Genomic DNA, 55,530 nt, shown 5'->3' on the forward strand with positions numbered 1-55,530 from the left:
GGGGGGGGGGGGGGGGGGCGCGTAGGGAAAGGCGATGACCGCTTCCGCCGCGCCCCCGCCCGCCGCCGACCCCTCCGACGCGCCCAACCCGTTCACCGGCATCCTGCTGAAGGTGATCTCGGTGGCGGTGCTGATGGGGCTGACCGGCTCGGTCAAGGCGCTGGACGGGTCGATCCCCACCGTCGAGGTGCTGTTCTTCCGCTCCTTCTTCGCGCTGCCGCCGATCGTGATCTGGCTGGCCCTGCGCCGCGACCTGCCCGGAGGGCTGCGCACCCCCAACCCGATGGGGCATGTCTGGCGCTCGCTGGCCGGCGCCGGCGCGATGAGCTGCATGTTCCTCGCGCTCACCCTGCTGCCGCTGACCGAGGTGGTGGCGATCACCTACGCGGCCCCCCTGTTCATCACCCTCTTCGCCGCCCTGTTTCTGGGCGAGCGGCTGCGCCTCTACCGCATGGCCGCGGTGGGCGTGGGCTTTCTCGGCGTGCTGCTGGTCATGGCCCCGCGCCTGCTGGGCGACGAAAGCGGGGCGCTCTCGACCTCGGGGATCGAGCCGGGGGAGGAGGGCGCGCGCTGGGGCTCGCCTGCGCTGGGGGTGCTGATCGCGCTGGTCGCGGCGGTGATGATGGGGCTTGCGCAGACCTTCGTGCGGGGCCTCTCGAAGACCGAGACCACCGCGGCCATCGTGTTCTGGTTCACCGCCGCCTGCACCGTGATGGCCGGCGTCCTGCTGCCGTTCGTCTGGCAGACCCCCGACGCCACGCAGTGGCTGCTGTTGCTGACCGCCGGCACGGCGGGGGGCGTGGGGCAGATCCTGCTGACCTCCTCCTACCGCTACGCCGAGGCGGGGGTGATTGCGCCCTTCGAATACGTCTCGATGGTCCTTGCCGTCGCGGTGGGCTGGTTCATCTTCGGCGAGGCGCCGACGCTGGTGGTGCTGGGGGGCGCGGGCCTGGTGACCGTCTCGGGCATCCTGATCATCTGGCGCGAGCGTCGCCTGGGGATCGAGCGGCGCGCCTCCCGCTCCGCCCGCCAGACCCCGCTGGGCTGACCCCGCGCGGCGCCGGACCGGGGGGTTGGAACGCAGCGTCATCCCCCGTAGGAGTCCCCTCGCCCCCCCTTACGCGCAGGAGACCCCGCCATGCTGACCAACGACCTGCTGTCGCAGTGGGACCGCGAGAGCTTCCTGCACCCCTCGACCGCCTCCGGCGCCCATGCCCGCGGCGAGTCCCCCTCGCGGATCATCGAGGGCGGCCAGGGCGTGCGCATCCGCGACCGCGACGGGCGCGAGAGCCTCGACGGCTTCGCCGGCCTCTACTGCGTGAACGTCGGCTACGGCCGGATGGAGATCGCCGAGGCCATCGCCGAGCAGGCCCGCAAGCTCGCCTACTACCACGCCTACGCCGGCCACGGCTCGGAGGCCGCGATCGAGCTGGCGCACATGGTGCTCGAGCGCGCGCCCGAGCACATGTCGAAGGTGTATTTCGGGCTCTCGGGCTCGGATGCGAACGAGACCAACATCAAGCTGATCTGGTACGCGATGAACGTCACCGGTCGGCCCGAGAAGAAGAAGATCATCTCGCGCTGGCGGGGCTATCACGGCTCGGGGCTGATGACCGGCTCGCTGACCGGGCTCGAGCTCTTTCACAATGCCTTCGACCTGCCGCTGAACCCGATCCTGCACACCGAGGCGCCCTACTACTACCGCCGCCCCGACCCGGCGATGTCGGAGGAGGCGTTCTCGACCTGGTGCGCCGAGCAACTCGACGCGATGATCCGCGCCGAGGGACCCGACACGGTCGCCGCCTTCATCGGCGAGCCGATCCTCGGAACCGGGGGCATCGTGCCCCCGCCGGCCGGCTACTGGGAGAAGATCCAGGCGGTGCTGGCCGAGCATGACGTGATGCTGATCGCCGACGAGGTGGTCACCGGCTTCGGGCGCCTCGGCTCGATGTTCGGCTCGGAGCACTACGGGATGAAGCCGGACCTGATCACCATCGCCAAGGGGCTGACCTCGGCCTACGCGCCGCTGTCGGGCTCGATCCTCTCGCAACGGCTGTTCGAGATGGTGGCCAGGGGGACCGACGATCTGGGGCCGCTGGGACACGGGTGGACCTACTCGGCCCATCCGCTGTGCGCGGCCGCGGGGGTGGCGAACCTGAAGCTGATCGACGAGATGAAGATCGTGGACAACGCCCGCGACACCGGCGCGATCTTCCAGAAGCTGTTGCACGACGCCTTCGACGGCCATCCCATCGTGGGCGAGGTCCGCGGCGAGGGCCTGATGGCCGCGGTCGAGTTCGTGCGGGACCCCGGCGCCCGCAGGTTCTTCGACCCCTCCGAGAAGGTCGGCGCCCGCATCGCCGCCGCCGCGCTCGAGCGGGGACTGATCGTACGCGCCATGCCCCAGGGCGACATCCTCGGCATGGCCCCGCCCCTGTGCCTGACGCCCGCCGAGGCCGAGGAGCTGGTGGGCATCGCCCGCGACGCCGCCGACGCCGTGGCCGGGGAGCTGGGCGCCGCCTGAGGCCGCGTCCCGCGCAGAACCCCGAGCGCCCGTCGCCCTCCCGGCGGCGGGCGGTCTCGCGCGCGGCGCGAGGCTGCGCGCGCACGGGCGCCCTCGAGGCGGCAGGGTCGCAATGCTGGGAAGACTGGTGACCCCGACAGGACGCCGGGAGCGCCGCAAGACGAAGGCGCTAGCGCCAAAAGTTCCAACACTGGTCGGTGTGGAAAATCAGGGCCTTGGCCGTGCGGCTTCCAAGCCCGAAACGGCCCCCCTGAAAAGCAAAACCGCCGCGGAGGCTGGCACCTCGCGCGACGGCAATGGAAGCTTGACGGCAGAATCCTACGGCCTTGCGCGGCCGTCCGCAACCATCATTCCCTTTCCCCAGCACCGCGTTCGGCCGACCGTCGACCTGCCGGCCGAGGCGTGGGAAGTCGGCCTCCTGTTCGCGTGCAGCCGCCCCGAGCAGCTGCACGGTCGTGACCTGGAGTTCATCGGCACGCTGGCGCGGCTCTACACGGCCGGCCGCCTGCACTCCCTGTCGCCGAAGCAAGAAGACTGGCTCATGGACGTGTGCTGCCGCCTGACGGATGGAGGCGACCATGCGTGATTGGCGCCGGGATCGCTTCATGTGGGGCCGCTGCATCCGCAAGGATCAGGCCCGCACGCTGTCGGCGAAGATGCTCGCATGGGCTCTGGCCGAGGAGTTCGCCGACAACGACACGGGGGCATGCCACCCTTGCGTGGAGACGCTGGCCGAGGCGCTGGCCCTGTCCACGCGCCAGGTGCGCCGGGCAGTGCGGGAGCTGGAGGAAGCCGGCTGGCTGGCCGTGGATCGCGCTTCCGGGCGGGGCCGATCCTCGACCTATCAGCTGACCTTCCCCGGCGAGATCGCGGCCGAGAAAGCCCCGGGAAAAGGTGACAGGGTTGTCACCCTTCGACCCGCGAAAAGGGTGACACACGCGACCGGAAAAGGTGACAGGGATGTCACCCCCTATATAAGAGAACCCACTAAGAACCCACTCCGCGCGCGAACGGCCAAGCCGTCGAAGCCGAGCCATGAGGCTCCGCCGGGCCGCGGCCGAGCGATCCCCGAGGAATTCGTCGCCTGTCCCAAGCGCCTCGCCGCCTGGTCGGACTGGCTCGCCCGGAAGGGCTGGCCTTCGCTCGACGTGATGGGCCTGAGAGGGCTGAGAAGGGGCGAACCAGGGGCGTCGCTCCCCTTCGGCTGGCCGCCGAGTGACCGCGAGGCCGAGGACGTGGTGACGGCCGAGGCGTTCTTCGCCCTCAAAGCCGGCCAGGACCGAGCGCCGAGGGCCGACGAGGCACGGCGAAGGGCGTGACCGACCCTTCGCCCCCCGAACGGGTCCTTCCCCCCACCCCCATGCTGCGGGTAATTCGAACCCCGGTGGTTTACTAGCGTGAAGCCCCTGAAATAGCTTAACTATCGAGCCATGACCGCCCTGTTCCACAACCTTGAAGCGACCCACCCGCCGCCCCCAGAGGTGACGAAATCGGCCTTCGCCGAGGAGCTTGGCTTGTCCAAGGCCCGCGTCTCGCAGCTGGTGGAACAGGGCCTGCCGCTCACCGCGGACGGCAAGCGCGTCAAGCGGCTCGACGCCCTCGACTGGTATCGCGAGAACATCGCTCCGCACCGCCGCAAGGCCCTCGCGGACAAGCCCAGCGTCGACCCCCGGCGCGAGCTGGACCGGGTGAAGCTGGAGGCCGCCCGGATCGAGCTGGAGCGCGCCCGCGGGAACCTGGTCGACCGGGCCGAGGCCGAGAAGGCGGTGTTCGAGCGCGCGCGCCTGGAGCGGGACGCGCATCTGGCATGGGTCAGCCGCGTGACGCCCCGGCTGGCGGTAGAGCTGGGGGTCGACGCCGCCGCCCTGTTCTCCGCCCTCGACCGCGAGATGCGGGCGCACCTGGTCGACCTCGCAGAAACCCCGCTGGACGCCCTGACCGATGACGACTGACGCCGCCCTGATCGACGCCGCATGGCGCGCCGGCATGATGCCGGAACGCCAGCTGACCGTCTCCGAATGGGCCGACGCCCACCGGATGCTGCCGGCGACCTCGGCCGAGCCCGGCCGCTGGCGCACCGATCGCGCCCCCTACCTGCGCGGGATCATGGACGCCCTGTCGGTGGGCTCGCCGCTGGAGCGGGTCGTCTTCGTGAAGGGCGCGCAGCTGGGCGGGACCGAAGCCGGCCTCAACTGGCTGGGCTACATCGTCCACAACGCGCCCGGCCTCGCCCTCCTGGTCATGCCGAGCCTCGACATGGTGAGGCGCAACACCCGGACCCGCATCGATCCGATGATCGAGGCGACGCCCGAGCTGCGCAAGCGCATCGCCCCCGCCAGGTCGCGAGACAGCACCAACACCGCCTTCGCCAAGGCCTTCCCCGGCGGGCAGATCGTCATGACCGGCGCCAACTCGGCCGCCGGCCTGCGCTCGACCCCCGCCCGGTTCCTGTTCATGGACGAGGTGGACGCCTTCCCCGCCGACGCGGACGGCGAGGGCGATCCGGTCGACCTCGCCATGAAGCGGACCGCCACCTATCGCGGCCGGCGCAAGATCCTCCTGGTCAGCACGCCCACCATCAAGGGCGAGTCGCGGATCGAGGCCGCCTTCCTCGAGTCCGATCAACGCCGGTTCTTCATCCCGTGCCCGGCTTGCGGCGAGTTCCACACGCTGGAGTGGGGGAACATCCATTGGCCCGAGGGCCGCCGCGGCGAAGCCTACGCCGCCTGCCCGAGCTGCGGAGGCGTGATCGAGGACGAACGCAAGCCCGAGCTGCTGGCCCGCGGCGAGTGGCGCGCCACGGCCGAGGGCGACGGCCGCACCGCCGGCTTCCACCTGTCCAGCCTCTACAGCGTGTTCGAAAGCTTCGGCGAGATCGCCGAGGCGCACGGCAAGGTCCGCAAGGATCCGGCCCGGTTGCAGGTTTGGGTCAACACCTGCCTGGGCGAGACCTGGGAGGACCGGGGCGGCGACATGATCGACCCCGGCGGGCTGCTGGCCCGGCGGGAGACCTTCGGCGATGAGCTGCCCGCGGACGTGGTTCTGCTGACCGCCGGCGTGGACGTGCAGGCCGACCGGATCGAGGCGCAGGTCGTGGGCTGGGGCGCCGGCGAGCAGTCCTTCGTCCTGGAGCATCACGTCATCTGGGGCGACCCCTCCGGCCCCGCCATCTGGGAGGACCTGGACGCCTTCCTGCTGGAGCGCCGCCCCCACGCCCGCGCCGTCCCGGACATGGGCCTGCGCGCCGTCGCGGTGGACACCGGCGGCAGCAACACCGCCATGGCCTACGAGTTCACCCGCACCCGCCTGCGCCGACGCGTCTGGGGGATCAAGGGGCGGGGCGGTCAGGGCGTGCAGGCGTGGCCCCGCACCGCGTCCAAGGGCAAGGGCGGGGCGCCCGTCTTCATCGTCGGGGTGGACGCCCTCAAGGACAAGATCGCCGCCCGCCTGCCCATCGCCGAGCCCGGCCCCGGCGCGATCCGCTTCGCCGCCGGCCTCGGCCCGGAGTGGTTCGACCAGCTGACCGCCGAGAAGGTCCGCACCCGCTACGTGAACGGACGCCCGGTGCGGTCGTGGGAGCCGAAGCGATCCGGCATCCGCAACGAGGCGCTGGACTGCCTGGTCTACGCCTCGGCCGCGCTGCACGGGCTGCGGGTGCAGGGGCTGGACCTGGAGCGCGAGGCGCAGGAGCTGGCGAACGTGGCGCTGAAGGCGGCGGGGCGGGTGGCGCTCGCGCCGGCGGCGAGGCCGACGCGGATCAAGTCGAAGTGGATGGAGCGGTAGCTTTAGGCGATCTTCTCGATCATCTTCTTTGCCACCCCACGGAACTCCGAAACCAGAAGCGCTGGATCGTCATCCAAGTTGACCTCGCCCGAAACAATGTAATCATGCTCTGCGCGCTTCAGCATAAAATTGCCTTTCCCGTCGACAAAATCCGCGGAGATACTGGCAACTCCTCGATGGGTGGAGCTCTCAACAGAGATGCTCAGCTTTATTTCACTCGACGGGGCGCGGGGCATGCGATCAATGGTCCGCTCAGTTATTTCGGGCGTAGCATCGAATCCGTTCCTGTTTAGGGCGATGCCAAGCGCCTTGATCTCGGGAAGAATCGCGTCTCGAAACTTTGACAAGTATTCCTTGTGATGCCTTACACCCAGATCCTCGGCTTCCCTCCTACTTGCTGCCTCAATTTCCCGCTTGCGCTCGTTCTCAGCCTTCGCAGCCTTAAACATATCTTCGTAATCACTCATGACTCACCTTTCTTAGCCTGACGCCTGCGCCTCCGCCGTTCTCCGCGATAAAGACCACTCCAGCGGTCTCAAGCGTTCTGCGGATCGCCGCGAGTGTCTCCGCATCGCCCCGATATTTGCCAGTCTCAAAGTTACTGATCGTGTTGCGATGGACGCCGGCAGCCTCGGCGAGCTGCCGAACCGACCAGCCAAGAAGGCCCCGCGCTCCCCGAACCTGTGCGCTTGTCACAAGTCACTTCCTGTGCGATTGTCACATGTGCAGCTAGCATAGCGCAAAGGATGGAAATGCACCATGACCCTCACCCGCCGCACTGCCCTCGCCGCCCCCGCACTGCTGGCGCTCCCCTCCGCCGCCCTCGCCCGCCAGGTCGAACCTGACCCCTTCGTCTCTGCCTTCCTCGAATGGCGCAAGGCATACAAGGCGCTGAATACTTACAGCTATGCAGCCGAGCGCGAGGACGACGACCCCGAGTATTGTCGTCTTCTAAATGAGGCCATCGCGGCTGAAAAGGACCTCGCGGTCATTGTTCCCACGACTCCCGCCGGCCTCGCCTTGATGACTCGCGCCGCGCTTCAGATCCTCGACCCAATATCGCCGGCATGGGGGATTCCTGCGGACGTCTTCGATTGGAGCCCCGAGCATTTCCTGCTGGACAACGAGTTCGAGCGACGCGTCGCCACGTTCGCGTTCAATATGATCGCGGCGGCGGAGGCGATGGCGGGGCGGGCGTGAATTCGTGTTGATTTGATCCGCACTTTATGTCAGTGATGAATAAGACATCACATTGGAGACGATCATGGCGAAGAACCCCGATGCGATCAGGCTCGGCGAGTTCGTGGCGATCCTGGGCATGAACCGCGAAACGTTCCGTTCCATGCTCGCCCGCGAAGACACCCCCCTTTCGCGCTTCGAAACCGACGGCCGCGGGCGTCAGCGGACCTATGACGGCGCGGACCTGTTCGCGCAGGAGATCTTCATGAGCCTGGTCGCCAGCGTCGGCCGCCAGGACGCGAGCGAAGCCATCGCCTTCTCGGGCATCGTCGAGCGGTATCTCGACCAACTGGACGCCGAAGCGCCCGAAGACCTGTGGCTGGTCGACATGGTGCTGACCACCGGCAACCGCCGCAGCTATGCGGCGCTGCGCTCCGAAGTGACCGACGACGACTTCGCCGCCGCCGCTTCCGTCGTGATGCTGCGCGCCGCCCCGATCTACGCCGCCGCGCAGGCGCGCGCCGCCGCCGCCGGCTACCGGCTGGATGGCAAGGCGCTGGTGAAGGACGAAGTCGCGCCCGCCTGACCAGCGACGCAACGAGATTCCGGCGCGTTTTCCGTCCGCGCCGGATAGCGGAGGCCGACTTCCTGGTTGCCACCTTCGCTTGCGCCGCCCGCGTCCGGAGAATTCCGCGGGCGGCGCACCCCGCACCCCTGACTAGGAGGCCTGATCGGTGAAGAACTACATTCAGCCCGGCGCCATGATGAGCGTGACCGCGCCCGCGACCGTCGGCAGCGGCGCCGGCGTCCTGGTCGGGATGCTGTTCGGCGTCGCCGCCACCGACGCCGCCAGCGGCGCGTCCGTCGAGATCGCCACGGCCGGCGTCTTCGACCTGCCGAAGACCTCGGCGCAGGCCTGGACCGCCGGCGCACCGATCTACTGGGACCCGGCCGAGGCCGAGGCGACCTCGGCCGCCGACGCGGGCAACGTCCTGATCGGCTGCGCCGCCGCCGCGGCCGCCAACCCTTCCGCCACGGGGCGCGTCCGCCTCAACGGCGCGGTGCCCGCCGCCGCCGTCCCCGCCTGATCGGAGCCGATCATGCTCGACCGCATCCGCCGCCTGCTTCAGCGTCCCCGGCCCGCCTCCGCGGCCCGGTCCTATGACGCCGCCGGCGGCGGGCGGCGCTGGGGCGCCGGCCAGGCGATGGCCGCGCCGAACACGGCCGCGCTCGCCGCCCGCGGCCCCATCCTCGCCCGCGCCCGCTATCAGGTCGCGAACAACGGCTACGCCGCCGCGGGCGTCGAGAGCATCGCCAGCGCCCTCACCGGCGCGACCGGCATCCGCCCGCAGTCGGCCCACCCCGACCCCGCGGCGCGCAGCGCGATCAACGCGAGCTTCGCCGCCTGGGCCGAGGACGTGACCGGCGACGACCGCACCAACCTCGCCGCCTTTCAGGCCGCCGTCGCCCGCGCCCTGCCGCGCGACGGCGAGGCCTTCATCCTGCTGCGCGCCCGGCAGGGCGAGGGGCTGCGGCTCCAGCTGCTGGAGCCCGATCAGGTGGACCCGACCCTGCATCGCGACCTCGGCGGCGGCGCCCGCATCGTCGCCGGGATCGAGTTCGACGGCGAGGGGCGGCGGGTGGCCTACCACGTCTTCGAAGACCCCCTCGACCAGCCGTTCGCCGCGCAGCTGACGCCCCGCCGCCTGCCGGCCGCCGACGTGCTGCACGTCTTCCGCCCGGTCTTCCCCGGCCAGGTGCGCGGCCTGAGCTGGCTCGCCCCGATCCTGCTGCGCCTCTCCGAGCACGACGCGGCCGAGGACGCGCTCCTGGTGCGCCTGAAGACCGAAGCCATGTTCGCCGGCTTCATCTTCGAGCAGGGGCCGGGCGCGGGGAGCTTCGACGGGACCGAGACGGACGGCATCATGGACACCGGCCTGGAGCCGGGGACCTTGCAGGTCCTGCGCCCTGGTCAGGACATCAAGTTCCCGACCCCGCCCGCGGGCTCCGGCACGGCCGGCGAGTTCCTGAAGGCGCAGTTGCGCGGCATCGCCGCCGGCCTCGGCGTCACCTATGAGGGCCTGACGGCCGACCTGTCGAGCGTGAACTATTCGAGCATCCGCGCCGGCCTGATCGACTTCCGCCGCCGCATGGAGGCGGTGCAGGACCAAATCCTCATCCCGCAGCTGCTGCGCCCCATCTGGCGGCGCTGGCTGACGCTGGAGGTCCTGGAGGGCCGCGAGCCCGCGCCCGGCTTCGAGGCTGATCCGCGCCCGTGGCTGGCCGCCGCCTTCATCCGCCCCGGCTGGCCCTGGGTGGACCCCGAGAAGGAAATCCGGGCCGAGGCCGCCGCCGTGGAGGCGGGCTTCAAGTCCCGCCGCGAAGTCGTCGCCGGCCGAGGCCGCGACCTCGACCAGCTGGACGCCGAGATTTCGGCCGATGGCCCCTCGCCCGTCGCCAAGCCGCAGGAGGCCGCCGCATGAACGCCCCCGCCGTCCCCGCCCTGGTCGTTCGGGCCGCCTCCCTGAGCCCGCGGAGCCTCGACCGCGAGGCTCGCACCGTCGAAGCCGTCGCCTCGACCGGCGCCGACGTCGAGCGCTTCGGCTTCACCGAGCGCCTTCCCGTCGCCGCCGCCGACCTGCGCGCCCTGGACGGCGCGCCGGTTCTCGACTCGCATCGGCGCATGAGCGTGCGCGACGTGCTGGGCGTGGTCGAAGCCTCGCGGATCGAGGGCGGCAACCTGATCGTGCGCATCAAGTTCTCACGTCGCGCCGAGGTGGACCCGATCCTGGACGACATCGAGGACGGCGCCCTGCGCGGGATTTCCCTCGGCTATCAGGTCAACGCCTGGAAGGACGAGCGCGCCGCCGCCGGGCGCGTCATCCGCACCGCAACCCGCTGGACGCCCAAGGAAGTGTCCATCGTGTCCGTCCCCGCCGACGAGGGCGCCACCATCAGGAGCAGTCACATGCCTGACGATCAGATCACTCAGGACCGCCCGGCGACGACCGCGGCCCCGAACCCCGCCCCCGTGACGCGGGCGCAGGTCAACGCGGAGATCCGCAGCATCGGGCGGCTTGCCGGCCTGGAAGCCGGCTGGGCCGATGGGCAGATCGACGCCGAGGCGACCGTCGAGGCCGCCCGCGCCGCCGCCTTCGACGCGATGGCCACGCGCAGCGCCGCCCCGATCCGCACGCAGCGGGCGACGATCCTGCACGACAACGACGCGCCCGAGCTGCGCGGCGAGCGGATGGGCGAAGCCCTCTACGCGCGCATGAACCCCTCGCACCAGCTGTCCGAGCCCGCGCGGGCCTTCTACGGCATGTCGACGGTCGACATGGCCCGCGACATGCTCCAGCGCGCCGGCGTCTCGACCACCGGCCTCGCCCCCGCCGCCCTGGTGACGCGGGCGCTGCACACCACGTCCGATTTCTCGATCATCCTGGGCGACACCGTGGGCCGCACGCTGCGCGCCGCCTACTCGGCCGCCCCGGCGGGTGTGAAGATGGCGGGCGCGCAGACCACCGCCCGCGACTTCCGCGCCCGGCAGCGGATCATGCTCGGCGAGGCGCCCTCGCTGGAGAAGGTCAACGAGGCGGGCGAGTTCACCTCGGGGACGATGGCCGAGGCCGCCGAGAGCTACAAGGTCGACACCTACGGCCGGATCATCGGCATCAGCCGGCAGGCCATCGTCAACGACGACCTCGGGGCCTTCGCCAACCTCGCCGCCCGCTTCGGCCAGGCCTCCGCGCAGTTCGAAGCGCAGTTCCTGGTGGACCTGCTGCTGGCCAACCCGGCCATGTCGGACGGCACGGCGCTGTTCCACGCGGATCACGGCAACCTCGCCGGCTCCGGCGCGGCGCCCGACGACACCACCCTCGCAGCCGCCCGCACCGCCATGCGCCGCCAGACCGGCGTCTCGGCCGAGCGGATCGCCGTGACGCCGAAATACTTCATCGTCCCGCCCGAGCTGGAGGAAACCGCCCTGAAGCTGGTGGCGGCGATCACCCCGGCGAAGACGGACGACGTGAACACCCACACCAACCTGTCGGTGATCGTGGAGCCCCGCTTCACCAGCGCGGCGGCCTGGTATCTGGTCGCCGCGCCGTCCGAGATCGACGGCCTCGAATTCGCCTACCTCGAGGGCGCGCCCGGCCCGCAGATCGAGTCCCGGAACGGCTTCGAGGTGGACGGCGTGCAGATCAAGGTGCGCCTCGACTTCGGCGCCGGCTTCGTCGACTGGCGCGGCTGGTATCGCAACGCGGGGGCCTGATCGCATGGCCTACTCCGCGTCCGACCTGGAAGGCTTCCGCGACGCGCTCCTGAAGGCGCGGTTCAACGGCCTGCGGACGGTCGAATACGATGGGCAGTCCGTCACCTATCGGTCGGACGCGGAGCTGGAGCGCGCCCTTGGCGACGTCGAAAGACGCCTCGCCAAGGCGCAGGGGACCGGGCCGACGCGCCAGGTTCGGGTTTCGACGTCCAAGGGGCTGTGAGCGGAGGGCCATAGGCCATGCAGGAGCGTGATGCGGGTTATCTGCCCACCGGGCTCCGCCGGCTTCAGGCCGCGCGCCACTGCGGCGTGAGCGCGTCGACCTTTGACGACATGGTGCGGTCGGGCATCCTGCCCCCGGCGCGGGTGCTGCGGGGAACCCTGAAGGTCTGGCTGCGCCACGAGCTGGACGACGCGCTGTTCGCGCTCCCGCCCGATGGCGATGAAGGCGACAACGCATGCGACGCCCTGTTCGGAACGTAAAGCTGAAGCACCTGAGCCGGTCGGGGACGTGGCCGAGCGGGAATCCTCGCTGGTATTTCAAGCCGTGGTTCTACCGGAAGACCGGGCAGAAGGCGGTCGCGATGCCGGACGCCCCGATGGACGATCCGAAGTTCCTCGCAGCCTATGCCGAGGCCGCCGGAGCCACGCCCCGCGCCCCGGTCCGTGACGGCACGATCGCGGAGGCCGTCATCCGCTACCGCGCTTCCGACGACTTCACGCGCGGGCTCAAGGCCTCGACGCGCTCGCGGCGTCAGACGACGCTGGACGACATTCGGTCCCGCTATGGCTCTGGACCCATCGCGCAGCTGCGCCTGAAGCACATTCAGAAGGATCTTGACCGCTTCGCGGGCCACGCGGCGAACAACCGGCTTCGGGTGTGGCGCGGTCTCTGCGCCTGGGCGAAGTCGGCCTATGACCTGTCAACGGACCCCTCGGACGGTCTCACGCGCAAGAAGGTCGCGAAGTCTGACGGCCATGTGCCCTGGGAGGCGGGGGATGTCGAGAAGTTCCGGGCGCGCTGGCCCATCGGCACGGCCGAGCGGTTGGCGTTCGAACTGATCTTCTGGACCGGCGCTCGCGTCTCGGATGCGGTGCGCATGGGTGAGGGGAACGTCGACCGCGACGGCTGGCTGAGCTTCCGGCAGGAGAAGACGGGCGGCGAGGTGGCGGTCCCATTCGACCGCGAGCTGCCCGACTTCGCCGAGGACATGGCCTCTGACCTCGCCCTGCTGCGCCAGGCGGTCGATAGTCGCCCCGAGCGGCACATGACCTTCCTGACCACGCGGGACGGCCACGCCCGCTCCCAGAAGGCTGTCTCGCAGTGGTTCGCGGAGAAGGCCCGCGCCGCCGGGGTGAAGGGGAAGACCGCGCACGGCTTGCGCAAGGCCCGCGCCATCGCGCTGGTGGAGGCCGAGGCTACGCACCATCAGGTGGGCGCCTGGACCGGCCACGAGTCGCTGAAGGAGATCGAGCGCTACGCCAAGAAGTTCAACCGCCGGCGCGTGCTCACAAGATCGAAGCAAGAACGGGAAAGTTCCAACTCGGCCCGAAAAGTTCCAAATCAGGCCGAAAAATGAAGGTGGATCAGATGGATAGGGAAGCGATGGTGACCCCGACAGGATTCGAACCTGTAACCTGCCCCTTAGGAGGGGGCTGCTCTATCCAGTTGAGCCACGGGGCCGCCAGGTCGCGGTCTAGACCGCCGCGCCGCGCCGGTCAACGCGCGGCGGGCGCTGGGGGGCGGCGGCGCGGCCCCGCGGCGGCGCGGCGGGTGGCGAATCGGATCCGGCGGCCCCATGTTTCCCGTGAACCCGAAGGAGACCGCCATGCAGACCCGCAGCCCGTTTTTCGACGACCTCAGCCGCCTGATGACCTCGGCCGCCGGCGTGGCCCAGGGCGCGCGCACCGAAGCCGAAACCGCCTTCCGCGGCTTCATCGAGCGCTGGATGGCCGAGAACAACTTCGTCACCCGCGAGGAATTCGAGGCCGTGCGCGAGATGGCCGTGAAGGCCCGCGAGGAGAACGAGACCCTCAAGGCCCGCCTCGACGCGCTCGAGGCCAGGTCCGCGGCCGAGTGACCTCCCACTGAGACGCCTGCAAGAAGACCCCGGCGCGCCCTCGCCGGGGTCTTTCGCCGAGCGCCGGCGGCGGCCCTGACCATCCCGCCCGGGGATGCGCCTGCGGGTCCGCGTCCGGCACACGCCTCGCCCGCCCCGGCGCCCCCGGTCGCCGCTCCGTCGGGCGAGACGCGGGGCATCCCGGCGGGACCGGCGCGGGGACCGCGCGGGCCGGAAGATCCGCCGAGCGGCGCCCGGCGCGGACCGATCGCTCCGCCTCCCGGATCGCGCGTCGGCCCCCTCCCGGGTCGGCCCCGTATCCCGCGCCTTGCGCCCGCCCGCCGGCCCGCTAGGCTGCGCCGGCCGAACGAGAGGAACCCGATGACCGACCCCGCCCCCCTTCCGCGCGCCGACCGCCTCGTCCTCGGCGAGGCCCCCGACGCCCGCCCCCTGCGCCTGGTCGAGCCCGACGGGCTGGAGCCGGCGCTCGGCGCGCTCGAGCCTGCGCAGCGCGCCTGGGTCGAGGCCTCGGGTTTTCGCGCGCGGCTGGGCCAGCTGTGCCTGGTTCCGGGCCGGGACGGCGCCCCGGCGCTGGCCCTGTTCGGCCACGGCGACGCGGCGGCGCGCGCCCGCTCGCGTTTCGATCTGGGCAAGGCGGCCGAGGCGCTGCCCGAGGGCACCTGGGCGCTCGACGCGCCCGAGGAGCACCAGGCCGAGGCGGCGCTGGGCTGGCTGCTCTCGCGCACCCGCTTCGACCGCTATCGCAAGGGCGCCGAGCCCAGGGACGTGCGCCTCGCCGTGCCCGGCGCGCTGGACGCCGAGCGGCTGCACGCCATCGCCGACGGCGTGGCGCTCACCCGCTGGCTGATCGACACGCCCGCCAACGACATGGGCCCCGCCGAGATCGAGGCCGCCGCCCGGGCGCTCGCGGCCGAGTTCGGGGCCGAGGTCGCCTCGACCGTCGGCGAGGACCTGCTGGCGGCGAACTTCCCGCTCGTCCATGCCGTCGGCCGCGCCGCCGCGCCGGGCCGCGAGCCGCGGATGATCGACCTGATCTGGGGCGAGCCCGACGCGCCGAAGATCACCCTGGTCGGCAAGGGCATCGCCTTCGACACCGGCGGGCTGAACCTGAAGCCCGGCGCCTCGATGGGGCTGATGAAGAAGGACATGGGGGGGGCGGCCAACGTCCTGGGGCTGGCGCGGATGATCATGGCGCAGGGCCTGCCGGTCCGGCTGCGGATCCTCGTGCCCTCGGCCGAGAACGCGGTCGCCTCGGCCTCGTTCCGCCCGGGCGACATTCTCGCCTCGCGCAAGGGCCTGACGGTCGAGATCAACAACACCGACGCCGAGGGCCGCCTGGTCCTGGCCGACGCCCTGGCGCTGGCCGACGAGGAGAGCCCCGAGGTCCTGCTCTGCTGGGCCACGCTGACCGGCGCCGCCCGCGTGGCGCTGGGCCCGGAGCTGCCGCCCTTCTTCACCGACGACCAGATAATGGCCATGGAGCTGACCGATGCCGCCACCCGGGTAAAGGACCCGCTGTGGCGGCTGCCGTTCTGGCCCGGCTACGAGGAGAAGATCGAGCCGGGGATCGCCGATCTCGACAACGCGCCCTCGGGCGGCATGGCCGGCGCGATCACCGCGGCCCTGTTCCTGCGCCGCTTTGTCGAGAATGCGGGCGCCTTCGCCCATTTCGACATCTACGGCTGGAACCAGACAACCCGCCCCGGCCGGCCCAAGGGCGGCGAGGCGATGGGAACCCGCGCCGCCTTCGCCGTGCTCTGCGACCGCCACCCGGCCTGACGCCGCCCCCCCGGGGCGGCCCCCGCGGGGCGCCCCTCACCCCACGCCGCGGGGCCAGACCCCGACCGACTGCGAGAGGCCCATGGCCGCCCACGATCCCCGGCTGACCCCCGCCCGCCCCGACCTCGCCGCCCTGTCCCTGCGCGGCCAGGTCGAGGCCGCCCGCTTCGCCGCCCCCACGCCGATGCAGGTGTCGAGGGCCACGGCGCCGCTGTTCTCGCGTCCCGGCGCGAAGGGCTACGCAGCCGAGCTGCTGATGGGCGCGGCCTTCGACGTCTACGAGACCGCCGGGGGCCTCGCCTGGGGTCAGGCCGCGCGCGACGGCTACGTGGGCTATGTGCCGGCCGAGGCGCTGGCCCCGGCGGGCGCCGCGCCGACCCACCGGATCGCTTCCGTCCGCTCGACCCTCTATCCCGCGGCGGACATCAAGACCCGGCCCCTCGCGGCGCTGTCGCTGAACGCCCGCCTGCGCGGGCGGATCGAGGGCGAGTTCCTGGCCTGCGCCGAGGGCTGGGTTCCGGCCGTCCACGTCGCCCCGATCGAGACCCCCGCAGCGGACTGGGTTGCGGCGGCCGAGAGCTTCGTGGGGACCCCCTACCTGTGGGGCGGCGGCTCGGGCGCCGGGATCGACTGCTCTGGCCTGGTGCAGGCGGCGCGCTGGGCGGCGGGGTTCGACTGCCCGCGCGATTCCGACATGCAGGCGGGCCTCGGCCAGCCGGTCGAGCCGCAGCGCCTCGCCCGCGGCGACCTGGTGTTCTGGAAGGGCCACGTCGGCGTCATGCTTGACTCCGAGAGGCTTCTGCATGCCAACGCCCACCACATGGCCTGCGCGGTGGAGCCGCTCGCCCAGGCCGTCTCCCGGATCGGGGCGGGCGACGCGGGCCCTCCCACCGGCTTCCGGCGGCTGGACTGAGAGCGATGTTCGAGACCCTGCCCAAGGCCGAGCCCGACGCCATCCTGGCCCTGATGGCCCGCTACCGCGAGGATCCGCGGCCCGACAAGATCGACCTCGGGGTCGGCGTCTACCGCGACGAGACCGGGGCCACCCCGGTGTTCCGCGCCGTGCAGGCGGCCGAAGAACGCCTGGTCGCCGCCCAGACCACCAAGACCTACGTCGGCCTGCCCGGCGACCTCGAGTTCTGCCGCCTGCTGGGCGAGGAGCTTCTGGGCGCCCCGCTCGCCTCCGAAAGCGCCATGGTCCAGGCGGCCGGCGGCTCGGGCGCGCTGTGGATCCTGGCGATGCTGATCCGGCGCGCGGCGCCCGGGACCAGGATCTGGCTGCCCGCGCCGACCTGGCCGAACCACCCCAACCTGTTCGCCGGCGCAGGGCTGGCGCTTGGCGAATACCCCTGGCTCGACCGCGCCGGCCGGGCGCTGGACTTCGCAGCGATGGCCGAGGCGCTGGAGGCGCTCGGCCCCGGCGACGCGGTGCTGCTGCACGGCTGCTGCCACAACCCCACCGGCGTCGATCCGACGCCCGCGCAATGGGCCGAGATCGGCGCCATCGCCGCGCGGCGCGGCTGGCTGCCGGTCTTCGACATGGCCTATGCGGGGTTTGGCGACGACTGGGAACGGGACTGCGCGGGCATGCGCACCGTGATCTCCATGGTCCCCGAGGCGCTGATGGGCGCGTCCTGCTCGAAGAACTTCGGCCTCTACCGGGAGCGGGCGGGGGCGGTCTACGCCCACGCCGCCGACCCCGCGCGCAGGCGCGCGGCGCAGGACGGGCTCGAGGCGGTGACGCGCATGGTCTACTCGATGCCCCCCGACCACGGCGGCGCGCTGGTGCGCGCGGTGCTCGAGGACGCGGCGCTGGCCGCCGACTGGCGGGCCGAGCTCGCCGCGATGCGCGATCGGATCAACGGCAACCGAAGGGCGCTGGCCGAGGCGCTGGCGGCGCTGCCGGGCGGGCAGGGCTGGGGGTTCGTGGCCGAGCAGCGGGGGATCTTCTCGCTGCTGGGCCTCGACCGCGCCCAGGTCGAACGGCTGCGCTCGGTCCACGGCATCTATGCGGTGGCCGGCGGGCGGGTGAACGTGGCCGGCATGCGGGTCGAGGATGCGGACCGCGTGGCCGCCGCGCTGCTCGACGTCGCCGGCGCGCCGGCCGGCTGATCGACGTCGCCGGCGCGCCGGCCGGCTGATCGGGGAGGCGCCGCGTCGGGCCTCGCGCCGGTTGGCGGCCTCCCGCCCGCGGCGCGTTGCAGGAGAGGCGCCCGGGCGCGCCGTTTCCCGTGGCGGGGTCGGGAGGGGGGCCTCGGCAGGAGCGCCGGCGACCCGGGGCGAAGCGCGCCCCCGGACGCGCTCCGGCGCAGCCTGAGCCCACAGCGGCGGGCCGGGGGGCGCGCCGTCCTCGCCCCCCGCCCCGATCCGATCACATGAAGCGCAGCCATTCCTCGGCGGGCGCGCGCGCCGAGCGGAGCTTGTTCACCGGGTGCTGCGCGTCGATCTTGCCGATCGCCATGCCGCAGAACAGCATCGTCTGGGGATCCGCGCCCACGAACGCGTCGACGGTCGAGTAGAACCGCCCCCAGGCCTCCTGCGCGCAGGTGTCGTAGCCTTCCTCCTGGAACAGCAGCATCACTGTCTGCAGGTACATGCCCAGGTCCGACCACTGCGGGGCGCCCATCTTGCGGTCGACATGCACGAACAGCCCCGCCGGCGCGCCGAACATGCGGTAGTTGTTGGCAAACCAGCGCAGCCGGCCGGCCTTGTCAGCGCGCTCGATGTCCAGCAGCTCGTACATCGCCTCGCCGACGCCGAAGCGGCGCGAGCGGTAGGGCTCGTGCAGGTTGGGGGGGTAGACCTCGTACTCCATGGTCTCGCCGCCGGTGGCCTCGAGCTTCACGGCCACCTCGGCCAGCAGCTCCTCCAGCTTCTCGTCCTGCACCACCGTGATGAGCCAGGGCTGAAGGTTGCCGCCGGAGGGCGCGCGCGCGGCGCGCAGCAGCACCCGCTCGATCACCTCGCGCGGGACCGGGTCCTTCAGGAAGGCCCGCGCCGAGATCCGGCGGTCCACCGCTTCGCTGACTTTCATGTGCGTCTCCTCCAATCGCTGCGCGCCACCCCGATTCCGCTGGGCGGTCGCGCGCTTGGGGGCACACTCGCCTTTTTTCGGCCCCGGGCTCAAGATACCCTGCGCCCAAACTCGAGCAGACGCGCGGTCCCCCCGGCAGGCGGAGGGCGAACACGCGCGCGCAGGCGGAGGCACGATGTCCCGAACCCGAACCCCGCGAATCCTCACGGGCGCCATTCTTGCGGCCGCAGTCGGCGGCTGCGCCTCGGCCGAAGGGCCGCGCAGCGTGGAGAGCTCTCCGCCCTCGCGCCCCGCGGCGCAGGCGAGCGCCCCGGCGCCGGCCGCCCAGCCGGCCGATTTCGAAAGCTGGAAGCGCGGCTTCCGCAGCAAGGCGCTGGCCCAGGGCATCCGCGGCGACGTCTTCGACAACGCCTTCCGGGGCGTGAGCGTGAACGCGAAGGTGCTGGAGCTCGACGCCTACCAGCCCGAGTTCTCGCGCCCGATCTGGGAATATCTCGACAGCGCCGTCTCCGACACCCGCGTGGCCACCGGCCGCCAGAAGCTGGCCGAGAAGCGCGCAATGCTCGACGGGATCGAGAGCCGCTATTCGGTCGACCGCGAGTACGTGCTGGCGATCTGGGGGCTCGAGAGCGCGTTCGGCGCCAACTACGGCTCGATCCCGGTGGTCGAGTCGCTGGCCACGCTCGCCTACGAGGGCCGCCGCCGCGACTTCGCCGAGGAGCAGCTGATCTCCGCCCTGCGCATCCTGCAGGCGGGGGACATCACGCCCCAGCGTATGGTCGGCTCCTGGGCCGGCGCGATGGGCCACACCCAGTTCATCCCCACCAGCTTCGAGGCCTATGCCGTCGACCATGGCGGCGACGGCCGCCGCGACCTGTGGAGCGAGGACGCCGAGGACGCGCTCGCCTCGACCGCCAACTACCTCGCCCGGTTCGGCTGGGTGATGGGCCAGCCCTGGGGGATGGAGGTGCGCCTGCCCTCGGGCTTCGACTACGCCACGACCGGCTCCTCGCGCGCCACGTCGGCCTGGGCGGCGATGGGCGTGGCCCCCTACGGCGGCGGCGCGCTGCCCGACCACGGCGAGGCGGTGATCGAGGCGCCGGCCGGCGCCAGGGGCCCGGCCTTCATCACCTGGAAGAACTTCAAGGTGATCAAGCGCTACAACAACTCGACCTCCTATGCGCTGGCCGTCGGCCTGCTGGGCGACCGGATCACCGGCGGGCCGGGCGTGCAGGCGCCCTGGCCCCGCGGAGACAAGCCCCTCTCCCGCAGCCAGAAGATCGAGATGCAGGAGCGTCTGACCGCGATGGGCTACGACACCAAGGGCGTCGACGGCATCATCGGCCCCGACAGCCGCGACGCGATCCGCGCCTTCCAGCGCTCCCGCGGGATGACGCCCGACGGCTACGAGAACGCGGCCCTCCTCGAGGCCCTGCGCTCCGGCGGCTGAGCGGCCCCGCGAGGCGTCGCGCGCCCCCGGAATCGGGCGCGCGACCGGCGACCGGGGCGCGCCCCGGGCTCGACCCGGGGCCTCCTGCGCGAGGCTCGAAACCGGAGCGACGCGGCGGAGATGCCTGCCGCCCGCGCCCATCCTCACGCCCGTGCCCGCGCGGATCCCGATCTTCACCCCGGCATGGCCCGCGCCCTCCCCCCGAACGCGCCTGCCGCAAGGGCCCCGGTCCCGCCCGGGGATCGCCCTCGACTTGCGGCCCAAGCCGCTTGCGGACAGCCTGCGCCCGTGTCTTTGCTGGCCCCGACAGAGCAGGAGGACGCGCGATGGATCTCGGGATGTGGCTGGCCTTTGCGGCGGCGAGCGCGGTGCTGGTGGCGATCCCCGGTCCGACGGTGCTGCTGGTGGTGGGCTTCGCGCTGGGCGAGGGGCGCCGCTCGGTCCCCGCCGCGGCGGCGGGGGTGACGCTGGGCGACCTGATCGCGACCTCGGTCTCGCTGGCCGGCATGGGAGCGGTGCTGGCGGCCTCGGCGATGCTCTACACGGGCGTGAAATGGGCCGGCGCGGCCTATCTCGTCTGGCTGGGCGTGAAGATGTGGCGCGGAGCGCGCGAGGCCGAGGCCGGGCGCGCGCTCGCCCGCCGCGCCGCCTCGCGCGGGCGCATGTTCCGCCAGGCTTTCCTGGTGACGCTGCTCAACCCCAAGGGCCTGGTGTTCTTCGTGGCCTTCGCCCCGCAGTTCATCGACCCCGCCCGCGGCTATGCCCAGCAGGCCGCGATCCTGGTGGCCACCTTCACCGTGATCGGGGCTGCGAACGCCGTGCTCTGGGGCCTCGCGGCCGGCGAGATGCGGGCCCGCGTGGCGCGTCCGGGCGTGATGACCTGGATGGGCCGCATCGGCGGCGGCGGGCTGATCGGCGCCGGCGCCCTGACCGCGCTGAGCCAGCGGGCCTGAGGCCCCTCGGCCCGGCGCGGCCCCGCCGCGGGCGACCTCACCCCGCCCCGAAGCGGTCCTCGAGGCTGCGGGTCACCTGGTCGGCGAAGCGGGCGGCGGCGACCGACAGGCTGCGCCCCTTCAGCTGCCCGAAATACAGCGCGCCGGCCTGCACGTCGCGGGCGGCGACGGCCAGGCTGACCACGCCCTCGCGCTCGCCCTCGCGCGGGGCGCCCACGTCGATCTGGAAGGCGACGGTGCGGCTGCGGGCGACGTGGGCCTTGAGGTATTCGAAACTGTTGCTCTCCAGCTCCGGCGTCGCGGCAAAGCCCCTGGCGGCCAGCGACCGCTCGATCAGCAGGCGGCCGCCGAAGGCGCGGGTGGGCAGGGCCAGCGGGTACTCCAGGCACTCGCGCAGGCGCAGCTCCCCGCGGGCGGCGAGCGGGTGGTCGGCGGCCATGATCGCGCGGATCGGCTGGGGGACCGCGATCAGGATCTCGAACGGCGGCGGGCCCGCGGCGTCGAAAACCAGCGCGAGATCCACCAGGTAGGCCTCCAGCGCCGCGGCGGCCGCGCCATGCTCCTGCACCATCACCTCGAAGCTCACCGCCGGGAAGGCGGCGCAGTAGCGGCCGATCTCCTCGGGCAGGAAATAGGGCGTCAGCGCCTGCGAACAGGCCACCGAGACATGCCCCCGCCGCACCCCCGTCAGATCCGCGAGGCGCGAGCGCAGCCGGTCCGTCTCGGCCAGCTGCTGGCGGATGTGGTGGATCGCCAGCTCTCCGGCCGCGTTCAGGCGCACCCCGTGGGGGAGGCGTTCGAAGATCGGCTCGCCCAGCTCCTCCTCGAAGGCGGTCAGGCGGCGCTGCACGGCCGAGGCGGTGATCGCCATCGCCTCCCCCGCCCGCCGGATCGAGCCCAGGCGCGCCACCGCGTCGATCAGGCGGAAGGTGGTCAGGTGCTTCATCGCGCCCCTCGTGTCGCGTTTTCGGCAACGTCCTCCCGCACAAGCAGCACAAGACGGCAACGCTGTGCAAGGGCAGACTGCGCCCCAGAAGACCGGAGCCCGCCGGTCCGCCTCGCAGCCCTTCCGACAGACGGAGACCCCGATGAGCCTCACCCGCCGGTCCCTCCTGCGCCGCACGGCCGCCCTTGGCGGCGCCGCCGCGGCCGCCTCGCTGTTCTCGCCCGCCCTCGTCCGCGCCCAGACGCCGGTGCGCATGGTGCTCAACTGGCGCTACCAGGGCCCGCAGTCCTGGTTCTTCCTCGCCCAGGATCGCGGCTACTTCGCCGACGCGGGCATCGAGATGATCATCGACCAGGGCAACGGCTCGGGCGCCGCGGTGGGCGCGGTCGCCTCGGGCTCCTACGACGTGGGCTTCGGCGACGTGAACGCGCTGATCCAGCTCGCCGCGCAGAAGCCCGACGAGGCCCCGATCTGCGTCTACCAGATGTACAACAAGCCCCCCTTCACCGTGGGCGTGATGGCCGACAGCGGCATCGAGACGGCCAAGGATCTCGAGGGCAAGAAGCTGGGCGGATCGGCCAACGACGGCGCGCTGAAGCTGTGGCCGGCCTTCGTGAAGATCGCGGGGCTGGATGACTCGGGCATCGAGATCACCAACTTCCAGCCCAACCTGCGCGAGCAGATGCTCAAGGGCGGGCAGGTCGACGGGGTCTTCGGCTACGTCAACACGATCCGCTTCTCGGCCAAGCTCTCGGGCATGGATCCCGACACGGACATCCGCTTCATCAACTACGGCGACTACGGCATGGACCTCTATTCCAACGGCCTGATCGTGCCCAAGGCGATGACGCAGGAGCAGCCCGAACTCGTCTCGGGCATGGTCGAGGCGATCAACAGGGGCGTGGCCGACACGCTCGCCGACATGGACGCGGCCGTGGACTCGGTGGCCGAGCGCGAGCCCCTGATCAACAAGGCGATCGAGAAGGAGCGCCTGATCGCCACCCTGCAGGACGAGATGAACCACCCTGAGCTCGCCGAATACGGCCTCGGCGCCGTCGACCCCGAGCGCTTCGCCAAGGCCATCGACATCGTGGTCGAGGCGAACGGCCTGCCGCGCACGCCGGAGGTGTCGGAGATCTACACCGACGCCTTCCTGCCGCCGATGTCCGAGCGCATCACCAAGCTGCTCTGATGGACCTGATGCTGAGAGGCCTCCGGGTCGCGATCACCGGCCCCGCCAAGGGCATGGGCGCCGCGATCACGCTGGCCTTCGCGGAGGAGGGGGCGGACCTCGCCCTCTTCGCCCGCGACGTCGCCGCCGTGGCGCCCATCGCCGACGCCGCCCGCACAAAAGGGGTCCGCGCCGAGATCCTGCCCTGCGACGTCACCGACGCCGCCCGGGTCGAGGCCGCGGTGGCCGAGGCCGAGACCGCGCTGGGCGGCGCCTTCGACGTGCTGGTCAACGTGGCCGGCGGCTCGGGCCCCATCGGCAAGACGGGGGTCGAGACCACAGCCTCCGAGTTCGACGAGATCGTGCACCTCAACATGCGCGGGCCGTTCAACATGATCCACGCCGTGGCGCCGGGGATGATCGCCCGTGGCGCTGGCCGGATCGTCAACGTGGGCGGCACGTTCGGGATGCGCGGCCGGGCGATGCGGCTGGCCTATTCCTCGTCCAAGTGGGGGCTGCGCGGGATCACCAAGTCCTTCGCGCTGGAGCTCGGGCCCCATGGCATCGCGGTGAACACGGTCGCGCCCGGCATGGTCGACGGCCCCCGCTTTCGCGACAAGGTCGTGCCCGACGTCGCCGCCCGGCACGGCATTACCGAGGACGAGGCGCTGGCGCTGCACGCCTCCGACTACGCCCTGCGCCGGATCTCGACCGACCGAGACGTGGCCGACGCCGTCCTGTTCCTCGCCTCCGACCGGGCGCGCCAGATCACCGGCGCGGACCTCGCGGTCGACGGCGGCTGGGCCGCCCTGTGAGAGACCCGATGACCGCAGACCTGATCCTGAGCGGAGGCCTCGTCGTCTCCGAGACCGCCGTCGACCGCGCCGACGTCGCCATCAAGGACGGCGAGATCCTCGCCGTCGGCGCGCCCGAAGCGATGCCCCCGGCCGCCGAGAGGGTGGACGTGAGCGGCCTCCACCTCCTGCCGGGCGCCATCGACGTTCACGTCCACTTCCGCGACCCCGGCTACACCCACAAGGAGGACTGGGAGAGCGGCGGCGCCGCCGCCGCCATGGGGGGCGTCACGACCGTCTTCGAGATGCCCAACACCGTCCCCCCCACAGCCACGCCCGAGGCGCTGGCCGACAAGGCCGCCATCGCGGGCGCCAAGAGCTGCGTCGACTTCGGCCTCTACGCCCTGCTGGGCGAGGAGACGCTGGACCGCGTCCAGGCGCTGGCCGACGCCGGCGCCAACGCCTTCAAGCTCTACATGGGCAACACGTTTGGGAATCTCCCCAGTCCCTCCACCGGGGCGATGCTGGAGTGCTTCGAGAAGGCGGCGCTGACCGGCCTGCGCGTCTCGCTGCACGCCGAGACCGCCTCGATCATGGCCCGCCGCGAGGCCGCCCTGAAGGCCGCCGGTCGGACCGCGCCGCTCGACCACATCCTCGCCCGCCCCGAGGTCGTCGCCATCGAGGCCGTCGCCCGCGCCGCGATCCTCGCCGAGTGGACCGGCGCCCGCATCCATATCCTGCACATCTCCTCGGCGGGCGAGCTTCGCCCGCTCACCGAGGCCAAGGCCCGCGGCGTCGACGTCACCGGCGAGACCTGCCCCTGCTACCTGTTCCTCGACTCGTCGGACTACGCCCGCTGCGGCGGCGTGATCCGGGTGAACCCGCCGGTGCGGGAGAAGAAGGACGCCGAGGGCATCCTCGCCGCGCTGAAATCCGGAGTGGTGGACATGATCGCCACCGACCACGCCCCCCACACGCCGGAGGAAAAACTGCGGCCGAACATCTGGGACGTCGACTGCGGCTTCCCGGGCGTCGAGACCCAGATGCCGCTGATGCTGACCCGAGTGGCGGCGGGCGACGTCTCGATCATGGACTACGTGCGCATGTCCGCCGGGGCCCCCGCGCGCAGCTTCGGTCTGTGGCCGGCGAAGGGCCGCATCGCCCCCGGCGCCCATGCCGACATCGCCTGCGTCGACCTCGCCCGGCGCGAGACGATCCGGGCCGAAAACCTCCACTCCCGCTCCCGCATCACGCCGTTCGAGGGCGTCGAGACCGTCGGCGCCCCCGTCCACACCCTCGTCCGCGGCGCCTTCGTCCAGCGCGACCGCAAGCTGGTCCCCGGCATGCAGGGCCACGGCCGGCAGGTCACCGACATCCAGCGCATGCCCGCGCCTGCGCCGCGCAACGTGGCGCTGTCGCTGGCCAAACTCACCGGAGGCGCCCGATGACCCGGGCCGACGGCGCCTCGCCCCCCCGGCCCTGCGCCACGACCGCCCTCCGCGGCGCCCCGGGCCTGACCCGGGGCCTCTCGCCCGCCCGCCGCAGGAGGCCCCGGGTCGAGCCCGGGGCCCCCGCCCGACCCGAAGGGAGCGCCGAATGACCGCGCAGGTGAAATTCGAGAACGTCTCCTTCGCCTACGACGTGGGCGAGGAACAGACGCTGGCCCTGCAGCCGACCTCGCTCGAGGCGCCCAAGGGCGACTTCATCGCGCTGGTCGGCCCCTCGGGCTGCGGCAAGTCCACGATCCTCAAGCTGGTGTCCGAGCTGCTGGCCCCCACCTCCGGCCACATCCTCTTCGCAGGCCGCGAGCTGGGGGCCGAGCCGGTGCGCGTGGGCATGGCCTTCCAGTCCGCCAGCCTGCTGCCGTGGCTGACGATCCGCGACAACGTCATGCTGCCCCTCAAGATCGTGCCGCCGTTCCGCGCCCACTACCGCGCCAGGCGCCGGGGCGAGTATCGCGACCGGGTCGACGCGCTGCTGGCCCAGGTCGGGCTGCTGGACTTCGCCGACAAGCACCCCTGGCAGCTCTCGGGGGGCATGCAGCAGCGCGCCAACCTCTGCCGCGCGCTGGTCCACGACCCCGACCTGCTGCTGCTGGACGAGCCCTTCGGCGCGCTCGACCAGTTCACCCGCGAGGAGCTGTGGTCGACCCTCCAGGACCTGTGGATGGCCCGCGGCTCGACGGTCCTTCTGGTCACTCACGACCTGCGCGAGGCGGCGTTCCTCGCCAACCGCATCTGCGTGATGTCCGCCCGCCCGGGCCGGATCATCGAGGACCGCACGGTCGACACGCCGCGCCCGCGCGAGATCGCCCAGACCTTCCGGCCCGAGTTCGTCTCGATCGTCGAGCAGCTGCGCGAGCTGATCGTGCATCCCCCCGCCGCCGCCAGCCTGAAGGAGGCCGCGCAATGACGCCGATGCAGAGGAAATTCGCCTCCGCCGGGCTGATCGTGGCGGTGTTCGTGTTCTGGGAGCTGGTCTGCCTGGTCTTCGGCATCTCCGACCTGGTGCTGCCGCGGCCCACGCAGGTGGTCGCGACCTTCGTCGAATACGCCCCCGCAATCTGGCCCCACGCCTGGCAGACCCTCTACACCACGCTTGTGGGCTTTGCGGGCGGGGTGGTGATCGGGCTGGCGCTGGGGGTGCTGATCGGCTCCTCGAAACTGGCCTTCGACACCGCCTATCCGCTGCTGGTGGGGATCTCGTCCATCCCCAAGGTCGCGGTGGTGCCGATCTTCGTCCTCTGGTTCGGCGCGGGCACGGCGCCCGCGATCCTCACCGCGATGATCATCTGCATCTTCCCGATCGTGGTGAACGTGGCGACCGGCATCGCCACCGTCGAGCCCGAGCTCGAGGACGTGATGAAGGCGATGAAGGCCTCGCGCCGCGACATCCTGTGGAACGTGGGGCTGCCGCGCTCGATGCCCTATTTCTTCGCCTCGCTGAAGGTGGCGATCACGCTCAGCTTCGTGGGCTCGGTCATCGCCGAGACGGTGGCCTCCAACAAGGGGATCGGGAACATGATGATGATCGCCTCCTCAATGTTCAACGTGCCGATGGTCTTCGCGGGTCTGCTTGTGCTCTCGGTGATGGGGGTGACGCTTTATGCGATCTTCTCGCTGATCGAGCGGCGGGTGGCCGGCTGGGCGATGCGGAAGGAGCTGTGATGGGCCGCGAGACCCGGGTTCGCCGCCTGCCGATGTCGGGACCCGACGACGTCTCGGCAATCCTGGCGGCCGTGGGGCGGGGCGAGATCGCGCCGAGCGCGATCCGCGCCATCCTCGGCAAGACCGAGGGCAACGGCTGCGTGAACGACTTCACCCGCGGCTATGCGGTGGCCAGCCTGAAGGCGGCGCTGGCGCCGCTGCTGCCGCCGGGACGGCTGGAGACGATCTCGATGGTGATGTCGGGGGGGACCGAGGGCGGCCTCTCCCCCCACTGGCTGGTCTTCGAGGAGATCGAGAGCGAGGCCCCCGCCGGCCCGCCCGCGCTCGCCATCGGGGTGGCGCGCACCCGGGCGCTGGCGCCGGGCGAGATCGGCCGGGCCGCGCAGGCCGACGCGGTGCGCGAGGCGGCCCTCGCCGCAATGGCCGAGGCGGGGATCGAGGACCCCGCCGATGTCCACTACGTGCAGGTGAAGTGCCCCCTGCTGACGGCCGAGCGGGCGGCCCGCGCCGGCGGTCCCGCGGCGGTGGCCACGACCTCGACGATCAGGAGCATGGGCCTCTCCCGCGGCGCCTCGGCGCTGGGGGTCGCGCTGGCGCTGGGCGAGGTCGCGCCCGGGGCCGTCACCGACGCCGCAATCTGCGGGGACTGGGGCTTGTGGAGCGGGAGGGCCAGCTGCTCGGCCGGGGTGGAACTGGAGGATTGCGAGGTCGCGGCGCTGGGCCTCTCCCCCGCCTGGAGCGGCCCGCTGCGCATCGCCCATGCGGTGATGGCGGACGCGATCGACGCGCCCGCGGCCGCGGGGCTGCTCTCGGCCTTCGATCCCGGCTTCCGCGCCCAGCTGACGGCCGAGGGCGGCGCCCGCTTCGTCGCCCTGCTGGCCAAGGCCGAGGCCTCCGCCTCCGGCGCCATCCGCGGCGCGCGCCACACGATGCTGGACGATTCCGACATCGCTTCCACCCGCCACGCGCGCGGCTTCGTGGGCGGGATGCTGGCGGGACTGACCGGGACGACCGAGCTGTTCGTCTCCGGCGGCGCCGAGCACCAGGGCCCCGACGGCGGGGGCCCCTGCGCGGTGATCTGGCGGGACGACTGAGCGCCGCCGGCCCGCGTCTTTCCACAAACGGTCTACAGGCGCCCTGCGGGCGGGCTTGGCTGCGTCGCGCCGGTGGCGGGCGTCTGGGCGCCCCTCGGAACACGGCCCGCGACGGCGCCGGCGGAAGACGCGCGTCCCCGGCGCCCCCGGCGGCCGCGCCGCGCAGCGCGACGCCGGGCCCGGGCGCGCGACCGCGTGCGGCGCCTGCGCCTCAGAGGCCCGCGCGCGGGTCGAGGGGGGTGATCGGGCCCAGCGCCAGGGCCCGCTCGAAGGCGGCGGCGGCGCGCAGGACGGCGTGCTCTCCACGGGGCGGGCCGATGATCTGCAGGCCGATGGGCAGTCCCTCTGAGGTGAAGCCGCAGGGGACCGAGATCGCCGGCAGCCCGACCATCGAGATCGCGAAGGTGATCGCGATCCAGTCGATGTAGCGCTCGAAGGCGTGGCCCTCGCAGGACTCGACCGTGGTCCACTCGACCGGGAAGGGCGGGACCACCGCGGTGGGGATCAGCAGCAGGTCGCGGGTCGCGAACCAGGCGGCGACGCGGGCGTGGACGGCGGCGCGGGTGCGCTCGCCCCGCGCGATGGTCTCGGGCGTCAGCGCGCGGGCGGTGTCGACCGACCAGGTGATCTCGGGCGTCAGGCGGTCGCGCGCGCGGTCCACCAGCGGGCCCATGCCGACCACGTGGCCGAAGCCGCGGACCTCGTAGAACGCGTCGACGATGCCGGCGAAGTCCGGGTGATCCTCGGCGACCTGCGCGCCCATGCCCTCGAACACCGCGCCGGCCGCGCGCACGGAGGCCGCGATCTCGGAGTGGCAGCGGGTGATGCCGAGGTCGACCGAGAGGCCCGCGCGCAAGGGGGGCAGGTCCCGCTCCAGCCCCTCGCGGAACAGGTCCGGCGGGGGCGGGAAGGACAGCGGGTCGGCGGGCGCGTGCCCGACCATCGCGTCCAGCATCAGCGCCACGTCGCCCACCGTGCGCGCCATCGGACCGGCGACGGAAAGGGTGTTGAACGGGCTCGACCCCGGTCCGCGCGGGACAAGGCCGGGACTGGGGCGCAGCCCGACCACCCCGCAGAATCCCGCCGGCGCCCGGATCGAGGCGCCCAGATCCGAGCCCGTCGCCAGCCACGCCATCCCCGTCGCCAGCGCCGCCGCCGAGCCGCCCGAGGACCCGGCCGTCGAGCGCGCGGTGTTCCAGGGATTGCGGGTGTACCCGAACAGCTCCGAGCAGGTGGTCGCGTTGAACCCGAACTCCGGCGAGGTCGCCTTGGCCACCGCCAGCGCGCCGTTCCCCTCCAGCCGCGCCACGTCATGGCTGGAGGCGGCGGCGACGTTGTCCGCAAACAGGCCCGAGCCGCCCATGGTGGTGCGCTGGCCCGCGACGTTGGAGAGGTCCTTGACCACGATCGGCAGCCCGCCGAGCCAGGCGCGCGAGGCGGCGGGGGCCTCGGGCAGGGCGGCGGCCTTCTCGCGGGCGGCCTCGAAGAAGCGGATCGGCAGGGCGTTGACCGCGCCGTCCACGGCCTCGGTCCGCCGCTCGGCCGCGTCGATCAGCTCGAGGGGCGTGATTTCCCGCCGGGAAAGGAGGGAGACGGCATCGCTGGCGGTCAGGCGGATCAGGTCGTCGGACATGGGCGGGATTCCGGAACGAGGGAGAGGCGCGCGGACGCCGGGATGGGCGGCGCCCCGGGCTCGGCTCGGGGCCTGCGCCGGGCCGGCGAACCGGCGCCGGGCCGGGACGGGGGCGCCGCGTCTGGCGTGGCGCCGGCGCCGCGGTTCCGCCCGCGGCGCGTGGCGGGCGCAGGCGCCTGGGACAAGGGGCGCCGGTTGCGGGCGCGGCGAGAGCGGACGCGAGCGGGCGCAGGGCGGCGGATCGGGGGCGGCTCGCCGGCCGGCGAACCGCCTGGGGGCCGAGGCCTCGGGTCAGGCCCGGGGCCGGTCGCGACGCAGGCCGCGCTCAGCGCTCGCGGGCGATGAAGACGGGCGGGTCGAAGACCTCGACGCGGGGCACGGGGCCTTCGAATGGCTCGACCTGGACCAGACAGGACTGGGCCGAGCAGCCCTGGCCGAGGCGCGAGGTGCCCTCGTCGCGGGTCAGCACGTTGGGGTTGCCGTGCCGCTCCAGCCCGTCGGGGCCCGGGTCGAACATCGCGCCGGTGGGCAGCCGCACCACGCCGGCCATGATCTCGTCGGAGACGCGCAAGCCCGCCAGGCACGCCCCGCGGGCGTTGAACACGCGGACCACCGAACCGTCCTCCAGCCCCCGCGCCGCGGCGTCGGCGGGGCTCATCAGCAGCTCCGCCCGGTCGTGGATCTTGGCCTTGCGGCTGACCGAGGAGCCGTCGAGCTGGCTGTGCAGCTTGTCCGCCGGCTGGTTCGACAGCAGGTGCAGCGGATAGTCGCCCGCCGCGCCCAGCCACTCCTTCGGCTCGATCCACACCGGGTGGCCGGGGCAGTCGTCGTAGCCGAAGCCGGCGATGGTTTCGGAGAACAGCTCGATCTTCCCCGAGGGGGTGCCCAGCTTGTTGGCCCGCGGGTTGTGGCGGTAGTCGGCGTAGAGGTCGAAGACGTCCGCCGGCTCGGGCACCTTGAAATAGCCGTGCTCGCGGAAGGTGTCCCAGTCGGGCGTGTTCACGCCCCGCGCGGCCAGCGCCGCCGCGGTCTGGCCCCACAGCTTCCGCAGCCAGCCGTCGACGTCGAGGTTCTGGTGGAACGCCTCGCCGCCGCCGAGCCGGTCGGCAAGCTCGGAGTAGATGGCGAAGTCGTCGCGGGCCTCGCCCACGGTGACCGCCTTGGCGACCGACAGGATCCAGGGATCGCGGGAGGATCCGGCGTAGTCGTCCCGCTCGAGCGGAGTGGTGGCGGGCAGCACGATGTCGGCGTGGCGCGCGGTGCCGGTCCACCAGGGCTCATGCACGATCACCGTCTCGGGGCGCTGGAAGGCCTGGCGCAGGCGGTTGAGGTCCTGGTGGTGGTGGAACGGGTTGCCGCCCGCCCAGTAGACGAGGCGGATGTCGGGGAAGGTCATCTCCTGCCCGTCGTACTCGAAGCTCCCGCCGGGTGTCAGCAGACAGTCGGCGACGCGGGCCACGGGGATCCCGAGGCTGTCGTCGCGCCGCGGCACCGGCATCCCGAACAGCGGCGTGGCGACCTTGGGCTGCCCGAAGCCGCCGGTGGAGCCGTAGCCGAAGAACACGCCGCCCCCCGGCAGGCCGACCTGACCCAGAACGCAGGCCAGCGCCACCAGCGCCCAGAACGGCTGCTCGCCATGGTCCTGACGCTGCAGGGACCAGGTGGCGGTCAGCATCACCCGCTTGCCGATCAGATCCTCGCCCATCGCCTGGATCTCGGCGGCGGGGATGCCGGTCTTCTCCGAAGCCCAGGCGGGGGTCTTCGCCTCGCCGTCGACCTCGCCGCGCACGTAGCCCAGCACCCGGTCGGCGCCGACGGTGTACTTGTCGAGGAACGCCCGGTCCTCGGCGCCCTTGTCCTGCACAACCCAGATCAGCGCCAAGATCAGCGCGCAGTCGGAGTTGGGGCGCACCGGCAGCCAGTCCGCCTCGATCGGCGCCACGTCCGAGCGCAGCGGCGAGACGTTGATCACCTTCGTCTTCGCCTGGCCGAGGATGCGCACCACGTTCTCGAACCCGTGCGCGCCAAAGCCGCCCGACTGCACCTTCCAGTTCTTGCGGCACAGCCCCCCGAAGGTCACCAGCCGGTCGCAGTTGGCCGCGATCGAGCGCCAGTCCGTCGCCGCGCCCCAGATCGCCTCGTTCGAGCCCAGCACATGGGGCAGCAGCGTCATGCCCGCCCCGTAGGAGTAGTTGGTCACCTGCGTCGTGCAGCCTCCGATCGACCACATGAAGCGGCGCGTGAGGTTCTGCGCGTTGTGCAGCCGCCCCCCCGAGGCCCAGCCGTAGGAGCCGCCGAACAGCGCCTGGTTCCCGTAGCTCGAGCGCACGCGCTCGAGCTCTGCGGCGACCATGTCCAGGGCCTCGTCCCAGGGGACCTCGTGGAACACGTCCTCGCCCCGCAGGCCTTCGCCGACCAGGCGGCCGCCGCTCTCCCTGCGCTTCAGCCAGCCGCGGCGGACCGAGGGGCGCATCACGCGGGAGCCGGCGTGGACCATCTCCGGCCAGGCGTGGATCGACTCGTCGGGGTGGGGGTCATGCTCGAACGGGGTCACCGAGACGAGCTTTCCGTCCTCCACATGCGCGGTGAAGGCGCCGGTGTGGAAGGCGGAACGGAAGCTCTGGCGGACGGTCATTGTTCGGCTCCATCGGGAAGGGCGGGGGGCGCGCCGGGGTGAGGACGGTCGTGGCGCGAGATGGACTCGCCGGCCTCGGCCAGCAGCCACTCGCGCACGGTGCGGATGCCGGGCTTGTCGCCCAGCTCCGGCGAGGACAGCACGTGGTAGCCCTCGTCCACCCGGATCGCGGTGGGGTGGGCGCGGGCGAGGCGGCCGGAGCGGATCTCCCGCTCGACCAGGAAATGCGAGGCCAGGCACAGGCCCTGGCCATGGGCCACCGCCTCGAGCATCAGGGCGGCGTCGTTGTAGAGCTGGCGCGGCCCGAGCCCGTCGGTCGGCAGGCCCGCGCTTTCCAGCCAGTAGGTCATCGGGATGAACTGGCGCACATGCAGGAAGGGCAGCGCCGCGAGCCGCTCGCGCGGGATCGCCTCGCGCCCCTCCAGAAGCTCCGGCGCGCAGACCAGATAGTGAGGTTCCGAGCCCAGCTGCTCGGCCCGCATGCCGGGGAAGTCGTGGCCCCAGCGGATCGCGACGTCGACGTCCTGGCGGGCGAAATCCACCGGCTCGTCGGAGGCGAGCAGGGTGATCTTCACCCGCTCCTCCCGCTCCATGAAGGCGCGCAGCCGCGGGGTCAGCCAGCGCATGGCGATGGCGGGCGTGGCCGAGATCGTCACCACCGCCGGCTTGTCGGGGTCCGAGACCTGGGCGCAGGCGGAGGTGAGAATAAACAGCGCCTCGCGCACCTGGCCGGCCAGCTCCGCGCCCTCGCGGGTCAGCTCCACGCGCCGGGTCAGGCGGCGGAACAGGCGGATTTCGAGGAACTCCTCCAGGTGGCGGATCTGCTGGGAGACGGCCGAGGGGGTCACGCACAGCTCCTCGGCCGCCAGCCGGAAGCTGGCGTGGCGGGCCGCGGCCTCGAACACCCGGAACAGGTTGAGCGGCGGCAGGCGGGCGCTCGGCGCGCCCCGCCCGGGGCCGCCGTCCTCGCCGGAGGGGTCGCCGGTCAGGACCGCCACGGGGCGAGCGCGGGCGCGGGGCCCGCGGCGCGGACGGAGGGAGCAGGGGCGTCCTCGCCGGCGTCGACCAGGGGCGCGAGCTGGGGCAGCACCTCGGTCCCGAAGCGCTCCAGCGAGGCGAGCGTCTCCTGCCGGCCGATCCCGGCCAGGCCCATCATGCAGCACAGGTGGCTCGGGCGGAGGGCGGCGAGCTCGGTCGCCAGCATCTCGGCGCAATGGTCGGCGGGGCCGATCACGGCTTTCTCCAGGAAGTCGTCCAGCGGCGGTTCGTCGTTCAGAGGCATGAGACGCACGAACGCCCCGTCCTTGTCCAGAGCCGCGCCCCCCAGCGTGACATAGGCGCGCGCGAAGTCGCGCACGCAGGCGGCCGCGAGCTCCGCCTGCGCCCGGTCCTCGGTCACGTAGACGAAGCGCTGCACCGCCAGCGGCATCTCCGCGGGATCGCCCCCGCCCTCGACCCACAGCGCCTCGAGCCCCGCGCGGGCGGCGCGCGCGGTCTCGAGCCCCCGGTGCCCGAAGCCGATGAAGGGGGTGTGCCCGCCGCGCGCGGCCCGGCGCACGATCTCGGGCTCGCGCGAGGCGACGAAGATCTCCGGCGGGGCGACGCCGAAGGGGCGCATGGAAAGCTCGGTCGGCTTGACCGCGTAATGCGCGCCGGAGTGTTCGACCCGCCCCGTCGTCAGCCCCTGTTCGAGGATGTCCCAGATCTCGCGCATTCGCGCGTGCTTGCTGGCGGGGTCGAGGCCGAAGCGGTCGAACTCATAGGGCTGGTAGCCCGCCCCCAGCCCCAGAACCAGCCGGCCGGAGGTCAGAAGCTCGGCCAGCGCCACCTCCTGCACCAGGCGCAGCGGGTCGTGGAAGGGCAGGGCCAGCACCGCGGGCCCCAGCCGGATGCGGGCGGTCTGCCCGGCGAGATGGGCGACCATCAGCAGCGCGTTGGGGCAGATCGAGTGATTGGTGAAGTGGTGCTCGGCGAACCAGGCGATGTCGAAGCCGAAGTCCTCGGCCATCTTGACCGTGTCCACGGTCGTGCGCAGCACCGCCACGGGGGCCGAGTTGCGGTCCCGCAGCCCCATCAGGTTGAACAGCCCCAGCTTCGCGCGTCGCATCCGCGGCCCTCCCGGCGCCGGGGGTCAGGCCGCGGGGGCCAGCCCCTCGGCCGTCAGCTCATCCAGCAATCCGTCGAGGGTCTTGCGGAACAGGCCCGCCATCTCCTCGATCTGGGGGCGGTCGATGATCAGGGGGGGCGTGAAGCAGATCCGGTCGCCCGAGGCGCGCACCAGCAGGCCGCCCTCCATCGCCAGCTCCTGCGCGCGGGTCCCCACCTTCGCCTCCGGGGCGAATTGCGTGCGGCGCGTCCGGTCGGCCATCAGCTCGACCCCCGCGATCAGCCCCACGCCGCGCACGTCGCCGACCAGCGGGTGATCGCTCAGGCCCGCGAGCGCGCCAAGGAAGTCGGGCGAGACCTCGGCGGCGTGCTCGAACACCCGGTCCTCGGCGTAGATCTCCAGCGTGCGTTTGGCCACCGCGCAGGCCACCGGGTGGGCCGCGAAGGTGAAGCCCATCGAGAAGTTGCCAAGCCGCGCCGACTGCTCCAGCAGCGCCTGGTGGATCTCCTCGGAGATCAGCAGCGCCGAGATCGGCTGGTAGCTCGCCGACAGCGCCTTGCCGCAGCTGACCATGTCGGGCCGGATCGCGTAGGTGTCGCTGCCCCACGGGTTCCCCGTGCGTCCGAAGCCGCAGATCACCTCGTCGGCGATGAACATCACGTCGTACTTGCGCAGAACCCCTTGGATCTTCTCGAAATACGTCCGCGGCGGGGTCAGCGCGCCGCCGCCGCCCTGCACGGGTTCGGCGAAGAAGGCGGCCACCGTCTCGGGCCCCTCGGCGAGGATCAGGTCCTCGAGATCCTGGGCCATGCGGGTCGCGAACTCCTCCTCGCTCTCGCCCTCCTCGTGGAAGCGATACCAGTGGGGGAAGGAGGTGTGCAGGAACCGGTCAGAGATCGGCAGGTCGAACTCGCGATGCATCCCCGGCATCCCGGTCAGCGAGGCCGCGGCGATGGTGCAGCCGTGGTAGCCCATCTGCCGGCCGATGATCTTCTTCTTCTCCGGCCGGCCGCGCAGGTTGTTCACGTACCACACCAGCTTGATCGCGGTGTCGTTGCACTCCGACCCCGAGCAGTGGAACAGCACCTTCGAGAGCGGATTGCCCGGCCGCCCCTCGGGCGCCATGGCGAGCAGCATCTCGGCGAGATCCACCGCGGCCAGATGCCCGCGCGAATGGAAGGTGTGGTAGTAGGGCAGCGCCTGCATCTGGGCGTAGGCCGCCTCGGCCAGACGCGTCTCGGAGAAGCCGAGCGAGGCCGACCACATGCCGGCCATCCCCTCCAGATAGCGCCTGCCGTCCTCGTCGAAGACATAGACGCCCTCGCCCCCGGTCATCAGCGTGGCGCCGGTCTCGCGCAGGCCGGCGATCTCGGTCTGCTGGTGGACGATGGCCGCGAGGTCGCGGGCGCGGTTCGAGTTGGGCAGCATGGGGGCCTCCGGCGGCGTCAGTCGGCCGGCAGCGCGTCCAGCGAGGGGACGGCCGCCAGCAGCGAACGGGTGTAGGGATGCTCGGGCGCGGTGAAGAGCTTCTCGGTGGGGGCCGCCTCGACGATGCGGCCGGACTTCATCACCAGCGTGTCGGCGCACATCATGCGCACCACGTTCAGGTCGTGGCTGACGAAGAGATAGGCCATGCCCAGCTCCCGCCGCAGGCGTTCGAGAAGGTGCAGCACCACCGCCTGCACCGAAACGTCGAGCGCGGCCGTCGGCTCGTCCAGCACCATCAGTTTCGGCCGCAGGCAGACCGCCCGCCCGATCCCCACGCGCGCCTTCTGCCCGCCCGAGAGCTGGTGGGGCAGACGGTCGAGCAGCGCCTGGGGGAAGCTGACGAGGTCCGCCGTCTCGCGGACCTTGGCCTCCAGCGCCCGGCCGCGCAGGCGCCCCAGGCGGCGCAGCGGATCGGCGATGCACTCGCGCGCGGTGAAGCGCGGGTTGAGGCTGTCGGTCGGGTCCTGGAACACCAGCTGGATGTCCGAGCGGCGGCGCGAGCGGTGGAAGTCCTTCTCCGCCGTCAGCGCCAGGTCCTGGCCGTCGAAGACGATGGCGCCCTCGTCCGCGTCCAGCAGCCGGCAGACCAGCCGCGAGGTCGTGGACTTGCCCGAGCCGCTTTCGCCCACCAGCCCCAGGCTCTGCCCGGCGTTGAGGGTGAACGAGACCCCGTCCACCGCCTTCGACCCGCCGCCGAAGTCCTTGTGCAGGCCGACCACCTCCAGCAGGTGCGGGCGCCCGATCGCGGGGGGCGGCGCGGCGGGCAGGGCGGGCAGCAGGCCCGGCGGGGTCAGGTCCTCGATCCCGGCGCCGCGGGTGGGCGAGGCCGCGACCAGCCGCTGGGTGTAGGGATGCCGGGGGGCGAGGAAGATCCGTCTCGGCCCCCCGCTCTCGACCAGCAGGCCCTGCTCCATCACCGCGACGCGGCCGCAGTACTGGGCGGCCATGGCGAGGTCGTGGGTGATCAGGACCATGGCCATGTCGCGCTCGGCGATCAGGCCGGCGAGCAGGTCCATCACCGATTTCTGGGTGGTGGGGTCGAGGCCGGTGGTCGGCTCGTCGGCGATCAGCAACTGCGGGTTGCAGGCCAGCGCCACGGCGATCATCGCCCGCTGGCACATGCCGCCCGAAAGCTCATGGGGATAGGCGCGGGCCTGGGCCTGCGGGCGGGGAAAGTTGACAGCTGTCAACAGCGCCACGGCGCGGGCGCGGGCCTCGGCCCTGCTCACGCGCTCATGGGCCAGGATCGCGTCGGCGATCTGGTCGCCCACCGCCCGGATCGGGTTCAGCGCCGCCCGCGGGTTCTGGAAGATCATCGAGATCACCGCCCCGCGGATCGGGCGCATCATCGCGCGCGAGGCGCGGGTGACGTCCTGGCCCGCGATGCGCACCCGCCCGCCGGCGATGCGGCCGTTGCGCTCGAGCAGGCCCGCGGCCGCCAGCATGGTCACGGTCTTGCCAGAGCCGCTCTCGCCCACCACCCCCAGCACCTCGCCGGGGGCGAGCGAGAGGGAGACGCCCTTGACCGCCTCGCTCTCGCCGCCGCGGCCGGCGAAGGCGACGCGCAGGTCCTCGATCTCGAGGATCGGGCGCAGGGCGGCGTCGGCCCGGACTTCGGGGGACATCTTCACGGGCGGGTCCTCGGGTCCAGAAGGTCGCGCAGGCCGTCGCCGGCAAGGTTGAAGCACAGCACCGAAAGGGTCAGCGCCAGCCCCGGGAAGGCCACCAGCCACCACTTGCCCGAGGTGATGTAGGTCGCGCCCTCGGCCACCATGATCCCCCACTCGGGCGTGGGCGGCTGCACGCCCAGACCGATGAAGCTGAGGCCGGCGGCGTTGATGATCGCCCAGCCGAGGTTCAGCGACAGCTGCACCGCCAGGATCGGCATGACGTTGGGCAGCAGGAACCGCAGCACCGCCTGGGGGTGGGAGGCGCCGGCGAGGCGCGCGGCCTCGACCCAGCCCGCGCCGCGGCGCGCGTTGACCTCGGCCCGGGTGACGCGGATGTAGAAGGGCAGGTTGATCACCGCCGTGGCGATGACGATGTTGACCGCCGAATTCCCCAGCGCCGCGACCAGCGCCATCGCCAGCACGAACAGCGGGAAGGCCATCATCACGTCGACGATGCGCCCCACCACCCGGTCGAGCCGCCCGCCCACATAGCCCGAGAACGCCCCGATCACCGCCCCCAGCGCCCCCGAGACCGCCACCGCCGACAGCGCGATGGAAAGGTCCAGCCGCGAGGCCCAGATCAGCCGCGAGAACACGTCCCGCCCGATCTGGTCGGTTCCCGCCCAGTTCTGGGCGGAGGGCGGCGACAGCGCCGGCCCGGCGCCCGAGGCGAGCGGATCGTAGGGCGCGATCCAGGGGGCGAAGATCGCCACGCACGCCAGCCCCAGCGCCCCTATCAGCGCGATCAGCGTCACCGGGTTCTGGCGCAGCACCCAGAAGGCGGCGCCCAGGCGCGAGGGGGCGCGGGGTTCGCTCGCGGCGCTCATGACAGGCTCACCCGCGGATCGATGAGCGCATAGGTCAGATCCACCACCAGGTTCACCCCCACGAAGATCGTCGCCATCAGCAGCACGAAGCCCTGCACCGGCGCGTAGTCCGAGGCCATCAGCGCATCGAGCGCGTAGCGCCCCACGCCGGGCCAGGAGAACACCTTCTCGACCAGCACGTTGGCGCCCAGCATGGTCGAGAAGATCGTGCCCGAGACGGTGACCACCGGGATCAGCGCGTTGCGCAGCGCATAGGTCACGACCACCTTCCAGCGCGGCAGGCCCACCGCCTCGGCCGTGCGCACGAAGTCGGAGGTCAGCACCGCCAGCATCGAGCCCCGCGTGATCCGCGCGAGCGGCGCGATGGTGAACAGCGCCATGGTGCAGGCCGGCAGCACCAGCCGCCCCAGCGAGGACCACCACGTCGCCCAGTCGCCCGCCAGCAGGCAGTCGATCAGGAGGAACCCGGTGACCGTCTCGGGCGGAAAGGCGAAGACGTCGAGCCGCCCCGTGGGGTCCGGCGCCCAGCCCAGCCAGTAGTAGAAGACGTAGATCAGCAGCAGCCCCGACACGAAGGTCGGCAGCGAGACCCCGGCCGAGCACACCACCCGCACCGCGTGATCGAAGGCCGAGCCCGGCCGCATCGCCGCCAGCACGCCGGCGGGCACCGCGATGACGACGGCCAGCAACAGCCCCGCCAGCGTCAGCTCCAGCGAGGCGGGCAGACGCTCGATCAGGTCGTCGGTCACCGGGCGGCCGGTGGTCATGGCGGTCCCGAGGTCGCCGGTCGCCAGGTCCTGCAGGTAATAGAGGAACTGCATCGGCAGCGGATGGTCGAGGCCCATCCGCTGCCGCACGATCTCCAGTTCCGCCTCGCCGGCGGTGGGGGAGGAGACGAAGAAGCTCGCCGGGTCGCCGGGCAGCACCCGCATCAGGATGAAGGTCAGCGCCAGCACCCCGAACAGCGCCGGCAGGGCCGAGAGCAGGCGCGCCCCGATCCCGACCGCCGCGGTCAGCGCGGGGGACCGGGGCCTCGCTCCGGCCTGCGCGGAAGATCTGCCCGGCGCCCCGCTCATGCGTTGTCCAGCGTCCGGAAGTCCGGCCCGAAGTGATACCACATGGTGTAGCCCTCGATCCCCTCGGCCATCGCCGCCTTGGTGGTGGGCTTCCACAGCATCACCATCGGCGTCTCTTCGTAGGCGAGCTGCACCAGGCGCCGGGTCATCGTGTCATAGGCCGCCTCGTCGGCCTCATACCGCGCCACGGGCAGGATCTCGGCCACTTCGGCGTTGTTCCAGCTCGAGAAGTTCCAGCGGCTGTCGCCATTGAGGAAGATGCGGAAGAAGTAGTCGGGCGAGGGCAGCAGCGCCAGCGACCGCTCGAGCAGCATCGGCGCGGTCTTGGCGGTGACGATCTCGGCATACTGCGCGTCGGGGGTCTTCTGGATCTCGACGGTGATGCCGATCTTGGCCAGCGCCTCCTGGATCAGGGCGGCGGCGGGGTCGAAGTCGCCGGCCTTGGCGACGGTGTAGTAGAGGGGCACGGTGATGCCGGCGTGGCCGGCCTCCTCGACCATCGCCTTGGCGGCCTCGATGTCCTGCGCGTAGGGCATCGGCTGGGGGAAGGCGCCGGTCTCGGGCTCCCCCTCCCAGGCGCCGTCATAGAGCTTCGCGCCCTGGCCGTTGGCCGCCGTCTCGAAGATCTTGTCGTAGGGCAGGGCCATCGAGATGGCCTTGCGCAGCTTCGGATCGTCGAAGGGCGCCATCTGGGTGTTGAAGATCAGCGCCGCGAAGCCCGAGGGCTGCGGGGTCTGGATCACCTTCACGCCGTCGGCGGCCTCGAGCACCTCGAGGTCGGTGGGCGAGAAGTCCAGGCACAGGTCCGCGTCGCCCTTCTGCAGCAGGGAGGCGCGGGTCGAGGCTTCGGGCACCGACTGCACGATCACGCGCTTGAAGCCGGGCAGGGGGCCGCCGGTCCAGTCCTCGTTGCGGGCGAGCACGACCTGGGCTCCGTCGGGGCTCATCCGCTCGACCTTGTAGGCGCCCGAGCCCGCGGCGTTGGTGCGCAGCCACTCGACCGCCCAGGGATCGGCCTCGGTCGCATGGCTCTTCGCCAGCTCCGAGTTGATCATCGGCGCGAGATACATGGCGAGGTTGGGCAGCGCCAGGCGGTCGGCCTCGGGCAGGGTGACGGTGACGGTGGTCTCGTCCACGATCTCGATCTGCTCGGGCGAGGAGATCGAGCCGGACGCGAGCTGGCTTTTCGACATGGTCTCGGCCGACACCGCGCGGTCGAGCGACCACTTCACGTCCTGCGCCGTCACCGGAGAGCCGTCGTGCCAGACCGCCGCGGGGTCCAGCTTGAAGGTGATCGTCAGCCCGTCCTCGGAGAGCGTGAAGCTCTCGCACAGCTCGGGCTCGAGGGTGGCGAAGTCGAACTCCCAGCCGCCGCCGGGCGCTTGCTTGCGGCCGTAGGAGACGAGGCGGTCGTAGACGTTGCAGCTCAGCGCCAGCGAGGCGCGCGAACCGGTGAGGTCGCCCGCCGTCAGCGCGGTCCAGACCGAGCCGTGGACAAAGCGCAGCGTCTCCTCGCGCGTCTGCGCGAGGGCCAGTTTCGGCAAGCTGGCGGCGGCGGTCGCCGCGGCCGCGGCCATCAGCACCTGGCGTCGGTTGAAATTGGTCATCGGGGCCCCCTTTTCGTGTGATCCCTGTCGGTGGCGGAGGTGGAGGTCGCGGGTCTCAGTCGCCCGCTTCATTAAGTTTCGCATAGGCTTGCGGGTAGTCCCTGGCGGCGGCCTCTGGCGTGACGTAACCCGCCGCGAGGTCGGCGCGCAGCGCCTGCGGGTCACGCTCGGAGGGGGGGCCGTAGCCGCCCGAGCCGGGGACCTGGAAGATCAGACGGCTGTCCTTCGGCGCGGCGAACCCGCCCTTGCCTTCCTTCTTGTGAACCGTGCCGTCGGGCAGGATCAGCGTGACCTCGGCGCAGGCCCCGTCGAGGCCGCCGTTCAGGCCGAAAGCGGGGGTCATGGTGCGCTCGACGCAGGTGGCGCAGTTGGCGTCCGAGCCCAGCACCCGCCAGATCCGCCGCACGCCCAAGCCCCCGCGATACTTGCCCGCGCCGCCGGTGTCGGCGGCGAGCGTGTATTCCTCGATCCGGACGGGGAACGACATCTCCATGATTTCCACGGGCGTGTTGAGCATGTTGCCGATGCAGGTCGAGACGCCGTTCATCCCGTCCTTCATCGGCCGCGCGCCGAAGCCGCCCTTGGTCACCTCGTAGGAGATGTAGGTGTTTCCGTTGCGGTAATCCTGGCCGCCGAAGATGGTCACCCCGCCGGTCCCCTGAGAGCCCGCGGGCGTGCGCCCGGGGCAGAGGTCGTGCAGGCAGCGGAACACGATGTCCGAGATCCGGGCCGACATCTCGTGGTTGGCGTAGGTCACCGGCGCAGGCTCCTGCGCATTCACCACGCAGCCCTTGGGGGCGGTGACCGTCACCGGGCGCCAGGCGCCGGAGTTCGGCGGGATCAGCGCCTTGGGGTCCAGCGCCCATTTCAGCGCCGCAAAGCATCCCGAAGCGGTCACCGTCAGCGGCGCGTTCATCGGCCCCTTCACCCGCGGGTCGGAGCCGTCGAAATCGAGCGTGATCTCGTCCCCCCGCTTGGTCAGCGTGAGGGCGACCTTGAAGGTCATGTCATGCGCCTCGCCCGGCTCGACGATGCCGTCGCCGTCGATGGTGTCGACGAAGGAGGCGACGCCGTCAGGCAGCTCGCGCAGGGCCGCGCGCATCATCACCTCGGAGTAGTCGAGGATCGCGTCCATGATCCGCAGCAGCTCGTCGGTCCCGTATTTGGCCGCCAGCGCGCCCATCCGGTCGACGGCGCGCTTGTTCGCGGCCACCTGGGCGCGCAGGTCGCCCTGACGCTCGGAGGGCGCGCGGACGTTGGCGAGGATGAACCGCTCGATGTTCTCGTCGGGCTTGCCGTCGACATAGATCCGGGTGGGGGGCATGCGCAGCCCCTCCCCGTAGATCTCGGTCACCGCGGAATAGGAGCCGGGCGCCCCGCCGCCGATGTCGGGCCAGTGGGCGCGCACGCAGCCGTAGCCGAGCAGGCGGCCCTCGAAGAACGCCGGCATCACCACGTTCACGTCGGGCAGATGCGAGCCGCCGTGGTAGGGGTCGTTGTGGATGTAGACCTCGCCCTCGACCGGCTCGGGGAAGGTCTGCACCACGGAGCGCACCGCGTCGGGCATCGAGCCGAGGTGGATCGGCAGGTCCGGGCCTTGCGCGACCATGTCGCCGGTCGCCGAGAAGATCCCGCAGGAATAGTCGCCCGCCATCTTCAGCAGCGGCGAATAGGCGGTCTTGGCGAGGACGATCTTCATCTCCTCGGCCGCCGAGATCAGGGCGTTCTTCACCACCTCGAAGCGGGCCGCGTCGATGCCGGCGGTGGGGTTGGCGGGGGGATTGGTGTCGAAACCGGCCATGGTTCAGGCCCTCCGGGCGTGCAGGAAACCGTCGGCGTCGACCTTCACGGTCCAGCCAGGCGGCACCACGGTGGTGGCGTCGAGGGATTCGACGATGGCCGGGCCGGGGAACTCGGCCTCGGCGGCGAGGCCGTCGCGCCAGATCACCGGGCAGTCGACCTCGCCCCCCTCGGGGAACCAGACGGGGCGCGTCTCGCGCCGGGCGGCGGCGGGGTCGATGTCCATCGACAGGCGCAGGCTGGGCAGGAGGCCGAGCGCCGAGAGGCGGATGTTGACCAGCTGCACCGGCTCGGCCTCGTTGGCGTGGCCGTAGGTCTGGCGGTGCTTCTCGTGGAAGGCGGTCGCGATCGCGGCCATCGCGGCGTCGTCCAGCGGGCCTTCGGGGACGTTGACGGTCAGCTCGTAGGCCTGGCGGCGATAGCGCACGTCCGCCTGGCGGACCAGCTTGCGGCGGGGTTCGGGGACGTTGGCGGCCTCGAGCATCTTCAGCCCGTCGGCCTCCATCACCGCGTATTCGGCCATCAGCGCGGCCGGCGTCAGGCCGGCGAGGTCGGCGTAGACGGTCTTGGACCAGTCGCGCTTGAGGTTGGTGGTCACCAGCCCCAGCGCCGAGAACACGCCCGGCGCGGGCGGCACCACCACCGAAGGCACGCCCAGCTCCTCGGCGAGGAAGATCGCGTGGATGGCGCCGGCGCCGCCGAAGGCCATCAGCGTGAACTCGGTGGGGTCGAGGCCCCGCTCGACCGAGACGATGCGCAGCGCCTGGGTCATGTTGGCGTTGACCACTTCGACGACCCGCTGGGCGGCCTCGTGGGCGCTCAGGCCCAGGGCGGCGCCGACCTCGGTCTCCATGGCGCGCAGGGCGCCGGCGCGGTCGATCTTCAGCTCGCCGTCGAGCAGCGACACCGGGTTCAGGTAGCCCAGGATCACGTTGGCGTCGGTGACGGTGGGTTTCGTGCCGCCCCGCCCGTAGGCGACCGGCCCGGGCAGCGAGCCCGCCGAGTGCGGCCCCACCTTCAGCGCGCCGCCGAGATCCACCCAGGCGATCGAGCCGCCGCCCGAGGAGACCTCGGCGAGGTCCACCACCGGCACCCGGATCGGGTGGCCCGAGCCGTTCAGCCAGCGCTTGGCGTTCGAGGTGCCGCCGACCTCGTATTCCGCGGTCACCTGGATCTCGCCGTCCACGATCACCGAGGCCTTGGCGGTGGTGCCTCCCATGTCGAAAGACAGCACCCGGTCGAGGCCAAGCTGCTCGCCCGCCAGCGCCGCGGCGATCACCCCGGCCGCGGGGCCGGATTCCACCGCCTGGGCGGGCATCCGCAGGCACTCGGCGATGTCCACGACGCCGCCCGAGGAGCCCATCACATGCAGCTCCGGCAGGCCGATGCCGCCGACCGCTTCGGACAGGCGCTTGAGGTAGGATTCGAGCAGCGGGCCGACATAGGCGCAGACGGCGGTGGTCGAGGCGCGCTCGAACTCGCGGATCTCGGGCAGGACGTCGGAGGACAGGAACACCTGCACGTCGGGCAGGGCGGCGCGCAGCAGCTCGCCCACGCGCTGCTCGTGCGCGGGGTTGAGGAACGAGAACAGGAAGCTGACGGCGACCGTCTGCGCGCCCGAGGCCCTGATCTGTTCGACCAGCGCGGGGACTTCGCTTTCGTCGAGCGGGGTGACCACGTCGCCCTGCGCATCCACCCGCTCGGTGATCTCGAAGCGGCTTTCGCGCGGGATGATGACCGGGGGGGCGTCCTGCTCGAGGTCGTAGAGGTCGATGCGCACCGAGCGGCGCAGCTCCAGCACGTCGCGGTGGCCGCGGGTCCCGACGAAGGCGCAGTTGGCGCCCTTCTTCTCGAGCAGGGCGTTGGTGACGATGGTGGTCGCGTGGCTGAGCAGCGTCACGGCGTCGGCGCCGATCCCCTGCCGCTCGAGCCCCTGGGCGAGGCCGGCCAGCACGCCTTCCGCGAAATCCAGCGGGGTCGTGGGCACCTTGGCGATGCCGATGCGTCCGGTCTCTTCCTCGACCATCGCGACGTCCGTGAAGGTGCCGCCGATGTCCACTCCGATGCGCCAGGCCACGTGTGTCTCCTTGTTCTTGTTATGGGTCAGCCGGCCCGGGCGATGGCGCGCGGGGCCTCGCCCGCGTCGCCGAGGTCGGAAAGCGGGCCCACTTCCTTCTCCACCAGCGGGATCACCTCGGCGCCGAAACGCTCGAGGGAGGCCGCGGCCATGCGGATCGGCATGTCGCCGAACTGGAAGAAGCAGTTGTAGTGGACCGGGCCGAGCGTGCGGATGTCGTCCACGATGCGCTCGGCGACCGAGTGGGCGTCGCCGATCACCATGTTGCGCGCGAGATCCTCGAGGCTGGGCTCGTCGGGCAGTTCCAGCGGCACGATCTCGCCCTTTGCGGTCAGGTCGAGCTTGGGCTGCCGCAGCGCCCAGACCATGCGGGCGTAGGAGCGGGCGCGCTCGGCCGCCTCCAGCGCCTCGGCGTGGGAGCGGACCACGGCGATGTACTGCTGCATGGCGATGCGCATGGTCGCCTCGGGCAGGCCGGAGGCGAGCCAGTTGGCGCGCAGCCCGTCCTTCGACTTGACCAGCGCGTCTGCCTTGCCCGACCAGGCGCCGGCGATGAAGGCGGTGGGCTCGTGCGGGCCGACGGCCTTGAGGACCTCGGGCGCCTGGGTGGTCAGGAACAGCGGCGGCAGCTTTCCGCTCGCGGGGCGCATCGCGAAGACGGTCGGGGGGGCCTGGAAGTGTTTCCCCTGGAAGTCGACATGGCCCTCCTCCATCGCCTGGCGGAGCACCTCGAAGTATTCGAGGAACACCTCGTTCTTGGCCTTGATGTCGATCTTGAAGCGGTCGAACTCATAGGGCTGGTAGCCGGAGCCCAGCCCCAGCAGCGCCCGGCCGCCCGACATCTGGTCGAGCAGCGCGATCTCCTGGGCCACGCGCAGCGGATTGTGCAGGGGCAGCACGACGACCGCCGGGCCGACCTTGATGGTCGAGGTGGCGGCGGCCATGTGGCTCGCCATCATCAGCGGGCTGACCGACAGCGAGTAGTTGGTGAAGTGATGCTCGGCGAACCAGGCGGCGTGGAAGCCCGCCTGCTCGGCTAGGCGGACCATGGTGCGGCTGTCCTCGATCACCCCGGCGATGCCGCCGGGATTGTCGCGATAGGTCAGCAGGTTGAACAGGCCGAACTGCATGGCTCTCCCCGAAAGTCTGGGCCTGGCGCGGCGGGCGCCGGTCTTTGGGACGACGAGGGCGTGGGCTCCGCGCAGGGGGGCGGGCGCTGTCGTCGTCCTGTCACGGAGCTTTCGCCGCATCGCAACAGATCGCAAACGAGAAATGCTGCGTTGCAAACAAGTTGACCTAATGTCTGGACAACAAGCAAGCCCAGCTAATCCAAAGCGACGATTTTCCCGGCCGCCCGGTCAGGCGATAAGGGGTATGGGCGGCGAAGGCCGGCATTCGCGGCCCGATGACGCGAAGCGGCAGCCTCCGGGCGCCCGATGGTCGCGGCTAATTTCGACGGGCGGAATAATATTTCGCACCTCCGTCGCTTTCGTTACGCTGCCGGTCAAAGAGGAACGCCGCGGCCGACTCGACCCGACACGGGCGAGCGCCGCCCCCAACCGGAAGGACGACGTCTTGAGCCTGCCCCCGATCCTGCAGAACCTGCGGCTGCCCGTGATGGCCTCGCCGCTGTTCATCATCTCCTACCCCGAGCTGGTCATCGCCCAGTGCAAGGCCGGCGTGGTCGGCTCCTTTCCCGCGCTGAACGCGCGCGAGAAGGCGGGCGAGCCCTCGATGCTCGAGGCCTGGCTGAAGCGGATCACCGAGGAGCTGGACCGCCACAACCAGGCCAACCCCGACGCGCCGGCGGCCCCGTTCGCGGTCAACCAGATCGTGCACAAGTCCAACGCCCGCCTCGACCGGGACGTGGAGCTGTGCGTCAAGTACAAGGTTCCGCTGTGGATCACCTCGCTGGGCGCGCGGACCGAGGTCTATGACGCGGCCCATTCCTGCGGCGGCTTCGTCGTGCACGACGTGATCAACAACCGCTTCGCCAAAAAGGCGATCGAGAAGGGCGCCGACGGCCTGGTCGCGGTCGCGGCGGGCGCCGGCGGTCACGCCGGCGCGCAGTCGCCGCTGGCCCTGATCTCCGAGATCCGGGAGTGGTTCGACGGCGCGCTGCTGCTCTCGGGCGCGATCGGCAACGGCGATTCCATCCTCGCGGCCCAGGCGATGGGCGCGGACATGGCCTACATCGGCTCGGCCTTCATCGCGACGCAGGAGGCCAACGCTGTCGACGGCTACAAGAAGATGATCACCGAGCATGGCGCCTCGGACATCGTCTACACGAACCTCTTCACCGGCGTGCACGGCAACTACCTCAAGCCGTCGATCGTCAACTCGGGCATGGACCCCGACAACCTCGAGACCTCCGATCCCTCGAAGATGTCGTTCCAGCTCAACGAGTCGGGCGAGCGCGAGAAGCCCAAGAAGTGGAAGGAGATCTGGGGCGCCGGTCAGGGCATCGGCATGGTCAAGGACGTGGTCCCGACCGCCGAGCTGGTGGCCCGGCTGGAGCGCGAGTATTTCGCCGCGCGCGCCCGTCTGGACGCCTCGGCGCCCAAGGCCGCCAACCCCGGCTACGCTCGCCTGAACGCGGCCGAGGCCGCCGCGGGCTGAACCCGGCGCGGAGGGGCCCCGGCGCCCCTCCGCCCCTGATCGGAGCCTCGATGCGCAAGCGCACGGCCATTCCCGAGCATTCCGACCTGGCGGTTGGCCAGAAGCCCTTCGAGGGCGACCGCCAGTTCGTCTCGGCCCTGCACCGGGGGCTCGAGGTGCTGCGCGTGTTCCGCCCCGGCGACGAGGGCCTGGGCAACCAGGAGATCTGCGCCCGCTCCGGTCTCGGCGCTTCGACCGTCTCGCGGATCACCTACACGCTGACCCGGCTGGGCTACCTGCGCTACGACGGGCGCGACGGGCGCTATCGGCTGGGGGTCTCGGTGCTGGGGCTGGGCTACGCGTGCCTCGCGGGGCTGAAGATCCGCGACACGGCCCAGGTCCACATGCAGGAGCTGGCCGAGCGGGTGGGCGGCGGCGTGGTGATCGCCCTGTCGGCGCGCGACAACCTGCGAATGACCTACATCGCCTGCGCGCGCTCGGAGGGGGTGATGTCCCTGCAGCTCGACGTCGGCTCTCGCATTTCGCTCGCCCGCTCGGCCGCCGGCCGCGCCTGGCTCGCCGCCGCCCCCGAGGAGGAGCGCGAGCGGCTGATCGAGGAGATGGCCCTGCAGGCCGACCCGACGACCTGGCCCGCGATCCTGACCGGGATCCGAGACGCGATCCGCATGGTCGAGGAGCGCGGCTGGTGCATGAGCCTGGGCAACTGGCGCGCCCAGGTGAACACCGCCGGCGTCCCCCTGCGCACCGAGGGCGACGGTCAGGTCTACGCCCTGACCTGCGGCGGGGCGAGCTACACCCTCCCCCGCCTGCGCCTCGAGAAGGAGGTGGCCCCGATGCTCCAGGAAATGGCCGCCCGCATCTCCCGCGGCTGACCGAGGCGCCGCGACCGCCGCCCCGCCTCTGGCCGCCCTCGCGCCCGCGGCGCGTCCCGGCCTGGCGCCGGTCGCCGCCGTCACCCCCTTGCGCGGGCTTGTCCTTGACCCCTGCGGGCGAGTCGCTCAGGCATCGCAAGCGAGAGACGGATCCGGAGAACAGGCGCGGGCGTCTTGTTCTCTGGTGAGTCAGGAGCCCGCCGGAGGCCCCCGCCCTGCAGCCTTCAGGCGCAGCCGCCCCCCACGGGCGCGAGGCAGCCAAGCCCGCCCGCAGGGCGCCTGTAGACCGTTGCGAAGAGGCCGAGCCGCCCCCCTCTCGCATCGCCCCCGCTCAGACGTCGAGCGTCCACTCCCGCTCCCAGGCGGTGAAGGCCGAGACGTAGCTCTGCCATTCCTGCCGCTTGAGCTTGAGGAACGCGGCCGAGACCTCGCCGCCCAGCGCCTCCTGCAGCGTCCGGTCGGCCTCGAAGGCCCGCAGCGCGTCGAGCAGGTTGAGCGGCAGCCGCTGCGCCCCCTCGGCCTTCTCCGGCGTCGCGTACATGTCGAAATCGCAGGGGGCGCCGGGGTCGGCCGCGGTCGCGATGCCCTCGAGCCCGGCCGCGATCACCGCGGCCTGAAGCAGGTAGGGGTTCGCCGCCCCGTCCGCGAGGCGTAGCTCGAACCGTCCGGGCCCGGGCACGCGCACCATGTGGGTGCGGTTGTTGCCCGACCAGGTGACCGTGTTCGGCGCCCAGGTGGCGCCCGAGTGGGTCACCGGCGCGTTGATCCGCTTGTAGGAGTTCACCGTGGGGTTGGTCAGCGCCGTCAGCGCCGGGGCGTGTTTCATGATTCCGCCCAGGAAGTGCAGACCCTGTCGCGACAGGCCGAACTCGGCCCCCGGATCGGCGAAGGCGTTCGTCGCCCCCTCGGAGTCCCACAGCGAGACGTGCACGTGGCAGCCGTTCCCGGTCAGTCCCGCGAAGGGCTTGGGCATGAAGGTGGCGCGCAGGCCGGCGGCCTCGGCCTGGGACTTGACCATGAACTTGAAGAACGAGTGGCGGTCGGCCGTCACCAGGGCGTCGTCGAAGTCCCAGTTCATCTCGAACTGGCCATTCGCGTCCTCGTGGTCGTTCTGGTAGGGGCCCCAGCCCAGCTCCAGCATCCCGTCGCAGATCGCCGAGATCACGTCGAAGCGCCGCATCAGCGCCTGCTGGTCGTAGCAGGGCTTGTCGGCCTTGTCCTGGCCGTCCGAGATCTCGGACCCGTCGGCCGAGACCAGGAAGAACTCCGGCTCGACCCCGGTCTTCACCCGCAGGCCCAGCGCGGCGGCCTTCTCGACCTGGGCCTTGAGCACGTTGCGCGGGGCCTGGGCCAGGGCTGCGTCGTTCAGGACCAGGTCGGCGGGGACCCAGGCGACCTCGGGCTTCCAGGGCAGCTGCACGACGGCCTCCGCGTCGGGCATCGCGAACAGGTCCGGGTCCGCCGGCGACAGATCCAGCCACGAGGCGAAACCGGCGAAGCCCGCGCCGTCCGCCTGCATCATGGCGATGGCCTGCAGGGGCACGAGCTTCGCCCGCTGCCCTCCGAACAGGTCGGTGTAGCCGATCATGAAGTAGCGCACCCCGCGCTCCTTCCCCCAGGCGGCCAGATCCTTGGTCATGGTGGTCCCTCGATCCCTGTCGGTGCGTTCGGCGCGGGGTTCCCCGTCGTTGAGGCTGTCTCGGGGCGGATCAGAACCCGCCGCCCCCCGGTATCCAGCTGGTCCCCGCGAGCGGCACGCGCGCCATGGCTGCGGCCTCCATGGTCAGGGCGCAGAGGTCCTCGGGCTCGAGGTTGCGCAGGTCGGACTTGCCGCAGGCCCGCGCGATGGTCTGCGCCTCGAGCGTCATCACCGCGAGGTAGTTGGCCAGCCGGCGCCCCGCCGCCGCCGGATCCAGCCGCGAGGCCAGCTCCGGGTCCTGCGTGGTGATCCCCGCGGGGTCCTGGCCCGCGTGCCAGTCGTCGTAAGCGCCGGCCGTGGTTCCCAGCGCCCGATACTCGGCTTCCCACCGCGGATCGTTGTCCCCCAGCGCGACCAGCGCCGCGGTCCCGATGGAAACCGCATCCGCCCCCAGCGCCATGGCCTTGGCCACGTCCGCCCCGTTGCGGATCCCGCCCGAGACGATGAGCTGCACCTTGCGGTGCATGCCGAGATCCTGCAGCGCCTGCACCGCCGGCCGGATGCAGGCGAGCGTCGGCAGGCCGACATGCTCGATGAACACCTCCTGCGTCGCCGCCGTGCCGCCCTGCATCCCGTCGAGCACCACCACGTCCGCCCCCGACTTCACCGCGAGCGCCACGTCGTAATAGGGCCGCGAGCCGCCGACCTTCACGTAGATCGGCTTCTCGCCGCCGGTGATCTCGCGCAGTTCGCCGATCTTGATCTCGAGGTCGTCGGGCCCGGTCCAGTCGGGATGGCGACAGGCCGAGCGCTGGTCGATCCCCTCGGGCAGGTCGCGCATCCCCGCGACCCGTTCCGAGATCTTCTGGCCGAGCAGCATGCCGCCCCCGCCGGGCTTGGCGCCCTGGCCGACCACCACCTCGATCGCGTCGGCGCGGCGCAGGTCGCGCGGGTTCATCCCGTAGCGCGACGGCAGGTATTGATAGACCAGCAGATCCGAGTGCCCCCGCTCCTCCTCCGTCATGCCGCCGTCGCCGGTGGTGGTCGATGTCCCCGCCGCGCTCGCCCCGCGCCCCAGCGCCTCCTTCGCCTGGCCGGAGAGGGAGCCGAAGGACATCCCCGCAATCGTGATCGGGATCTTGAGATGGATCGGCTTCGAGGCGAAGCGGTCGCCCAGCGTCACGGCCGTGTTGCAGGTCTCGCGATAGCCCTCGAGCGGGTAGCGCGAGATCGAGGCGCCGAGAAACAGCAGGTCGTCGAAATGCGGAACCTTGCGCTTCGCGCCGCCGCCGCGGATGTCGTAGATGCCGGTCGCCGCGGCCCGGCGGATCTCGGACAGGGTGTAGTCGTCGAAGGTCGCCGACTTGCGCGGATGGGTGGTCGGGGCGTCGTAGGACATCAGTAGTCCCCCGCGTGATCGACGTTGAAATGATAGAGCTTCCGGGCCGAGCCGTAGCGGCGGAAGGCGCTCGGATCCGCCTCGACGCCTGCGCGGGTCAGAATGTCGGAGAGCTGGGCGCGATGCTCGTCCCGCATCTCCTTCTCGATGCAGTCGGCGCCGAGCGACTTCACCGAGCCGCGCACGTAAAGACGAGCCTCATAGAGCGAATCCCCCAGCGCCTCGCCGGCGTCGCCCAGCACGGCCATGGCGCCCTTCTGGGCCATGAAGGCCGACATGTGCCCGATGGAGCCCTTCACCACGATCTCGATCCCCTTCATCGAGATGCCGCAGCGGGACGAGGCGTCGCCCTCGATCACCAGCAGCCCGCCGCGCCCGGTGGCGCCGGCGTACTGGCTGGCGTTGCCTTTCACGGTGACGCGGCCCGACATCATGTTCTCGGCCACCCCCGGTCCGGCGGAGCCGTGGACGGTGATCTCGGCCGCCTCGTTCATGCCCGCGCAGTAATAGCCGACCGAGCCGCGCACATCGACGTGGACCGGGGCCATCGCGCCCACGGCGACGGAATGGGCGCCGCGGGGGTTCAGCACCTCGAACCTCTCGTTTTCGCCCTCGCGAACGCTGTGCAGCGCGCGGTGGAACGCGCGCAGCGGGGTTTGGGCCAGGTCGAAGACGGGCATCAGCGTTCCCAGAAATAGACGGTGGCGGGCTCCGGCTCCCAGACCCTTGCAAGGTCTATGCCGGGCAGGCCGACGAGGGCGCGGTATTCCGAGCCGAAGGCGACGTAGCGGTCTGTCTCGGCCATCACCGCGGGCTTGCAGGCGACCGGGTCGCGCAGCACGCCGAAGCCGGACTTGGTCCCCACCACGAAGGTGTAGAAGCCGTCGAGGTCGGCCAGCGCGCCGTCGAGCGCCTCGCCCAGGTTGCGCCCCTCGGCGAGGCGGGCGGTGAGGTAGGCGGCGGCGACCTCGGAGTCGTTCTCGGTCTCGAAGCGGATCCCCTCGCGGATCAGCACCCGGCGCAGGTTGTTGTGGTTGGAGAGCGAGCCGTTGTGCACCAGGCACTGGTCGGCGCCGGTCGAGAACGGATGCGCGCCCAGCGTGGTCACCGCGCTTTCGGTCGCCATGCGGGTGTGGCCGATGCCGTGGCTGCCCGACATGGCGCGCAGCCCGAAGCGGGTCACCACGTCGGCGGGCAGGCCGGTCTCCTTGTAGACCTCCATCGCCTCGCCCGCGCTCATCACCCGCAGCGTCGGCGCGGCCTCGACCGCGCGGCGCAGGGCGGGCAGGTCGGCGGCGGCGAGCGTCAGCACCGCGTGGGTGTCCTTGACCGAGAGAGCCGCGTCATGCGCCTCGGCCAGCGCCTCGAGCGTGGCGCGATCCTTCGCGGGGGCGGCGGACTGCACGGTCAGGCGGGCGCGCCCCTCCTCGGCCGCGCCGTAGACCGCGATCCCTGCGCTGTCCGGGCCGCGGTCGGTCATCGTCACCAGCATGTCCGACAGCAGGCCGCCCAGCTCGGGCTCCAGCGTCCGGTCCTTCAGGAAGAGGCCGACGATTCCGCACATCGCTCACGCTCCCGCAAATCCGAGGGGCTCACGCGCCCGCAAAATTCGGGGGCAAGCTAGCGAGCCCCTTGCGACTCGGCAAGATTTCAGGAAAGAAATTTTCCTAAGAGGCAAACCTGTCGCATCACCCGCCCGCGCCGCGGTAGCAGATGATCGACAGGTAGCGCGCCGGCAGGGTCGTGAGGACCTCGGGCCCGTGCGGGGCGTCGGCCTCGAAATACAGGCTGTCGCCCGGCAGCATCTGGTAGAGGCGGTCGCGGTGACGGTATTCCAGCTCTCCCTCCAGCATGTAGAGGAACTCCATCCCCTCGTGCTGAAAGGTGGGGAACACGTCCGAGTCGTCGGTCAGCGTGATCAGATAGGGTTCCACCACCACCCCGGCGGAGGCGTGATCGAGATGCCCCAGCAACGTGTACTGATGGCCCGAGCGGGTGCCGCGCCGCTCGACGTCGACGCCCTCGCCGGCGCGGACGTGCACGGCGCCGCGGGCCTCCTCGTAGCGGCGGAAGAAGGCGGTCAGGGGCACGCCCAGGCCCTTCGACAGCGCCTGCAGGGTGGCGAGGCTGGGGGAGATGTTGCCGTTCTCGATCTTCGAGAGCATCCCCAGCGACATGCCGGTGGCCGCGGCGAGGTCGGCCACGGTCACGCCCATGTTCTTGCGATAGGCGCGGACCTCGTGGCCGATGGCCTGCTCGAGGCTGTTCTCCAGCGCGTCGCGGGTCGCGTGGGGATCCTGTTTCAGTCCGCCGCGTGGGGTCTCGGTCATGCTCGGGCCTCCGCTGCTGCTCCCCTCTGGGTAAGGTTTCTTTCGCGCGGGTTGAAGGGGGCGCGTCGGCGCGCCGCCGCGGAGGGGGCCGCATGAGCCGCTATTCCGCCCTTCGCCTGCTGCGCGAGGCCCTGCGCGGCAACGCCGGCTGGACGCCGGCCTGGCGCGAGCCCGAGCCCAAGCCCGCCTACGACGTGGTGATCGTGGGCGGCGGGGGGCATGGGCTCGCCACCGCCCACTACCTGGCGCGCGAGCACGGCATCGCCAACGTGGCGGTGCTGGAGAAGGGCTACGTCGGCTCGGGCAACGTGGGACGCAACACCACGATCGTGCGCTCCAACTACCTGCTCGAGGGGAACAATCCTTTCTACGAGCTGAGCATGAAGCTGTGGGAGGGGCTCGAGCGGGAGCTGAACTTCAACGCCATGGTCTCGCAGCGGGGCGTGATCAACCTGTTCCACACCGACGGCCAGCGCGACGCCTACCGGCGGCGGGGCAACGCCATGCGCCTGCACGGGGTGGACGCCGAGATCCTCGACGTGGCGACCCTGCGCAAGATGCTGCCGATGCTCGATTTCGACACGGCGCGGTTTCCGATCAAGGGCGGGCTGATGCAGCGTCGCGGCGGCACGGTGCGCCACGATGCTGTCGCCTGGGGGTTTGCGCGCGCCGCCTCGGCCCGCGGCGTCGACGTGATCCCCCATTGCGAGGTGACCGGCATCCGGCGCGAGGGCGAGCGCGCGGTGGAGCTTCAGACCACCCGCGGCACGATCCGCTGCGGGAAGCTGGCGCTGGCGACGGCCGGGCATTCCTCGGTCACCGCCGCGATGCTGGGGCTGAGGCTTCCGATCGAGAGCCACGTGCTGCAGGCCTTCGTCTCCGAGGGGCTGAAGCCCTTCGTCGACCACGTGGTGACCTTCGGGGCGGGGCATTTCTATGTCTCGCAGTCCGACAAGGGCGGGCTGGTCTTTGGCGGCGACATCGACGGCTGGAACTCCTACGCCCAGCGAGGCGGGCTGGCGGCGGTGGAGGACGTGGTCGAGGCCGGCGTCGCGATGATCCCGGCGCTGAGCCGCGCGAGGGCGCTGCGCAGCTGGGGGGGCGTGATGGACATGTCCATGGACGGCTCCCCGATCATCGACCGGGTGCTGGACAACGTCTACCTCAACGCCGGCTGGTGCTATGGCGGGTTCAAGGCGACCCCGGCCTCGGGCCTCGCTTTCGCCCGCCTGATCGCCACCGACGCGCCCCACCCCACCGCCCGCGCCTTCCGCCTGGACCGCTTCGCCTCCGGCGCGGTGCTGGACGAGAAGGGCGTGGGCGCCCAGCCGAACCTGCATTGAGGGCGCCATGGCCAGCCTGATCGACTGTCCCCACTGCGGCCTTCGCCCGCGCGAGGAATTCTCGGTGCGCGGCGACGCCTCCGTGACCCGCCCCGACCCCGAGGCGGGGGCGGAGGCCTGGCACGACTACCTGCACCTGCGGACCAACCCCCGCGGCCGCCATGCCGAGCACTGGCGCCA

At 71.7% G+C, this 55,530-nt stretch carries 51 protein-coding genes and 1 tRNA gene (1 of these 52 only partly in view); 30 read left to right on the forward strand and 22 right to left on the reverse strand.

Going from position 1 to position 55,530, the window contains the following annotated elements; all coding sequences use genetic code 11:
* Window positions 1–34: 34 nt before the first annotated feature.
* The 6 genes from AAC134_RS10500 (at window position 35) to AAC134_RS10525 (ending at window position 6,307) form a co-directional block, all read left to right on the forward strand.
* Window positions 35–1,048 (forward strand): DMT family transporter, encoded by a 1,014-nt coding sequence (locus AAC134_RS10500; RefSeq protein WP_339949038.1) that lies wholly within the window; start codon window positions 35–37, stop codon window positions 1,046–1,048.
* Window positions 1,049–1,138: 90 nt separating this feature from the next.
* On the forward strand, window positions 1,139–2,524 hold the full coding sequence (locus AAC134_RS10505) for an aspartate aminotransferase family protein (protein ID WP_339949039.1): 1,386 nt from the start codon (window positions 1,139–1,141) through the stop codon (window positions 2,522–2,524).
* A gap of 112 nt (window positions 2,525–2,636) precedes the next feature.
* Window positions 2,637–3,110, forward strand: a complete 474-nt coding sequence (locus AAC134_RS10510; protein ID WP_339949040.1) for a hypothetical protein — start codon at window positions 2,637–2,639, stop codon at window positions 3,108–3,110.
* The gene (locus AAC134_RS10515; protein WP_339949041.1) at window positions 3,103–3,843 is read left to right on the forward strand and encodes a helix-turn-helix domain-containing protein; all 741 of its coding nucleotides are present in this window, start codon (window positions 3,103–3,105) and stop codon (window positions 3,841–3,843) included. Before AAC134_RS10510 ends, AAC134_RS10515 begins: the two co-directional genes overlap by 8 nt.
* 111 nt (window positions 3,844–3,954) lie before the next feature.
* Entirely contained in the window at window positions 3,955–4,476 is a 522-nt protein-coding gene (locus tag AAC134_RS10520) for a hypothetical protein (protein ID WP_339949042.1), read from the forward strand.
* Window positions 4,466–6,307 carry a phage terminase large subunit family protein gene (locus AAC134_RS10525; RefSeq protein WP_339949043.1) on the forward strand — a complete coding sequence of 614 codons (1,842 nt, stop codon included), beginning with the start codon at window positions 4,466–4,468 and terminating at the stop codon, window positions 6,305–6,307. Before AAC134_RS10520 ends, AAC134_RS10525 begins: the two co-directional genes overlap by 11 nt.
* A 2-nt stretch (window positions 6,308–6,309) precedes the next feature.
* Here the strand turns inward: AAC134_RS10525 and AAC134_RS10530 are convergent, their stop codons facing one another.
* Together AAC134_RS10530 and AAC134_RS10535 are read right to left on the reverse strand one after the other, a co-directional pair.
* On the reverse strand, window positions 6,310–6,774 hold the full coding sequence (locus AAC134_RS10530; RefSeq protein WP_339949044.1) for a hypothetical protein: 465 nt from the start codon (window positions 6,772–6,774) through the stop codon (window positions 6,310–6,312).
* A complete protein-coding gene (locus tag AAC134_RS10535) occupies window positions 6,767–7,003 on the reverse strand; it encodes a helix-turn-helix transcriptional regulator (RefSeq protein WP_339949045.1) in 237 nt (78 codons plus the stop codon). Before AAC134_RS10535 ends, AAC134_RS10530 begins: the two co-directional genes overlap by 8 nt.
* Window positions 7,004–7,066: 63 nt before the next feature.
* On the opposite strand from AAC134_RS10535, the gene AAC134_RS10540 reads away from it, so the two are divergent.
* The 8 genes from AAC134_RS10540 (at window position 7,067) to AAC134_RS10575 (ending at window position 13,339) form a co-directional block, all read left to right on the forward strand.
* Window positions 7,067–7,507: a hypothetical protein gene (locus AAC134_RS10540; protein ID WP_339949046.1), complete on the forward strand. Its 441-nt coding sequence runs from the start codon at window positions 7,067–7,069 to the stop codon at window positions 7,505–7,507.
* A gap of 64 nt (window positions 7,508–7,571) precedes the next feature.
* Window positions 7,572–8,072: a hypothetical protein gene (locus tag AAC134_RS10545; protein WP_339949047.1), complete on the forward strand. Its 501-nt coding sequence runs from the start codon at window positions 7,572–7,574 to the stop codon at window positions 8,070–8,072.
* Between the two features lie 148 nt (window positions 8,073–8,220).
* On the forward strand, window positions 8,221–8,574 hold the full coding sequence (locus AAC134_RS10550) for a capsid cement protein (RefSeq protein ID WP_339949048.1): 354 nt from the start codon (window positions 8,221–8,223) through the stop codon (window positions 8,572–8,574).
* A 12-nt stretch (window positions 8,575–8,586) separates the two neighbouring features.
* The gene (locus tag AAC134_RS10555) at window positions 8,587–9,969 is read left to right on the forward strand and encodes a phage portal protein (RefSeq protein WP_339949049.1); all 1,383 of its coding nucleotides are present in this window, start codon (window positions 8,587–8,589) and stop codon (window positions 9,967–9,969) included.
* The gene (locus tag AAC134_RS10560) at window positions 9,966–11,759 is read left to right on the forward strand and encodes a prohead protease/major capsid protein fusion protein (protein WP_339949050.1); all 1,794 of its coding nucleotides are present in this window, start codon (window positions 9,966–9,968) and stop codon (window positions 11,757–11,759) included. The genes AAC134_RS10555 and AAC134_RS10560 overlap by 4 nt, the downstream gene beginning before the upstream one ends.
* 4 nt (window positions 11,760–11,763) lie before the next feature.
* Window positions 11,764–11,982 (forward strand): hypothetical protein, encoded by a 219-nt coding sequence (locus AAC134_RS10565; RefSeq protein WP_339949051.1) that lies wholly within the window; start codon window positions 11,764–11,766, stop codon window positions 11,980–11,982.
* Window positions 11,983–11,999: 17 nt separating this feature from the next.
* A complete protein-coding gene (locus AAC134_RS10570; protein WP_339949052.1) occupies window positions 12,000–12,242 on the forward strand; it encodes a hypothetical protein in 243 nt (80 codons plus the stop codon).
* Between the two features lie 116 nt (window positions 12,243–12,358).
* Entirely contained in the window at window positions 12,359–13,339 is a 981-nt protein-coding gene (locus AAC134_RS10575; protein WP_339949053.1) for a tyrosine-type recombinase/integrase, read from the forward strand.
* A 27-nt stretch (window positions 13,340–13,366) separates the two neighbouring features.
* Here the strand turns inward: AAC134_RS10575 and AAC134_RS10580 are convergent.
* Window positions 13,367–13,443: transfer RNA gene (locus AAC134_RS10580), tRNA-Arg, on the reverse strand.
* 145 nt (window positions 13,444–13,588) lie between these two features.
* On the opposite strand from AAC134_RS10580, the gene AAC134_RS10585 reads away from it, so the two are divergent.
* The 4 genes from AAC134_RS10585 (at window position 13,589) to AAC134_RS10600 (ending at window position 17,731) form a co-directional block, all read left to right on the forward strand.
* A complete protein-coding gene (locus AAC134_RS10585) occupies window positions 13,589–13,840 on the forward strand; it encodes an accessory factor UbiK family protein (RefSeq protein ID WP_339949054.1) in 252 nt (83 codons plus the stop codon).
* A gap of 360 nt (window positions 13,841–14,200) precedes the next feature.
* Window positions 14,201–15,619 carry a leucyl aminopeptidase family protein gene (locus AAC134_RS10590; RefSeq protein WP_339949055.1) on the forward strand — a complete coding sequence of 473 codons (1,419 nt, stop codon included), beginning with the start codon at window positions 14,201–14,203 and terminating at the stop codon, window positions 15,617–15,619.
* An 82-nt stretch (window positions 15,620–15,701) separates the two neighbouring features.
* A complete protein-coding gene (locus tag AAC134_RS10595) occupies window positions 15,702–16,532 on the forward strand; it encodes an NlpC/P60 family protein (RefSeq protein ID WP_339949056.1) in 831 nt (276 codons plus the stop codon).
* Window positions 16,533–16,537: 5 nt separating this feature from the next.
* Complete coding sequence (locus AAC134_RS10600; RefSeq protein WP_339949057.1) at window positions 16,538–17,731, forward strand: aromatic amino acid transaminase; 1,194 nt, start codon at window positions 16,538–16,540, stop codon at window positions 17,729–17,731.
* A gap of 259 nt (window positions 17,732–17,990) precedes the next feature.
* Here the strand turns inward: AAC134_RS10600 and AAC134_RS10605 are convergent, their stop codons facing one another.
* The gene (locus AAC134_RS10605) at window positions 17,991–18,653 is read right to left on the reverse strand and encodes a nitroreductase (RefSeq protein WP_339949058.1); all 663 of its coding nucleotides are present in this window, start codon (window positions 18,651–18,653) and stop codon (window positions 17,991–17,993) included.
* 175 nt (window positions 18,654–18,828) lie between these two features.
* On the opposite strand from AAC134_RS10605, the gene AAC134_RS10610 reads away from it, so the two are divergent.
* Window positions 18,829–20,103, forward strand: a complete 1,275-nt coding sequence (locus AAC134_RS10610) for a lytic murein transglycosylase (protein ID WP_339949059.1) — start codon at window positions 18,829–18,831, stop codon at window positions 20,101–20,103.
* 326 nt (window positions 20,104–20,429) lie between these two features.
* Entirely contained in the window at window positions 20,430–21,056 is a 627-nt protein-coding gene (locus tag AAC134_RS10615; RefSeq protein ID WP_339949060.1) for a LysE family translocator, read from the forward strand.
* A gap of 37 nt (window positions 21,057–21,093) precedes the next feature.
* Here AAC134_RS10615 and AAC134_RS10620 read toward each other — a convergent pair whose 3' ends face one another.
* The gene (locus AAC134_RS10620; RefSeq protein WP_339949061.1) at window positions 21,094–22,002 is read right to left on the reverse strand and encodes a LysR family transcriptional regulator; all 909 of its coding nucleotides are present in this window, start codon (window positions 22,000–22,002) and stop codon (window positions 21,094–21,096) included.
* 142 nt (window positions 22,003–22,144) lie between these two features.
* On the opposite strand from AAC134_RS10620, the gene AAC134_RS10625 reads away from it, so the two are divergent.
* From AAC134_RS10625 to AAC134_RS10650, 6 genes are all read left to right on the forward strand, one after another.
* Window positions 22,145–23,194 (forward strand): ABC transporter substrate-binding protein, encoded by a 1,050-nt coding sequence (locus tag AAC134_RS10625; RefSeq protein ID WP_339949062.1) that lies wholly within the window; start codon window positions 22,145–22,147, stop codon window positions 23,192–23,194.
* An 8-nt stretch (window positions 23,195–23,202) separates the two neighbouring features.
* Window positions 23,203–23,988, forward strand: a complete 786-nt coding sequence (locus tag AAC134_RS10630; protein ID WP_339949063.1) for an SDR family oxidoreductase — start codon at window positions 23,203–23,205, stop codon at window positions 23,986–23,988.
* Between the two features lie 8 nt (window positions 23,989–23,996).
* Complete coding sequence (locus tag AAC134_RS10635) at window positions 23,997–25,415, forward strand: dihydroorotase family protein (protein ID WP_339949064.1); 1,419 nt, start codon at window positions 23,997–23,999, stop codon at window positions 25,413–25,415.
* A gap of 148 nt (window positions 25,416–25,563) precedes the next feature.
* Entirely contained in the window at window positions 25,564–26,379 is an 816-nt protein-coding gene (locus AAC134_RS10640; protein ID WP_339949065.1) for an ABC transporter ATP-binding protein, read from the forward strand.
* Window positions 26,376–27,134 (forward strand): ABC transporter permease, encoded by a 759-nt coding sequence (locus AAC134_RS10645; protein ID WP_339949066.1) that lies wholly within the window; start codon window positions 26,376–26,378, stop codon window positions 27,132–27,134. Before AAC134_RS10640 ends, AAC134_RS10645 begins: the two co-directional genes overlap by 4 nt.
* Complete coding sequence (locus tag AAC134_RS10650) at window positions 27,134–28,228, forward strand: ring-opening amidohydrolase (RefSeq protein ID WP_339949067.1); 1,095 nt, start codon at window positions 27,134–27,136, stop codon at window positions 28,226–28,228. The genes AAC134_RS10645 and AAC134_RS10650 overlap by 1 nt, the downstream gene beginning before the upstream one ends.
* A 211-nt stretch (window positions 28,229–28,439) precedes the next feature.
* Here AAC134_RS10650 and AAC134_RS10655 read toward each other — a convergent pair whose 3' ends face one another.
* The 12 genes from AAC134_RS10655 to AAC134_RS10710 all read right to left on the reverse strand — a co-directional run bounded on the left by AAC134_RS10655 (window position 28,440) and on the right by AAC134_RS10710 (window position 46,278).
* Window positions 28,440–29,861 carry an amidase family protein gene (locus AAC134_RS10655; protein ID WP_339949068.1) on the reverse strand — a complete coding sequence of 474 codons (1,422 nt, stop codon included), beginning with the start codon at window positions 29,859–29,861 and terminating at the stop codon, window positions 28,440–28,442.
* A gap of 325 nt (window positions 29,862–30,186) precedes the next feature.
* Window positions 30,187–32,496: a molybdopterin-dependent oxidoreductase gene (locus AAC134_RS10660; RefSeq protein ID WP_339949069.1), complete on the reverse strand. Its 2,310-nt coding sequence runs from the start codon at window positions 32,494–32,496 to the stop codon at window positions 30,187–30,189.
* A complete protein-coding gene (locus AAC134_RS10665) occupies window positions 32,493–33,494 on the reverse strand; it encodes a LysR substrate-binding domain-containing protein (RefSeq protein ID WP_339949070.1) in 1,002 nt (333 codons plus the stop codon). The genes AAC134_RS10660 and AAC134_RS10665 overlap by 4 nt, the downstream gene beginning before the upstream one ends.
* Entirely contained in the window at window positions 33,482–34,603 is a 1,122-nt protein-coding gene (locus tag AAC134_RS10670; RefSeq protein WP_339949071.1) for an LLM class flavin-dependent oxidoreductase, read from the reverse strand. The genes AAC134_RS10665 and AAC134_RS10670 overlap by 13 nt, the downstream gene beginning before the upstream one ends.
* A gap of 24 nt (window positions 34,604–34,627) precedes the next feature.
* The gene (locus tag AAC134_RS10675; RefSeq protein ID WP_339949072.1) at window positions 34,628–36,031 is read right to left on the reverse strand and encodes an aminotransferase; all 1,404 of its coding nucleotides are present in this window, start codon (window positions 36,029–36,031) and stop codon (window positions 34,628–34,630) included.
* Between the two features lie 17 nt (window positions 36,032–36,048).
* Window positions 36,049–37,716 (reverse strand): ABC transporter ATP-binding protein, encoded by a 1,668-nt coding sequence (locus AAC134_RS10680; protein WP_339949104.1) that lies wholly within the window; start codon window positions 37,714–37,716, stop codon window positions 36,049–36,051.
* Window positions 37,717–37,718: 2 nt separating this feature from the next.
* Entirely contained in the window at window positions 37,719–38,588 is an 870-nt protein-coding gene (locus tag AAC134_RS10685; RefSeq protein ID WP_339949073.1) for an ABC transporter permease, read from the reverse strand.
* Window positions 38,585–39,664: an ABC transporter permease gene (locus tag AAC134_RS10690; RefSeq protein ID WP_339949074.1), complete on the reverse strand. Its 1,080-nt coding sequence runs from the start codon at window positions 39,662–39,664 to the stop codon at window positions 38,585–38,587. The genes AAC134_RS10685 and AAC134_RS10690 overlap by 4 nt, the downstream gene beginning before the upstream one ends.
* Window positions 39,661–41,271 (reverse strand): ABC transporter substrate-binding protein, encoded by a 1,611-nt coding sequence (locus AAC134_RS10695; RefSeq protein ID WP_339949075.1) that lies wholly within the window; start codon window positions 41,269–41,271, stop codon window positions 39,661–39,663. Before AAC134_RS10695 ends, AAC134_RS10690 begins: the two co-directional genes overlap by 4 nt.
* Window positions 41,272–41,326: 55 nt before the next feature.
* Window positions 41,327–43,072, reverse strand: coding sequence for a hydantoinase B/oxoprolinase family protein (locus AAC134_RS10700; RefSeq protein ID WP_339949076.1), 1,746 nt, complete (start codon window positions 43,070–43,072; stop codon window positions 41,327–41,329).
* A 3-nt stretch (window positions 43,073–43,075) separates the two neighbouring features.
* Complete coding sequence (locus tag AAC134_RS10705; RefSeq protein WP_339949077.1) at window positions 43,076–45,148, reverse strand: hydantoinase/oxoprolinase family protein; 2,073 nt, start codon at window positions 45,146–45,148, stop codon at window positions 43,076–43,078.
* Window positions 45,149–45,174: 26 nt separating this feature from the next.
* On the reverse strand, window positions 45,175–46,278 hold the full coding sequence (locus AAC134_RS10710; RefSeq protein ID WP_339949078.1) for an LLM class flavin-dependent oxidoreductase: 1,104 nt from the start codon (window positions 46,276–46,278) through the stop codon (window positions 45,175–45,177).
* A 445-nt stretch (window positions 46,279–46,723) separates the two neighbouring features.
* On the opposite strand from AAC134_RS10710, the gene AAC134_RS10715 reads away from it, so the two are divergent.
* Both AAC134_RS10715 and AAC134_RS10720 read left to right on the forward strand, forming a co-directional pair.
* Window positions 46,724–47,767 carry a nitronate monooxygenase family protein gene (locus AAC134_RS10715; protein WP_339949079.1) on the forward strand — a complete coding sequence of 348 codons (1,044 nt, stop codon included), beginning with the start codon at window positions 46,724–46,726 and terminating at the stop codon, window positions 47,765–47,767.
* Between the two features lie 50 nt (window positions 47,768–47,817).
* Complete coding sequence (locus tag AAC134_RS10720) at window positions 47,818–48,639, forward strand: IclR family transcriptional regulator (protein WP_339949080.1); 822 nt, start codon at window positions 47,818–47,820, stop codon at window positions 48,637–48,639.
* Between the two features lie 331 nt (window positions 48,640–48,970).
* Here AAC134_RS10720 and glnT read toward each other — a convergent pair whose 3' ends face one another.
* The 5 genes from glnT to AAC134_RS10745 form a co-directional block, all read right to left on the reverse strand.
* Window positions 48,971–50,278, reverse strand: coding sequence for a type III glutamate--ammonia ligase (gene glnT, locus AAC134_RS10725; RefSeq protein ID WP_339949081.1), 1,308 nt, complete (start codon window positions 50,276–50,278; stop codon window positions 48,971–48,973).
* Between the two features lie 70 nt (window positions 50,279–50,348).
* A complete protein-coding gene (locus AAC134_RS10730) occupies window positions 50,349–51,677 on the reverse strand; it encodes an FMN-binding glutamate synthase family protein (protein ID WP_339949082.1) in 1,329 nt (442 codons plus the stop codon).
* Window positions 51,677–52,357 carry a protein GlxC gene (locus AAC134_RS10735; protein ID WP_339949083.1) on the reverse strand — a complete coding sequence of 227 codons (681 nt, stop codon included), beginning with the start codon at window positions 52,355–52,357 and terminating at the stop codon, window positions 51,677–51,679. The genes AAC134_RS10730 and AAC134_RS10735 overlap by 1 nt, the downstream gene beginning before the upstream one ends.
* A complete protein-coding gene (locus AAC134_RS10740; protein WP_339949084.1) occupies window positions 52,357–53,241 on the reverse strand; it encodes a glutamine amidotransferase in 885 nt (294 codons plus the stop codon). The genes AAC134_RS10735 and AAC134_RS10740 overlap by 1 nt, the downstream gene beginning before the upstream one ends.
* A 124-nt stretch (window positions 53,242–53,365) precedes the next feature.
* The gene (locus tag AAC134_RS10745) at window positions 53,366–54,007 is read right to left on the reverse strand and encodes an XRE family transcriptional regulator (protein ID WP_339949085.1); all 642 of its coding nucleotides are present in this window, start codon (window positions 54,005–54,007) and stop codon (window positions 53,366–53,368) included.
* 92 nt (window positions 54,008–54,099) lie between these two features.
* Here AAC134_RS10745 and AAC134_RS10750 point away from each other — a divergent pair, with 92 nt between their 5' ends.
* Both AAC134_RS10750 and AAC134_RS10755 read left to right on the forward strand, forming a co-directional pair.
* Window positions 54,100–55,350 (forward strand): sarcosine oxidase subunit beta family protein, encoded by a 1,251-nt coding sequence (locus AAC134_RS10750; protein ID WP_339949086.1) that lies wholly within the window; start codon window positions 54,100–54,102, stop codon window positions 55,348–55,350.
* Window positions 55,351–55,357: 7 nt separating this feature from the next.
* A protein-coding gene (locus AAC134_RS10755) for a sarcosine oxidase subunit delta (RefSeq protein ID WP_339949087.1) crosses the window boundary here: on the forward strand, window positions 55,358–55,530 show its 5' portion. 94 nt of this gene lie beyond the right edge of the window; only the first 173 of its 267 coding nucleotides appear in the window; its start codon is at window positions 55,358–55,360; its stop codon lies off the right edge, out of view.

Origin of the sequence: uncultured Albimonas sp. (assembly GCF_963977235.1) — a bacterium.
Taxonomy (GTDB): Bacteria; Pseudomonadota; Alphaproteobacteria; order Rhodobacterales; family Rhodobacteraceae; genus Albimonas.

Bases quoted from the DNA above. Each gene is read 5' to 3' on its own strand.
- AAC134_RS10500 (WP_339949038.1), top strand. From the start codon at position 35: ATGACCGCTTCCGCCGCGCCCCCGCCCGCCGCCGACCCCTCCGACGCG.
- AAC134_RS10505 (WP_339949039.1), top strand. From the start codon at position 1,139: ATGCTGACCAACGACCTGCTGTCGCAGTGGGACCGCGAGAGCTTCCTG.
- AAC134_RS10510 (WP_339949040.1), top strand. From the start codon at position 2,637: ATGCTGGGAAGACTGGTGACCCCGACAGGACGCCGGGAGCGCCGCAAG.
- AAC134_RS10515 (WP_339949041.1), top strand. From the start codon at position 3,103: ATGCGTGATTGGCGCCGGGATCGCTTCATGTGGGGCCGCTGCATCCGC.
- AAC134_RS10520 (WP_339949042.1), top strand. From the start codon at position 3,955: ATGACCGCCCTGTTCCACAACCTTGAAGCGACCCACCCGCCGCCCCCA.
- AAC134_RS10525 (WP_339949043.1), top strand. From the start codon at position 4,466: ATGACGACTGACGCCGCCCTGATCGACGCCGCATGGCGCGCCGGCATG.
- AAC134_RS10530 (WP_339949044.1), bottom strand. From the start codon at position 6,774: ATGAGTGATTACGAAGATATGTTTAAGGCTGCGAAGGCTGAGAACGAG.
- AAC134_RS10540 (WP_339949046.1), top strand. From the start codon at position 7,067: ATGACCCTCACCCGCCGCACTGCCCTCGCCGCCCCCGCACTGCTGGCG.
- AAC134_RS10545 (WP_339949047.1), top strand. From the start codon at position 7,572: ATGGCGAAGAACCCCGATGCGATCAGGCTCGGCGAGTTCGTGGCGATC.
- AAC134_RS10555 (WP_339949049.1), top strand. From the start codon at position 8,587: ATGCTCGACCGCATCCGCCGCCTGCTTCAGCGTCCCCGGCCCGCCTCC.
- AAC134_RS10560 (WP_339949050.1), top strand. From the start codon at position 9,966: ATGAACGCCCCCGCCGTCCCCGCCCTGGTCGTTCGGGCCGCCTCCCTG.
- AAC134_RS10565 (WP_339949051.1), top strand. From the start codon at position 11,764: ATGGCCTACTCCGCGTCCGACCTGGAAGGCTTCCGCGACGCGCTCCTG.
- AAC134_RS10570 (WP_339949052.1), top strand. From the start codon at position 12,000: ATGCAGGAGCGTGATGCGGGTTATCTGCCCACCGGGCTCCGCCGGCTT.
- AAC134_RS10575 (WP_339949053.1), top strand. From the start codon at position 12,359: ATGGACGATCCGAAGTTCCTCGCAGCCTATGCCGAGGCCGCCGGAGCC.
- AAC134_RS10585 (WP_339949054.1), top strand. From the start codon at position 13,589: ATGCAGACCCGCAGCCCGTTTTTCGACGACCTCAGCCGCCTGATGACC.
- AAC134_RS10590 (WP_339949055.1), top strand. From the start codon at position 14,201: ATGACCGACCCCGCCCCCCTTCCGCGCGCCGACCGCCTCGTCCTCGGC.
- AAC134_RS10595 (WP_339949056.1), top strand. From the start codon at position 15,702: ATGGCCGCCCACGATCCCCGGCTGACCCCCGCCCGCCCCGACCTCGCC.
- AAC134_RS10600 (WP_339949057.1), top strand. From the start codon at position 16,538: ATGTTCGAGACCCTGCCCAAGGCCGAGCCCGACGCCATCCTGGCCCTG.
- AAC134_RS10605 (WP_339949058.1), bottom strand. From the start codon at position 18,653: ATGAAAGTCAGCGAAGCGGTGGACCGCCGGATCTCGGCGCGGGCCTTC.
- AAC134_RS10610 (WP_339949059.1), top strand. From the start codon at position 18,829: ATGTCCCGAACCCGAACCCCGCGAATCCTCACGGGCGCCATTCTTGCG.
- AAC134_RS10615 (WP_339949060.1), top strand. From the start codon at position 20,430: ATGGATCTCGGGATGTGGCTGGCCTTTGCGGCGGCGAGCGCGGTGCTG.
- AAC134_RS10620 (WP_339949061.1), bottom strand. From the start codon at position 22,002: ATGAAGCACCTGACCACCTTCCGCCTGATCGACGCGGTGGCGCGCCTG.
- AAC134_RS10625 (WP_339949062.1), top strand. From the start codon at position 22,145: ATGAGCCTCACCCGCCGGTCCCTCCTGCGCCGCACGGCCGCCCTTGGC.
- AAC134_RS10630 (WP_339949063.1), top strand. From the start codon at position 23,203: ATGCTGAGAGGCCTCCGGGTCGCGATCACCGGCCCCGCCAAGGGCATG.
- AAC134_RS10635 (WP_339949064.1), top strand. From the start codon at position 23,997: ATGACCGCAGACCTGATCCTGAGCGGAGGCCTCGTCGTCTCCGAGACC.
- AAC134_RS10640 (WP_339949065.1), top strand. From the start codon at position 25,564: ATGACCGCGCAGGTGAAATTCGAGAACGTCTCCTTCGCCTACGACGTG.
- AAC134_RS10645 (WP_339949066.1), top strand. From the start codon at position 26,376: ATGACGCCGATGCAGAGGAAATTCGCCTCCGCCGGGCTGATCGTGGCG.
- AAC134_RS10650 (WP_339949067.1), top strand. From the start codon at position 27,134: ATGGGCCGCGAGACCCGGGTTCGCCGCCTGCCGATGTCGGGACCCGAC.
- AAC134_RS10655 (WP_339949068.1), bottom strand. From the start codon at position 29,861: ATGTCCGACGACCTGATCCGCCTGACCGCCAGCGATGCCGTCTCCCTC.
- AAC134_RS10660 (WP_339949069.1), bottom strand. From the start codon at position 32,496: ATGACCGTCCGCCAGAGCTTCCGTTCCGCCTTCCACACCGGCGCCTTC.
- AAC134_RS10670 (WP_339949071.1), bottom strand. From the start codon at position 34,603: ATGCGACGCGCGAAGCTGGGGCTGTTCAACCTGATGGGGCTGCGGGAC.
- AAC134_RS10675 (WP_339949072.1), bottom strand. From the start codon at position 36,031: ATGCTGCCCAACTCGAACCGCGCCCGCGACCTCGCGGCCATCGTCCAC.
- AAC134_RS10680 (WP_339949104.1), bottom strand. From the start codon at position 37,716: ATGTCCCCCGAAGTCCGGGCCGACGCCGCCCTGCGCCCGATCCTCGAG.
- AAC134_RS10685 (WP_339949073.1), bottom strand. From the start codon at position 38,588: ATGAGCGCCGCGAGCGAACCCCGCGCCCCCTCGCGCCTGGGCGCCGCC.
- AAC134_RS10690 (WP_339949074.1), bottom strand. From the start codon at position 39,664: ATGAGCGGGGCGCCGGGCAGATCTTCCGCGCAGGCCGGAGCGAGGCCC.
- AAC134_RS10695 (WP_339949075.1), bottom strand. From the start codon at position 41,271: ATGACCAATTTCAACCGACGCCAGGTGCTGATGGCCGCGGCCGCGGCG.
- AAC134_RS10700 (WP_339949076.1), bottom strand. From the start codon at position 43,072: ATGGCCGGTTTCGACACCAATCCCCCCGCCAACCCCACCGCCGGCATC.
- AAC134_RS10710 (WP_339949078.1), bottom strand. From the start codon at position 46,278: ATGCAGTTCGGCCTGTTCAACCTGCTGACCTATCGCGACAATCCCGGC.
- AAC134_RS10720 (WP_339949080.1), top strand. From the start codon at position 47,818: ATGCGCAAGCGCACGGCCATTCCCGAGCATTCCGACCTGGCGGTTGGC.
- glnT (WP_339949081.1), bottom strand. From the start codon at position 50,278: ATGACCAAGGATCTGGCCGCCTGGGGGAAGGAGCGCGGGGTGCGCTAC.
- AAC134_RS10730 (WP_339949082.1), bottom strand. From the start codon at position 51,677: ATGTCCTACGACGCCCCGACCACCCATCCGCGCAAGTCGGCGACCTTC.
- AAC134_RS10735 (WP_339949083.1), bottom strand. From the start codon at position 52,357: ATGCCCGTCTTCGACCTGGCCCAAACCCCGCTGCGCGCGTTCCACCGC.
- AAC134_RS10740 (WP_339949084.1), bottom strand. From the start codon at position 53,241: ATGTGCGGAATCGTCGGCCTCTTCCTGAAGGACCGGACGCTGGAGCCC.
- AAC134_RS10745 (WP_339949085.1), bottom strand. From the start codon at position 54,007: ATGACCGAGACCCCACGCGGCGGACTGAAACAGGATCCCCACGCGACC.
- AAC134_RS10750 (WP_339949086.1), top strand. From the start codon at position 54,100: ATGAGCCGCTATTCCGCCCTTCGCCTGCTGCGCGAGGCCCTGCGCGGC.